The sequence below is a fragment of the Methylocella sp. genome, from assembly GCF_041905455.1.
In the GTDB taxonomy this organism is placed as follows: Bacteria; Pseudomonadota; Alphaproteobacteria; order Rhizobiales; family Beijerinckiaceae; genus Methylocapsa.
The window spans coordinates 142,644-198,412 of record NZ_JAYRLA010000005.1 but is presented as its reverse complement, the minus strand read 5'-3'; the positions used below and the strand labels follow the sequence as shown (position 1 = coordinate 198,412).

General features: G+C 70.6%; 49 protein-coding genes. 23 read left to right on the top strand and 26 right to left on the bottom strand.

Annotated elements, in window-relative coordinates; genetic code table 11:
* The first annotated feature begins 292 nt into the window (after window positions 1-292).
* On the top strand, window positions 293-832 hold the full coding sequence (locus tag ACE3OG_RS06460; protein WP_374306870.1) for a DUF2478 domain-containing protein: 540 nt from the start codon (window positions 293-295) through the stop codon (window positions 830-832).
* Window positions 833-1,268: 436 nt separating this feature from the next.
* Here ACE3OG_RS06460 and ACE3OG_RS06455 read toward each other — a convergent pair whose 3' ends face one another.
* The 3 genes from ACE3OG_RS06455 to ACE3OG_RS06445 form a co-directional block, all read right to left on the bottom strand.
* Window positions 1,269-2,930, bottom strand: a complete 1,662-nt coding sequence (locus tag ACE3OG_RS06455; protein ID WP_374306868.1) for an FMN-binding glutamate synthase family protein — start codon at window positions 2,928-2,930, stop codon at window positions 1,269-1,271.
* Window positions 2,931-3,109: 179 nt separating this feature from the next.
* Window positions 3,110-3,805, bottom strand: a complete 696-nt coding sequence (locus ACE3OG_RS06450; RefSeq protein WP_374306867.1) for a hypothetical protein — start codon at window positions 3,803-3,805, stop codon at window positions 3,110-3,112.
* Window positions 3,806-4,076: 271 nt separating this feature from the next.
* On the bottom strand, window positions 4,077-5,318 hold the full coding sequence (locus ACE3OG_RS06445) for an MFS transporter (protein ID WP_374306865.1): 1,242 nt from the start codon (window positions 5,316-5,318) through the stop codon (window positions 4,077-4,079).
* A 280-nt stretch (window positions 5,319-5,598) separates the two neighbouring features.
* Here ACE3OG_RS06445 and ACE3OG_RS06440 point away from each other — a divergent pair, with 280 nt between their 5' ends.
* From ACE3OG_RS06440 to fae, 7 genes are all read left to right on the top strand, one after another.
* Window positions 5,599-6,552, top strand: coding sequence for a beta-ribofuranosylaminobenzene 5'-phosphate synthase family protein (locus ACE3OG_RS06440; RefSeq protein ID WP_374306863.1), 954 nt, complete (start codon window positions 5,599-5,601; stop codon window positions 6,550-6,552).
* A 37-nt stretch (window positions 6,553-6,589) separates the two neighbouring features.
* Window positions 6,590-7,477, top strand: a complete 888-nt coding sequence (locus ACE3OG_RS06435; protein ID WP_374306861.1) for an NAD(P)-dependent methylenetetrahydromethanopterin dehydrogenase — start codon at window positions 6,590-6,592, stop codon at window positions 7,475-7,477.
* Window positions 7,470-8,657, top strand: a complete 1,188-nt coding sequence (locus tag ACE3OG_RS06430) for an ATP-grasp domain-containing protein (RefSeq protein WP_374306859.1) — start codon at window positions 7,470-7,472, stop codon at window positions 8,655-8,657. Before ACE3OG_RS06435 ends, ACE3OG_RS06430 begins: the two co-directional genes overlap by 8 nt.
* Before the next feature lie 65 nt (window positions 8,658-8,722).
* Window positions 8,723-9,637 (top strand): methenyltetrahydromethanopterin cyclohydrolase, encoded by a 915-nt coding sequence (mch, locus tag ACE3OG_RS06425; protein ID WP_374306884.1) that lies wholly within the window; start codon window positions 8,723-8,725, stop codon window positions 9,635-9,637.
* A gap of 4 nt (window positions 9,638-9,641) precedes the next feature.
* Window positions 9,642-10,565, top strand: coding sequence for a RimK family alpha-L-glutamate ligase (locus tag ACE3OG_RS06420; RefSeq protein WP_374306857.1), 924 nt, complete (start codon window positions 9,642-9,644; stop codon window positions 10,563-10,565).
* 53 nt (window positions 10,566-10,618) lie between these two features.
* Complete coding sequence (locus ACE3OG_RS06415) at window positions 10,619-11,494, top strand: triphosphoribosyl-dephospho-CoA synthase (RefSeq protein ID WP_374306882.1); 876 nt, start codon at window positions 10,619-10,621, stop codon at window positions 11,492-11,494.
* Between the two features lie 122 nt (window positions 11,495-11,616).
* Window positions 11,617-12,144 (top strand): formaldehyde-activating enzyme, encoded by a 528-nt coding sequence (gene fae, locus ACE3OG_RS06410; RefSeq protein ID WP_374306855.1) that lies wholly within the window; start codon window positions 11,617-11,619, stop codon window positions 12,142-12,144.
* Between the two features lie 126 nt (window positions 12,145-12,270).
* Here fae and ACE3OG_RS06405 read toward each other — a convergent pair whose 3' ends face one another.
* Window positions 12,271-13,053 (bottom strand): HisA/HisF-related TIM barrel protein, encoded by a 783-nt coding sequence (locus tag ACE3OG_RS06405; RefSeq protein ID WP_374306853.1) that lies wholly within the window; start codon window positions 13,051-13,053, stop codon window positions 12,271-12,273.
* Window positions 13,054-13,161: 108 nt separating this feature from the next.
* Here ACE3OG_RS06405 and ACE3OG_RS06400 point away from each other — a divergent pair, with 108 nt between their 5' ends.
* Window positions 13,162-14,199, top strand: coding sequence for a hydantoinase/oxoprolinase family protein (locus tag ACE3OG_RS06400; protein WP_374306851.1), 1,038 nt, complete (start codon window positions 13,162-13,164; stop codon window positions 14,197-14,199).
* On the opposite strand, the gene ACE3OG_RS06395 is transcribed toward ACE3OG_RS06400, so the two are convergent.
* The 7 genes from ACE3OG_RS06395 to ACE3OG_RS06365 form a co-directional block, all read right to left on the bottom strand.
* Entirely contained in the window at window positions 14,184-14,741 is a 558-nt protein-coding gene (locus ACE3OG_RS06395; protein WP_374306849.1) for a DUF447 domain-containing protein, read from the bottom strand. The genes ACE3OG_RS06400 and ACE3OG_RS06395 overlap by 16 nt on opposite strands.
* Window positions 14,738-16,186, bottom strand: a complete 1,449-nt coding sequence (locus ACE3OG_RS06390; protein ID WP_374306847.1) for a DUF6513 domain-containing protein — start codon at window positions 16,184-16,186, stop codon at window positions 14,738-14,740. The genes ACE3OG_RS06395 and ACE3OG_RS06390 overlap by 4 nt, the downstream gene beginning before the upstream one ends.
* A gap of 17 nt (window positions 16,187-16,203) precedes the next feature.
* Window positions 16,204-16,845 (bottom strand): uridylate kinase, encoded by a 642-nt coding sequence (locus ACE3OG_RS06385; RefSeq protein ID WP_374306845.1) that lies wholly within the window; start codon window positions 16,843-16,845, stop codon window positions 16,204-16,206.
* On the bottom strand, window positions 16,842-18,038 hold the full coding sequence (locus tag ACE3OG_RS06380) for a (5-formylfuran-3-yl)methyl phosphate synthase (RefSeq protein WP_374306843.1): 1,197 nt from the start codon (window positions 18,036-18,038) through the stop codon (window positions 16,842-16,844). The genes ACE3OG_RS06385 and ACE3OG_RS06380 overlap by 4 nt, the downstream gene beginning before the upstream one ends.
* Before the next feature lie 75 nt (window positions 18,039-18,113).
* On the bottom strand, window positions 18,114-18,695 hold the full coding sequence (locus tag ACE3OG_RS06375; RefSeq protein WP_374306841.1) for an aminodeoxychorismate/anthranilate synthase component II: 582 nt from the start codon (window positions 18,693-18,695) through the stop codon (window positions 18,114-18,116).
* 10 nt (window positions 18,696-18,705) lie between these two features.
* On the bottom strand, window positions 18,706-20,067 hold the full coding sequence (pabB, locus tag ACE3OG_RS06370; protein ID WP_374306839.1) for an aminodeoxychorismate synthase component I: 1,362 nt from the start codon (window positions 20,065-20,067) through the stop codon (window positions 18,706-18,708).
* 166 nt (window positions 20,068-20,233) lie between these two features.
* Complete coding sequence (locus tag ACE3OG_RS06365; RefSeq protein WP_374306837.1) at window positions 20,234-20,395, bottom strand: hypothetical protein; 162 nt, start codon at window positions 20,393-20,395, stop codon at window positions 20,234-20,236.
* Window positions 20,396-20,714: 319 nt separating this feature from the next.
* Between ACE3OG_RS06365 and ACE3OG_RS06360 the strand changes: the two genes are divergently transcribed.
* From ACE3OG_RS06360 to ACE3OG_RS06345, 4 genes are read left to right on the top strand one after another with little or no spacing between them, the layout of a single operon-like run.
* Window positions 20,715-21,806, top strand: coding sequence for a tungsten formylmethanofuran dehydrogenase (locus tag ACE3OG_RS06360; RefSeq protein ID WP_374306835.1), 1,092 nt, complete (start codon window positions 20,715-20,717; stop codon window positions 21,804-21,806).
* 12 nt (window positions 21,807-21,818) lie between these two features.
* Window positions 21,819-23,447 (top strand): formylmethanofuran dehydrogenase subunit A, encoded by a 1,629-nt coding sequence (locus ACE3OG_RS06355; protein ID WP_374306833.1) that lies wholly within the window; start codon window positions 21,819-21,821, stop codon window positions 23,445-23,447.
* On the top strand, window positions 23,435-24,343 hold the full coding sequence (gene fhcD, locus ACE3OG_RS06350) for a formylmethanofuran--tetrahydromethanopterin N-formyltransferase (RefSeq protein WP_374306831.1): 909 nt from the start codon (window positions 23,435-23,437) through the stop codon (window positions 24,341-24,343). The genes ACE3OG_RS06355 and fhcD overlap by 13 nt, the downstream gene beginning before the upstream one ends.
* Window positions 24,340-25,149, top strand: a complete 810-nt coding sequence (locus ACE3OG_RS06345; protein ID WP_374306829.1) for a formylmethanofuran dehydrogenase subunit C — start codon at window positions 24,340-24,342, stop codon at window positions 25,147-25,149. The genes fhcD and ACE3OG_RS06345 overlap by 4 nt, the downstream gene beginning before the upstream one ends.
* A 23-nt stretch (window positions 25,150-25,172) precedes the next feature.
* On the opposite strand, the gene ACE3OG_RS06340 is transcribed toward ACE3OG_RS06345, so the two are convergent.
* The 3 genes from ACE3OG_RS06340 to ACE3OG_RS06330 are packed head-to-tail and all read right to left on the bottom strand — an operon-like array spanning window position 25,173 to window position 26,491.
* Complete coding sequence (locus ACE3OG_RS06340) at window positions 25,173-25,745, bottom strand: hypothetical protein (protein WP_374306827.1); 573 nt, start codon at window positions 25,743-25,745, stop codon at window positions 25,173-25,175.
* A 48-nt stretch (window positions 25,746-25,793) separates the two neighbouring features.
* Window positions 25,794-26,093, bottom strand: coding sequence for a hypothetical protein (locus tag ACE3OG_RS06335; RefSeq protein WP_374306825.1), 300 nt, complete (start codon window positions 26,091-26,093; stop codon window positions 25,794-25,796).
* Between the two features lie 20 nt (window positions 26,094-26,113).
* Window positions 26,114-26,491: a 4a-hydroxytetrahydrobiopterin dehydratase gene (locus ACE3OG_RS06330; protein ID WP_374306823.1), complete on the bottom strand. Its 378-nt coding sequence runs from the start codon at window positions 26,489-26,491 to the stop codon at window positions 26,114-26,116.
* Window positions 26,492-26,607: 116 nt separating this feature from the next.
* Between ACE3OG_RS06330 and ACE3OG_RS06325 the strand changes: the two genes are divergently transcribed.
* Genes ACE3OG_RS06325 through ACE3OG_RS06315 form a run of 3 tightly spaced genes read left to right on the top strand, consistent with a single transcriptional unit; the run spans window position 26,608 to window position 29,605 of the window.
* Window positions 26,608-27,573, top strand: a complete 966-nt coding sequence (locus ACE3OG_RS06325; protein WP_374306880.1) for an ATP-binding cassette domain-containing protein — start codon at window positions 26,608-26,610, stop codon at window positions 27,571-27,573.
* Window positions 27,570-28,331 (top strand): ABC transporter permease, encoded by a 762-nt coding sequence (locus ACE3OG_RS06320; RefSeq protein WP_374306821.1) that lies wholly within the window; start codon window positions 27,570-27,572, stop codon window positions 28,329-28,331. Before ACE3OG_RS06325 ends, ACE3OG_RS06320 begins: the two co-directional genes overlap by 4 nt.
* Window positions 28,328-29,605, top strand: a complete 1,278-nt coding sequence (locus ACE3OG_RS06315) for a ClC family H(+)/Cl(-) exchange transporter (protein ID WP_374306819.1) — start codon at window positions 28,328-28,330, stop codon at window positions 29,603-29,605. The genes ACE3OG_RS06320 and ACE3OG_RS06315 overlap by 4 nt, the downstream gene beginning before the upstream one ends.
* Here ACE3OG_RS06315 and ACE3OG_RS06310 read toward each other — a convergent pair.
* From ACE3OG_RS06310 to eat, 4 genes are all read right to left on the bottom strand, one after another.
* Window positions 29,602-30,939, bottom strand: a complete 1,338-nt coding sequence (locus ACE3OG_RS06310) for an NRAMP family divalent metal transporter (protein ID WP_374306817.1) — start codon at window positions 30,937-30,939, stop codon at window positions 29,602-29,604. The two genes, ACE3OG_RS06315 and ACE3OG_RS06310, sit on opposite strands and share 4 nt — an antisense overlap.
* 123 nt (window positions 30,940-31,062) lie before the next feature.
* A complete protein-coding gene (gene eutC, locus ACE3OG_RS06305) occupies window positions 31,063-31,866 on the bottom strand; it encodes an ethanolamine ammonia-lyase subunit EutC (RefSeq protein WP_374306815.1) in 804 nt (267 codons plus the stop codon).
* Window positions 31,863-33,248: an ethanolamine ammonia-lyase subunit EutB gene (locus ACE3OG_RS06300; protein ID WP_374306813.1), complete on the bottom strand. Its 1,386-nt coding sequence runs from the start codon at window positions 33,246-33,248 to the stop codon at window positions 31,863-31,865. Before ACE3OG_RS06300 ends, eutC begins: the two co-directional genes overlap by 4 nt.
* A gap of 44 nt (window positions 33,249-33,292) precedes the next feature.
* Window positions 33,293-34,726 (bottom strand): ethanolamine permease, encoded by a 1,434-nt coding sequence (gene eat / locus ACE3OG_RS06295; protein WP_374306811.1) that lies wholly within the window; start codon window positions 34,724-34,726, stop codon window positions 33,293-33,295.
* 306 nt (window positions 34,727-35,032) lie between these two features.
* Between eat and ACE3OG_RS06290 the strand changes: the two genes are divergently transcribed.
* The 6 genes from ACE3OG_RS06290 to ACE3OG_RS06265 all read left to right on the top strand — a co-directional run bounded on the left by ACE3OG_RS06290 (window position 35,033) and on the right by ACE3OG_RS06265 (window position 43,615).
* Complete coding sequence (locus ACE3OG_RS06290) at window positions 35,033-36,361, top strand: hypothetical protein (protein WP_374306809.1); 1,329 nt, start codon at window positions 35,033-35,035, stop codon at window positions 36,359-36,361.
* 237 nt (window positions 36,362-36,598) lie between these two features.
* Window positions 36,599-38,887 (top strand): FdhF/YdeP family oxidoreductase, encoded by a 2,289-nt coding sequence (locus ACE3OG_RS06285; RefSeq protein ID WP_374306807.1) that lies wholly within the window; start codon window positions 36,599-36,601, stop codon window positions 38,885-38,887.
* A 79-nt stretch (window positions 38,888-38,966) separates the two neighbouring features.
* Complete coding sequence (locus tag ACE3OG_RS06280) at window positions 38,967-40,226, top strand: MFS transporter (RefSeq protein ID WP_374306805.1); 1,260 nt, start codon at window positions 38,967-38,969, stop codon at window positions 40,224-40,226.
* A gap of 125 nt (window positions 40,227-40,351) precedes the next feature.
* Window positions 40,352-41,293: a serine O-acetyltransferase EpsC gene (gene epsC / locus ACE3OG_RS06275; protein WP_374306803.1), complete on the top strand. Its 942-nt coding sequence runs from the start codon at window positions 40,352-40,354 to the stop codon at window positions 41,291-41,293.
* A gap of 244 nt (window positions 41,294-41,537) precedes the next feature.
* Window positions 41,538-42,500 (top strand): AEC family transporter, encoded by a 963-nt coding sequence (locus tag ACE3OG_RS06270; RefSeq protein WP_374306801.1) that lies wholly within the window; start codon window positions 41,538-41,540, stop codon window positions 42,498-42,500.
* Window positions 42,501-42,622: 122 nt separating this feature from the next.
* Window positions 42,623-43,615 (top strand): catalase family peroxidase, encoded by a 993-nt coding sequence (locus tag ACE3OG_RS06265; RefSeq protein WP_374306799.1) that lies wholly within the window; start codon window positions 42,623-42,625, stop codon window positions 43,613-43,615.
* 22 nt (window positions 43,616-43,637) lie between these two features.
* Here the strand turns inward: ACE3OG_RS06265 and ACE3OG_RS06260 are convergent, their stop codons facing one another.
* The 5 genes from ACE3OG_RS06260 to aroB form a co-directional block, all read right to left on the bottom strand.
* Window positions 43,638-44,384 (bottom strand): YebC/PmpR family DNA-binding transcriptional regulator, encoded by a 747-nt coding sequence (locus ACE3OG_RS06260; protein WP_374306797.1) that lies wholly within the window; start codon window positions 44,382-44,384, stop codon window positions 43,638-43,640.
* A 137-nt stretch (window positions 44,385-44,521) separates the two neighbouring features.
* On the bottom strand, window positions 44,522-45,214 hold the full coding sequence (locus ACE3OG_RS06255) for a glutathione binding-like protein (protein WP_374306795.1): 693 nt from the start codon (window positions 45,212-45,214) through the stop codon (window positions 44,522-44,524).
* 48 nt (window positions 45,215-45,262) lie between these two features.
* A complete protein-coding gene (rpoH, locus tag ACE3OG_RS06250) occupies window positions 45,263-46,186 on the bottom strand; it encodes an RNA polymerase sigma factor RpoH (protein ID WP_374306793.1) in 924 nt (307 codons plus the stop codon).
* Between the two features lie 386 nt (window positions 46,187-46,572).
* Complete coding sequence (locus tag ACE3OG_RS06245; protein ID WP_374306791.1) at window positions 46,573-47,586, bottom strand: RluA family pseudouridine synthase; 1,014 nt, start codon at window positions 47,584-47,586, stop codon at window positions 46,573-46,575.
* A gap of 59 nt (window positions 47,587-47,645) precedes the next feature.
* On the bottom strand, window positions 47,646-49,448 hold the full coding sequence (aroB, locus tag ACE3OG_RS06240; RefSeq protein WP_374306789.1) for a 3-dehydroquinate synthase: 1,803 nt from the start codon (window positions 49,446-49,448) through the stop codon (window positions 47,646-47,648).
* A gap of 256 nt (window positions 49,449-49,704) precedes the next feature.
* Here aroB and ACE3OG_RS06235 point away from each other — a divergent pair, with 256 nt between their 5' ends.
* A complete protein-coding gene (locus ACE3OG_RS06235) occupies window positions 49,705-50,451 on the top strand; it encodes an OmpW family protein (RefSeq protein ID WP_374306787.1) in 747 nt (248 codons plus the stop codon).
* 120 nt (window positions 50,452-50,571) lie between these two features.
* Here the strand turns inward: ACE3OG_RS06235 and ACE3OG_RS06230 are convergent, their stop codons facing one another.
* The 3 genes from ACE3OG_RS06230 to ACE3OG_RS06220 all read right to left on the bottom strand — a co-directional run.
* Window positions 50,572-52,761 (bottom strand): glycogen debranching N-terminal domain-containing protein, encoded by a 2,190-nt coding sequence (locus ACE3OG_RS06230; RefSeq protein WP_374306785.1) that lies wholly within the window; start codon window positions 52,759-52,761, stop codon window positions 50,572-50,574.
* A 78-nt stretch (window positions 52,762-52,839) separates the two neighbouring features.
* Complete coding sequence (locus ACE3OG_RS06225) at window positions 52,840-53,973, bottom strand: glycosyltransferase family 4 protein (protein ID WP_374306783.1); 1,134 nt, start codon at window positions 53,971-53,973, stop codon at window positions 52,840-52,842.
* Window positions 53,974-54,155: 182 nt separating this feature from the next.
* On the bottom strand, window positions 54,156-55,769 hold a 1,614-nt coding region (locus tag ACE3OG_RS06220; RefSeq protein ID WP_374306781.1), incomplete at its 5' end, for a tetratricopeptide repeat protein.

The window sequence follows — 55,769 nt, the reverse complement described above, 5'->3', positions numbered from 1 at the left end:
CTCTGGATTCTCGGAGATGAGCGTGCGATCGTCCTTGCCGCGCGATCCGGCATGTAGGGGACACAACAATCGCGTGGATGGCCGCAGCGCCGTCACAACGCGCCGTTCGACTGATCAAATCACTCGGATGCCGAACCCATAATCGACAAACGCGTCTTTTCCGCAACCTGTCAGGCTCTTGCAATAAACGGGAAACCAGCGCGGACAGGCCATTTATCCTTGCGCTTGACCGCGCGCCTTGACGATTCATGCGCCGCGGCGCATCTAAATCACCGAGCATAGGGATTTGACCATGACATCCGCGAACGGGAGCCTCGCCGCGGTCACTGGGAGGGACAGCGGCGAGGTTCAAGCTGCGTTTGTGACCATCGCCAATGAGTTGCTGGCTAAAAACCTTCGCGTCGTCGGAGTGATCGGCGAGGCGCTCGCTCTGCCTCATGGGATATGCACGGCTGGATTTTTGCGCGATATCGCCTCGGACGCGAAGTTTAAAATCTATCTTCAAAATGCTCCGCGCGACACCTCCTGCCACCTCGACGAGAATGGCGTGAACGCCGCATGTCGTCATCTGCTCCCGCAAATCCCGTCATGCGATCTCGTCATCGTGAGCAAATTCGGGAAACTTGAGGCGAGCGGCGCAGGGCTGGCTCCTGCTTTTGAGGCTGCGGTCAAAGCTTGCAAGCCGGTGTTGACCTCGGTCTCGGAGCGACATTGGGCGGCTTGGCGGGCCTTCGCCCCTGGCGCGGCGAATCTTGGCGGCGACGCGCCGGCTATCCAGTCCTGGCTGGAAAAGTTGCGCCCGTCGGTGTGCGACGCGCCGAAGGCGAACTGAACCGCCTTGGGGGTTCGCCGGAGGCTGCTTCGTCAAATCACGCCGCCACGACTGATCGTTTCGGCATGGCGCAGCGGCGCTTCTCGGCTTCGGCTGGCGGAGCGTCGCCAGTTCGACGGCCTCGAAAAGGCGTCATGACCCGCGTCGGCGATGCAGGACGGCCGATGGCGTTAATTCATGTGTCGCGGCCATAATTTTGTGGCCTTGACCCCTTTCCGCGAGCCCGGTTCGCAGCGGACGCCGACGTCGGCCTCGCCCTGCGCCAGGTCGACGACGCGAGCGTCGCGCGATGTTGCGTACGTGTCTCGTCAGGGCGCGGGCGAGGTTCTGATCGGGAGCCTTCGTCACTCTCTCGCCAGCGCCGCGACGGGCTCAAGCCGCGCCATGGGGCGAGATCGCGCGCTTCCGACGCTCGGCTTCGCCGCCTGGGGCAGCCTCATGCGCGGCCGTCCTCAAGCAGGTTGACGGCGCCGATGGGGCGCGGGCGAAAGCTGCCGGGATCGGCCATCTTCCAGGCGTCCCGGAAGCGCGGGTCGTCCGTCCCCGCGAGCAATTCGCCCGGCTTCAGCCGCGGATAGCTTTCGGCGAGGCTGAGCGTCTCATGCGATGAAATCCGCCGCGAGAAATGCAGCGGCGTGAACTCCGTGGGATGCGAGAGTCCGGCCGAGGCGACGAATTCGGCGAGGGCGCGCACGGTGCCGCCATGATAGTTCAGCACGCGCTCGGCCTTGTTCTCGACGACGAGCGCGCGCTGGCGCGTGGCGTCCTGCGTGGCGACGCCGGTCGGGCAGCGGTCGGTGTGGCAGCTGTGCGATTGCACGCAGCCGACCGCGAACATGAAGCCGCGCGCGGCGTTGCACCAGTCGGCGCCGAGGGCCATCGCCCGCGCGATGTCGAAGGCGGTGATGATCTTGCCGCTCGCGCCGATGCGGATGCGCTCGCGCGCGTTGACGCCGATCAGCGCGTTATGCACGAAGTTGAGCCCGTCGCGCAGCGGCATGCCGATATGGTCCATGAACTCCATGGGCGCCGCCCCGGTGCCGCCCTCCTTGCCGTCGACGACGATGAAATCGGGGTAGACGCCGGTCTCCAGCATCGCCTTACAGATGGCGAGGAACTCCCACGGGTGGCCGACGCAGAGCTTGCAGCCGACCGGTTTGCCGCCCGACAGCCGCCGCAGCTCGCCGATGAACAGCGTCAGCTCGATCGGCGTCGCGAAAGCGGAATGGGCGGGCGGCGAAACGCAGTCGACGCCCGGCGCGACGCCGCGCGCCGCGGCGATCTCGGCGGACACCTTGGCGGCGGGCAGCACGCCGCCATGGCCCGGCTTCGCCCCCTGGCTGAGCTTCACCTCGATCATCTTGATCTGCGGATGGGCCGCCGTCTGCGCGAAGCGTTCGGGCAGAAATTTCCCTTCAAGGTCGCGGGCGCCGAAATAGCCCGAGCCGATCTCCCGGATGACGTCGCCGCCGCCTTCGGCGTGGTGGCGGCTGAAGCCGCCCTCGCCGGTGTCATGGGCGAAGCCGCCCATCGCCGCGCCCTTGTTGAGCGCGCGGATCGCGTTGGCGCTGAGGGAGCCGAAGCTCATCGCCGAAATATTGAACACGGAGGCCGAATAGGGCTGCGCGCAGTCCGGGCCGCCGACGAGGACGCGGAAATCCTCCTGCGAGGCGGCGGTCGGGGCCATCGAATGATGGACCCATTCATAGCCTTCGGCGTAGACGTCGTGCTGCGTGCCGAACGGCCGCTTCTCCGACGCTTTCTTGGCGCGCTGGTAGACGATCGCCCGCCGGTCGCGGCTGAACGGCGCTCCGTCCTTCTCGCCCTCGAAGAAATACTGCCGCATCTCGGGACGGATTTCCTCGAAGATGAAGCGCAGATGCGCGGCGATCGGATAGTTGCGCAAAATCGCGTGGTTCTGCTGCAGCAGATCATGGACGCCGACGGCGCAGAGCGCGCCGCAAACGACGAGGGCGACCCACCACAGCGGTCCCGACGCGCCGCCGAACGCCAATGCGGCGGCGATGAACAGCGTGGCGAGGATCGCCAGGGTGAAGGCGATGAAGCGGGGGCTCAACGGCGGAACGAGGCGGTCCATATGGCCCTTCCGGGGCTGCGGCCGCGTCGTCGCGCCAGGGCGGCGCGCCCGCGAACGTCGTCAAAAGGGGCCGATCCGGAAAACCCGGGACGGCGGGGAACGATGGGCCGCGCCTGCGACTTGATTATGACCGCCCGCGAGGGGTGCCGGAAGCGTCGGCGCCCGAGCGCGTCCGCTTCCTACTGGCGATGATCCGAAGGCCACGGGTCCTGGTCGAGGCCGCCTGGTCCGAGGCCCGCGCCCATCCCGCCGCCCATTCCCATGTCGTCGCCTTTGCCTTGCCGGGACTCGTCTTTTCCCTGTTCGCGCTTGTTCTGGCCGCCGGAGCTGGTCAGCCGCGTCGGCCCCTGCATCGGAATCGCGACGTCGGCCGGGACGGGCGCAAGATCGAGCGCCCTGCGAATGAAATTGCGGAGCGAAATGACGAGCTCATGCGTGTGGACGGGATTGCCGGCGACCAGCTCCCGCGCGGCGCGTCCGGCCAGAGCGACATGCTCTTCGGTCCCGAGCAGGATGATGTCCGAGAGGGCGGACTCCACGGCGTCGCGAATCCGCCGCGTGCGGTCCGATCCTGCGGCAGGATTCAAATCCAGCGTCGTCTCGTTCTCGGCGGCGGGCTTGTCGCGGCGGCGCAGCTCGCGCAGATGCGTCGGGTCGACGGTCAGATCGCCGGTGAACGAGCCTCCCAAGGTTTTATAGGCCGCTATCAGCGTGCGCAGACGCTCGTTGATCTGACGGTTCATGCGCTCCCGGCGCTGCTGGACCATGACCATCACGAGCAGACGAATGCCGACGCCAAGAAACGTGAACAGCGCCAGGCCGATCAGCGTCGCCAGCAGGTTCCGCCACGAGCTGAAGTCAATGTTGCGCAGCAAAGCCTCCCCGATCGCATTTACGACGCCGCGGCGCGCCTGAAGATCGACGCCGCGCCCCGCGTGGTCCTCGGGAGAAGGGCGGCGAACGCAATCGGCTGGCGCCTCCGAGGCCCTGGATCCGTTCGATCGGGACGCGCCGCCAAGGGCGCGCGCCGCCCAGGCGTCCGCGGCCTCTTGCGCAAGGCTCATCTTAGCGCGTCGGAGAGGCGCGCCCAAGCCGCGCGGCCGGCGCCGTCATGCCGGAAAAGCCTGATCCGTCCTTGCGGCGAAATCAGCCCGTCTCCCGCGCCCCGCCGCGCATGGCGAGGGCGGCGAGCGCGGCGGCGCACGCGAGCAGCGCCGCCGCGGCCGTGAAGGGCGCGAGCGGCGACGCGCGATGCAGCGCCGCGCCGGCGAGCGGCCCAATGGCGAGCCCAAGACCCTGTCCCATCATGTTCAGTCCGGCGGCCGCTCCCTGCGCCGGCGCGCCGGCGCGAAGGCTGAGCGCGGCGAGATTGGCGGGAATCGTCAGGCCGAGCGCCACGCCGAAAAGAATGAGCGTCGCGAGAATTTCGTGGAAGCTTCGCGCGAGGACGCACAGCCCCATGGCGAGGGCGCCGACGATCGCGCCGGCCAGCAGCAGGCGCTCCGGCCGCCGCGGCCGCGCGCGGAAGATGACGCCCTGGACGAGAACCATGGCGGACGCGATCGCCATCAGGAGGACGCCGGCCTTTTCGATCGACTGCTCGATCGTGAAGCCGAACGCGTCCTGCAGCTGCAGCGCCATCGCCTGCTGCGCGACGCCATAGGCGGCGAAGGCGAGCAAGGTGATCGCGACGAAAGGCCATATCCGCGCGAGCAGCGGCCGGAGGGCCGGGCGCGCCGCGCGGCGAAGATGCGGCTCCGGCGCGAAGAGGAGGACGAGGACGAAGCCGACGGCGACGAAAGCGGCGGCGAGGCGGAAGGCGAGCGCCGGGTCATGGCTGCCGACGCGCCAGGCGAGGCTCGCGCCGCCGATCGCGCCGAGCCCGAAGGCGGCGCCGATCAGCCCCATCCCGCCCATGCGCTCGCGCGGCGCGGTGACGTCCGCCATATAGGCCTGCGCCGAGGGCGCGAGCCCGCCGACGAACAGCGCCTGCAGCATCCGCGCGGAAAGAAACAGCGCGAGCGCCCCCGCCGCCGTCAGCGCGTCTGCGAGGCGCGCCGAGACGACGACGCTGAAGGCGAGCGGCCCCGCCGCCGCGCCGGCGAGCGCCAGCAGGATGACCGGCCGTCGTCCGATCCTTTCGCTGAGATAGCCCCAGAACGGCGCGCCGACGATCAGCAGCAGGGCCGAGCCGCTGAGGATGGCGCCGGTCTCGACGTCGGCGAAGCCGAGGCGCCGGCCCAGCGCCGGCAGCGCGGCGAGCAGGAACGCCTGCGCGCTCACATGCGCGACGAGCGCGACGAACAGCGCGGCCTTCATGCGCCGCGCGCGCAGACCGGCTTGCTTCAGGGGCGCGACGTCCGCGGCGCGCCAGACGAAGTCCCGCATCTCGTTTCGCAGCCCTTTCGGCGTTCGACGCGGCGGCCGGGGCCGCCGCTCCTGCGCGAGACCATAACAGCTCGGTTGAAGTTGGCGAAGCCGCGCGCCGCGGCTCGCCCGCGGCCGGACGGAGGCCGAGCGGGCGTCCTTGAACTCTCCGCCGCCGCGAATTAAGAAACTCGCCTCTCCCAAGGGCGCGCTGGGCGGCGCGTCCGTCGCACGCATGCGCATGACCAGAAGGACCGGCCCGGAGCGCCGGCTTCGCGTGGAACCCGACGAAAGAAGCCCGATGTCCGCAAGCGTCACCGTTCGAGCTCCCGCGCGGCTCCATCTCGGCTTTCTCGATCTGCACGGCGGCCTCGGGCGCCGCTTCGGCAGCATCGGCCTCGCCATCGACGAGCCGGCGACGAAGCTTTCGATCGCGCGCGCCGGCGCCGACGACGCGAGCGGCCCGGACGCGGCGCGCGCCGCCGCGCACCTTGCCGCGCTCAAGCGCCGCCACGGCCTCGAAGGCTGCTACAAGGTCACGGTCGAGGCCGCGATCCCCGACCATGTCGGCCTCGGCTCGGGCACCCAGCTCGCCCTCGCGCTCGGCGCGGCGCTGCGGGCGCTCGAGGGCCTGCCCTGCGATCCCGCGGACGACGCGCTTTTGCTGCAGCGCACCGGGAGATCTGGAATCGGCGCGGCGGTGTTCTCGCGGGGGGGCGTCGTCGTCGACGGAGGGCGCGGCGAGCGCACGAAGACGCCGCCGGTGCTGGCGCGGCTGCCCTTTCCGCCCGACTGGCGGATCATCCTCGTGCTCGACCCCGGCCTCAAGGGCGTGCACGGGCCGCAGGAGGCGCGCTCCTTCGCCGCCCTGCCGCCGTTCGAGGAGGCGGCTTCGGGCGAAATCTGCCGCCTCACGCTGATAAGGGCGCTGCCCGCCCTCGTCGAGGAGGACATCGAGGGGTTCGGCGCGGCGATCGCGCGCATCCAGGAGATCGTCGGCGCCTATTTCGCCCCCGCGCAGGGCGGCGGCGCCTTCACGAGCGCCCGGGTGGGCGCGGCGCTGCGCGGCTTTTCGAGCCTCGGCGCGACGGGGATCGGCCAGTCGTCCTGGGGCCCGACGGGCTTCTGCTTCGCGCGCAGCGGCGAGGAGGCGGAGCGGATGCGCCGCCTCATGCGCGAAGAGGCTAACGCTTTTGGTGTAGACATAAGGGTGTGCAATGGCGTTAATCACGGCGCGCTCGTGACGCGCGCCTGAAATGAGACGCGACAGAGCCATCCAGGGGGGGATTCGCGTGGCCAAGACCATTCTGCATATGCTGACGCCGCTCAAGCATATGAGCCCGTTCGACGTGAACATGGCGCTCGACGCCGGCTATGATTCGGTTACGCCCTATACCGAGGTGACGCTCAAGGAGGTGACGGCGCTGGTGCAGGACGCGATGTTCTCGCGCTCGCCGCGCGACGCCGTGCGCACCGGAATCTTCTTCGCCGGCAAGGACGCCGGCCTCGCCCTCGACATGATGGACGTCTTCAGGAAAACGCTGCTGAAGCCGTTCGAGATTTCCGCCTTCGCCGATCCGGCCGGATCCTTCACCACCGCCGCGGCGATGGTCGCCTGCGTCGAGAAGCTCCTCAAGGAGAAGAAGAGCAGGAGCCTCTCGGGCGCCAAGGTGCTGATCTTCGGCGCGACCGGCGTCGTCGGTTACGCCGCCGCCGTGATCTCGGCGCTCGAGGGCGCGAAGATCGCGCTCGCCGGCCATGACGGGCCGGCGCGCGTGCAGGCCAAGGCCGACGACATCAAGGCGCGCTTCGGCGTCGAGGCGGTCGGCGTCGACGGCTCGACCGAGGAGAAGAAGAAAGAGGCGCTCGAAGGCGTCGACGTCGTCTATTGCGCCGCCGCCGCCGGCGTGCAGGTGCTTTCGAAGGCGCTGCTCGCGTCCTCGAAGAGCCTGCTCGTCGCCGCCGACGTCAACGCCGTGCCGCCCGCCGGCATCGAGGGGCTGCAGCTCTTCGACAATGGCGCGGCGCTCGAGGGCGGCGCGCTCGGCGTCGGCCCGCTCGCCATCGGCGACATCAAGTACAAGACGGAATCCGGCCTGTTCAAACGCATGGCCGCCTCCGACAAGCCGGTCGCGTTCGATTTCCGCGACGCCTTCGCCCTGGCGCGGGAGCTTGTCTGAGCCGTCCGCGCCCGTCGGGCCCGCCGTCCTGATCGCGGCCGCCTCGGGGCGCGCGCTCGCCGCCGCCGCGCGGCGGGCGGGCTTCTCCCCGCTGACGGCCGACCTCTTCGGCGACGACGACGCGCGCGCTCTCAGCGCCGCGAGCAGGCGGGTCGGCGACTGGCGGGAGGGCTTTTCGGCCGTCCCGCTGATCGCCGCGCTCGATGAGCTGTCGGACGGCCGCGAGCCGATAGGCCTCGTCTATGGCGCGGGCTTCGAGGACCGGATCGAGATTCTCGATGAGCTCGGCGAACGCTGGCCGCTTCTTGGAACGCCGCCCGCCGTCGCGCGGCGCGCCAAGGACCCGCTGGCGCTGGCGGCGCTTTGCCGCGCGCTCGCCATTCCGCACCCTGACACGCGCCTTGATCCGCCCGAAAATCCCGAGGGCTGGCTCGCCAAGGCGCGCGGCGGGGCGGGCGGGGCGCATATCCTGCCGGCGGCGCAAATCCCGTCTGCGGCTCACGCGCCGGACGACGCTCATTATTATTATCAGCATTACTATCAGCGCCGCGTCGCCGGCGAGCCGGCTTCCGTTCTCCTGCTGTGCGCCGGCGGCGGCGCACGCGCGCTCGGGCTCAGCCGGCAATGGGCCGCGCCGGCGCCCGACTCGCCGTTCCGCTATGGCGGCTGCCTGCGTCCGGCGGACCTCGCCAAAGCGCTCGAGGAACGGCTCGTGGACGCGGCCGGACGCCTCGCCGCGGCCCTCGGCGCGCGCGGCCTCGTCAGCGTCGATTTCCTGGTCGAAGGCGACGCGTTCCACCTGATCGAAGTCAATCCGCGGCCCGGCGCGACGCTCGACATCTACGAGGACCGCGACGGACGCCTGTTCGCCGCCCATGTCGAGGCGTGCCGCGACGCGGTGGCTTGCGCCGGCCAGCCGCCGGCCGCGCTCGCCTTCGAGGGCGCGGCGGCCGCCGCGGTCGCCTACGCGCGAAGCGAAATTTCGATCATGCCGACGCTCGACTGGCCCGAGTGGGCCGCCGACCGCCAGAGCCCGCGCAGCTTCGTCGGCGCGGGCGAGCCGATCTGCACCGTCACCGCCCGCGCGGGCGAGCCTCTCGCCGTCCGCGCGCTGATCGAAACGAGGCTCGGCGCCCTCGCCGACGCCATCCAGCAGGAAACAGGGAGACAAGCGCCGTGACAGAGGCCGCGCTGAACGCCGACGCTCCGAGCGTCAACGAACTCGCCGGACGTCTCGTCGACGCCATGGTCGCCGACGCCGCCAAGCTGCGCGTCGCCGTGAGCAAGGGCGCGCGCGGGGAGACCGTGATCGACGCCGGCAAATCCGTGCGCGGCTCGATCGAGGCGGGGCTGCGCCTCGCCGAGATCTGCCTCGGCGGGCTCGGGACGGTGACCCTCTCGCCGACCCGGCTCAACCCGAAATGGCCGTTCGAGCTCGCGGTGCGCACGACCGATCCCGTCGTCGCCTGCCTCGCCAGCCAGTACGCCGGCTGGGCGCTTTCGCATGGCGAAGGCAAGGGCGCCTTCTTCGCGCTGGGCTCGGGGCCGGGCCGCGCGCTCGCCCGCAAGGAGCCGCTGTTCGCCGACCTCGGCTACAAGGACCGCGCCTCTCGCGCGACCCTCGTGCTCGAAAGCGACAAGGCGCCGCCGCCCGAGGTCGTCGACAAGGTCGCCGGCGCCTGCGGCGTCGCGCCCGAGAATCTCGCCTTCATCTTCGCGCCGACGCAGAGCCTCGCCGGCAGCGTGCAGGTCGTCGCGCGCGTGCTGGAAGTCGCCCTGCACAAGACGCATGAGCTGCATTTCCCGCTGGAGCGCGTCGTCGACGGCCTCGCCTGCGCGCCGCTCTCGCCGCCGCATCCGAATTTCGTCGAGGCGATGGGCCGCACCAACGACGCCATCATCTACGCCGGCCAGGCGCATCTCTTCGTGACCGGCCCGGACGAGGACGCCGAGGCGCTGGCGCAGAAGCTGCCGAGCACGACCTCGCGCGACTTCGGCCGCCCCTTCGCCGAGATCTTCAAGGCCGTCAAGGGCGATTTCTACGCCATCGACCCGATGCTGTTCAGCCCGGCGCAGGCGATCGTCACGGCGGTCGATTCGGGGCGCACCTTCCGCGCCGGCGGAATCGACCACAAGCTGCTCGACGCCTGTTTCGGCTGACGCGATGGCGGGGGCAGGACCACGGATCGCCGTCGCGGTCGACCTCTACGACTGGCACGCGCGCGACCTTTGCGCCGCCTTCGCGAGGGCCGGCGCGAAGGCGACGCCGATCCGCCTCGCCCAATGCGGCCTCGACACGCGCCGCCCGCACGGCCTCGCGATCCCGGGCTTCGGCGCCGAAATCCCGGACGCGGCGTTCGTGCGCGCCATCGGCTCCGGCAGCTTCGAGAGCGTGACCCTGCGCCTGTCCGCGCTCCACGCGCTCGCCGACCTCGGCGTCCATGTCGCCAACCCGGCGCGCACGATCGAGATCTGCGTCGACAAGGCGGCGACGAGCCTGCGCCTGCGTCACGCCGGAATTCCGACGCCGCCGACCTTCGCGGCCCAATCGCTGGAAGCCGCGCGAAAAATCGTCCGGCGCGAGCTCGCCGAAGGGCCGCTGGTGCTGAAGCCGCTGTTCGGCGCGCAGGGCTTCGGCCTGAAGTTGATCCGCAGCGAGGACGACCTGCCGGCGCTGCACGAGGTCGAATACGTCTATTATTTGCAGCGATTCGTCGAAGGGCCGAACAGCGTCGAAGGCTATTGCGACATGCGCTTCCTCGTGTCGAACGGCGAGCTGGTGGCGGCGATGGCGCGGCGCTCCGCGCACTGGATCACCAACATCAAGCTCGGCGCGCGGCCCGAGCGCCTCGACCCCGATCCGGCGCTCGAGCGTCTCGCGTTGCGCGCAGCCGAGGCGGTCGGCGCGCATTTCTGCGGCGTCGACATGATCCTCGACGCCGCCGGCCGCCCGCAGGCGCTCGAAGTCAACAGCATGCCCGGCTGGCGCGGGCTGCAGAAGGTCGCGCCCTTCTCCGTCGCCGACCGCCTTGCGCGCGACTTCCTGTCGCGCGTCGCGCCGGCCCGGCTTGACGGGCGGGCGGCGTGAGCGCGCCGGCGCGCGCCTGCGGCGTCGACGCGGCGGCGCGGGAGGACGCCTTCATGGCCGCCTTCGAGCGCTCCTGCCGCGACGAGGTGGAGGCGCTCAAGCCCGGCAACGTGCACGTCCACGCCGAGGGGCACGGTATGACGGTCGACCATTTTCTGCGCAGCGCCGCGGCGGCCGCGCCGCCGTTGTGCGTTTGCGGGGCCTCTGTCGGCGCGCGCGTCCTCGGCGCCGTGCGCGCGAGCTTTTCGACGGTCGGCCTCAACGCCAATCTCGGCATCGTCCTGTTGTGCGCGCCGCTCGCCGCGGCGGCCGAGCGCGCCGCAATGCAACACGAAGCGCCGGCGGATCGCGCGTCGGCGGCTCTCGCGTTGCGCGCGGCGCTCGCCCACACCCTCGCCGCGCTCGACGTCGCCGACGCGCAGGCCGCCTTCGAGGCGATCCGGATCGCTTCTCCCGGAGGGCTTGGCGCCGCGTCGCGGCATGACGTGCGCGAGCCCGCGGCCGCGACGCTGCGCGAGGCGATGCGCGAGGCCGCCGCGCGCGACATGGTCGCGCGGCAATACGCGCATGATTTTGAGGATGTGTTAGCCGTCGGCCTTCGCGCGCTCGAGGCGGCGCGCGCCGCGGGCGTGCGCGCGCCCTGGCTCGCCAGCGTTGTCCACATGACGTTTCTGGCGCGCTTCGACGACAGCCATGTGGCGCGCAAGTTCGGTCCTGCGCGCGCCGCGGCGCTGCGCGAGGAGGCGGCTGCGTTGCAGGAGGCGCTGCAGGCGTGCGCGCGGCCCGCCGATTTCGCGGGCGAGCTCATGGCGTTCGACGCGCGGCTCAAGGGCCGCGGCCTCAATCCCGGGACCACCGCCGACCTCACCGTGGCGAGTCTCTTCGCCGACCGGCTAATCGACTTGATTGCGCGCGACAATGATGATTGAGTGCGCGCCGGCGGACCAGCGCCGCTTCTATCCGGCAAACCGGCCCGGCCAGCGGGCGCTGACAACAAGGATCGAACCCTTCGCTCCGTTTCTTCCTCGATCTCTCGACGGAAGATGTCTCCATGGGAGGTTTTTTCAACGTGACCAAGATCAACAAGCTCTGTGTCGGTGAATCGCTCGTCGGCGAAGGCAATGAAGTCGCTCACATCGACCTGCTCATCGGACCGCGCGGCAGCGCCGCCGAGACGGCCTTCGCCAACGCGCTCGTCAACAACAAGGACGGCTTCACCTCCCTGCTCGCCGTCGTCGCGCCGAACCTGCTGGCCAAGCCCGCGACCGTCATGTTCAACAAGGTGACGATCAAGAACGCCACGCAGGCCGTGCAGATGTTCGGCCCGGCGCAGCGCGGCGTCGCCAAGGCCGTGGCCGACTCGGTCGCCGACGGCGTGATCCCGGTCAAGGAAGCGGGCGACCTGTTCATCTCGGTCGGCGTGTTCATCCACTGGGAAGCCAAGGACGACCAGAAGATCCAGGACTACAACTACCAGGCCACGAAGGAGGCCATCGCCCGCGCCGTCGCCGGCGAGCCGACTCCCGAGACGGTCGTCGCCGAGCGCAACGCCGTCAAGCACCCCTTCGCGCCGAACTAAGGCGCCGTCGGGCGCTCTTCGCGGGCGACGCAGGCCGAAAGACGATCCGCCGCGCTTCTCGAAGCGCGGCGTTTTCGTTTCGGCGGGAGGCCGCTCTACCCATGAGCGGCGCCTTCCCTGCGCAGTTCAGGGGGTGCGGGACGCCTGCGCGCTCAGCGCGGTTGCGCCGCGTTCCGCCAAGGTCGACGGGACGATGCGCAGCGGCGCCTCGCATGTGAGCAGCTGCGAGCAATCGCGCCCCGTCAGCTGGCCGTCGTGCAGGGCGGACGCGACGAGCGCGCCGCTGATTCCGGCGCGGCGCAACGCCTCGAGGTCCTCGGCGTGCCGCACGCCGCCCGCCGCATAGACGTTCCGCGCTCCCATCGCCTTGACTGCGGCTGCGCGGGCGATGTCGGGGCCGGCGTTGGCGCCGACGCGACCCAGCGTCATGGCGACGACCCGCTCGGGCCAGAGCTCGGACGCCTCCGCCAGTTCGCTCGGGCCGAGCAGGGTCCCGCCGCGATAGTCGAGCGACAGGATGATCCGCCGTTCGCCGGCGAGCTCCTGCAACGGCGTGACGTCGGCGAGCGTCTCGCTGCCCATCACCAGATGGGCGTGGCGATGGCGCGCCAGGAAGGCGCGCGCCGCGGCCGCCTCCCGAACGCCGGCGTCGATCCAGAAGGTCGTCTCCGGGAAGGCGGCGTAGAGCTCGGTCAGCGTGTCGCGATGGTCGCCGCGTCCCTCTATGGCGTCGAGATCGGCGACATAGACGGTCGCGAAGGCGTACACCGACAACAGTCCGGCGACCACGTCCGCGGCGGCGCTCGTCGCGGCGAGAGGAGTCACGATCGGAGCGTAGAATTCGCGGCGACCGAGGCGGGCGCGCACCACGACGCCGTCCTTGAGGTCGATGACTGGAATGACATGCATGTAAAAGAGACTCCGCGTCCGTCCTTCATGTCAGCCTGCGGACAGTCCGCGACATTTTTAAGTTCGCCCTCGAAATTTTCTCGTTTTAATACGTATTGGGAGCAACTGTTGCGCGAAATCATCGGTTGGGACGTCGGCGGCGCCCATCTCAAGGCGGCGCGAGTGGTGGACGGCGTCGTGACGGCGGCCGTTCAGGCTCCCTGTCCGCTCTGGCTTGGCCTTGGCGAGCTCGACCGCGCCTTCAAGGAGGCGGCGGCGGAGGTCGGGCGCGCCGACCTCAACGTCGTCACCATGACCGGCGAGCAGACCGACGCCTTCGCCACCCGCGCCGACGGCGTCGAGGGCCTCGCCGCGGCCGCCGCGCGGCTGCTCGCGCCGGGCCGCGCGCTCGTCTACGCCGGGCGCGCGGGCTTCGTCGAGGCGGGGGAGGCGCGCGCCCATGCGGACGACGTCGCCTCGGCCAACTGGCGCGCGAGCGCGGCGCTGGTCGGGACGCGCCTGCGCGAGGCGCTGTTCGTCGATATGGGCTCCTCGACGACCGACCTCATTCCCGTCGCCGCCCATGCGCCGGCGCCGGTCGGATTTTCCGACGCGCAACGGCTGGAGCACGGCGAACTCGTCTACACGGGGCTTTCGCGCACCTTTCTTATGGCCGGACCGCGGCGCGCGCCCTTCGGCGGGCGCTGGACGGGGCTCATGAACGAATGGTTCGCCGACATGGCCGACGTCGGACGCATCCTCGGCCGCCTGCCGCCCGGCGCCGACGGCATGGATGCGCCGGACGGGCGCGAAAAGACCCCGGCGGCCTCGATGGCCCGGCTCGCGCGGATGATCGGCCGCGACGCGGCGGACGGCGGGGAGTCCGCCTGGCGCGGCCTTTCGGCCTTTCTCGCGGAGGCGCAACTGCGCGAGATCATGGACGCCGCCTTCCTCGTGCTCTCGCGCGGCGTCTTGAGCGAGGACGCGCCGATCGTCGGCGCCGGCGTCGGGCGCGGCGTCGTCGAGGAGCTGGCGCACCGCCTCGGGCGGCCCTTCACGCCTTTCGACGCGCTGATCGAGGCGGCTCCGCAGGTGCGCGAGAGGGCCGCGGACTGCGCCCCGGCGGCGGCGCTGGCGCTGCTCGCCGCGCGTCACTTTTCCGAATAGAACGCCTCGCGCGCGGCGACGAGCCAGGACCAGGCCTCGCTCTCGTCAGGGCCGGCCGTGCGCGCGACGGCGTCGGCGAGACGCTCCATCTCCCGCTCGATTTTTTCACGCGGCAGCAGCCGCAGGCGCGTGATCAGCACCGCGCCTTCGAGCACGGCGGCGCGGGCGCGGTTCATGCCCTCGAACGGCCGGTGCGCGCGCAGCGCGTCGAGGCGACAGCTGAAGCGCGGCCGCTGGGCGTGCTCTTCGACCGCGACCACGGCGAGCTCGGCGTGCGAGAGCGCGCCTTCGAGGCGAGGCGGGCGGCCGGGCGCCGCCGGCGCGAGCGGCCAGTCGCGCCGCCCGGTGACGAGGCCGGCGAAGACGCGCGCGTCGTCGGTGAAGCTCGCGGTCGCGAAGGGGACGGCGCGCAGATTGTCGAGCGTCGTCGAGGGCCTGAAGGGCGCGATGGTCCAGCCGCCCTTCTCCTCGATGAGGCCGAGCGGGGCGAGATGCGGACGTCCCGCGTCGTCGAGGGTCGCGACGATCGCCTCGCGGATCATGGCTCGCCGCCCCCCGCGGCCTTTTTCCCGGCCTCGCCCTTCTGGCGCAGCGTGTGGCCGGCCTCGCGCAGCCGGTCGCGCTCCTCCTGCGGCCCGTCGGCGCCGACGCCCCAGTCGAGCGGCTCGTCCTGCATGTAGCGCTTGCCGAGGGCGAAGGCGATCTCGGCCTTCTGCAGCTCGGCGCCGAGATAGAAGGCGTGGCCGCCGTCCGTCTCGACGCCGAGCTTGGGGAAGAAGGAGAACGCGTCGCGCTCCTTGTGATGGACGTCCTTGTTGTAGACGTGCAGGCCGTCCTCGGCGACGGCGATGCGGTAGTTCTGGTCGCGCACGTCGGCGGCCATGTCGGCGATCTCCTGCGCGTTGGAGGGAAAGGGCCGCATGTCGTGCAGCTGGACCAGGCCCGCGCCGAAGCCCTTGGGCAGCGCGTCGCCGGCCCTGGCCGCGAACATCAGGCGCCGCGCCGCGTCGTGCTCCTCGATCGTGCGGCGTGTATGAGGGCTGACATGCACGGTCAGCATGTTGCGGATCCCGAGCTCGGAGCAGATGCCGAGCAGCGCCGCCGTGACGCCGCCGGAATCGGCTTCGGTCAGCTCGGTGAGGTTTCCCGTGCCCATCATCATCTGGACGTCGGGCAGGCGTCGCCGCGCCTCCACATAGCGCACGATGGAGTTGGCGAAGCCGTAATGGATAGGGTCGAGGATCGGATCTATGATGAAGCTCATGTCTCGCGCGCGGGCCTTCTCGGCGGCGCGCGCGAGCGAGTCGAGGTCGTGCACCGGCGCGCCGACGAGGATTGGCGTCGTCTCCGTCCCGTCGGCGATCTCCAGGCTGTTCTCGTCGAGGCTCAGCAGGAAATCCGCTCCCGCGAGCGCGGCGCGGCGCAGCTCGGCGCGGTTGAACGAGTCGACGCTGACTTTCAGCCCCTCGGCTTTCAGGGCGCCGACCGCGGCTTCAAGATGCGGAAACTCCGTGTCCGGCAGACAGCCAAGGTCGATGACGTCGGCGCCCTTGGCGCCGAGGCCTTTCGCGCGCGCCACTATCTCGTCGATCGTCATGGCGGTGGCGTCGACCATCTCGGCGAAGATGCGCATGTCGTAGCCCGAAAGATCGAGCTCGCGGGCGCCATGGCCGAGAAAGACCGGCAGGTCCGACACCTCGTCTGGACCGCGCGCGACCGGAACGCCGAACTCGGCCGACAGCTTCTCGACGTCGCCGCGAAAACGCCCCGGCAGGATGATCCGGTCGGCCTCGACCGGACGCGGCAGGCGGCGCAGCAATATGGCGTCCGTCATCAGGGCCGCGACCTTCACGCCGGCGTTGAAGATCGCCCATGAGAACGGCGTCTCGCCCATCGACTCGAGAACGCGCGTCAGGCGCGGATAGGCGAGATGGCCGGTGACGAAAAGCAGGCGCTCCTTGCGCTCGGTCTCCCCGGTGTCGGCCATGGCTCCCGCTCGCGCGCTCAGGCCGCGCGCGCGGCCGGGCGGGCGATGAGCCGTCCGGGCGTGCCGGCCTCGGAGAGGCGCGCCTTGGCGCCGGCGAGGTCGGCCGGGCCGGCGAGATAGACGCGCGCGCCGCTCGCCGCCGCGTAGCGCGGGAACAGCGGATCGACGATCCCCGACGCCGCGAGGTCGGCGAGCGAGGCGCCCGCCGGAACGGCGCAGGACTTGACGAGCAGCAGGTCGCGCGCGTCGAGCGCGCGGGCGAGCCATGCGGCGAGCGAGTCGGACGTCATGTCCCACGAGGCTTCGACGCCCGGGCCGGCGCCGGCCATGGCGTGCGGCAGCCAGACGGGGATGCGGCCGGCGTCGAGCGCGGCGAAAATCTCCGCGCGCGAGGCGGCGGGCTTGAGCCGCGGCCAGGCCGCGCGCAGCACGAGCGCATATTGATGCATGGCGAGCAGCGCGAGGCGATGCGCCGTGGCGTCGTCGAAGCCGAGCGGGGCCTGCGCGCGCCGCACCGCTTCGGCGAACGGGCCGCCGCCGGGGACCAGCACGAGATTGCGTCCGGGGCAGGCGGGGGCGAGCGCGAGCGCGCCGAGCCAGGCTTCGCGCTCGGGCGCGCCGGCGAGGGCGCCGCCGAGCTTGGCGACGAGCAGCCTCACCGCCCGCCCGCCCGAAGCGGCGTCGCGCCGGCGCCCTCGGCGCCCGACCCGAACAGGTCCTCGAGCGCGGCGACGCCCTTCGGCCGTTCGCGGACGATCTCGACCCCGACCGCGCCGCGGATGACGTCGAGCTTCTCGACGCGCACGGTGACGCGGGCGACGGCGGGATGGCGCAAAACGCTTTCGGCGATTTCCCGCGCGAGGGTCTCGACGAGCTCGATATGGCCGCGCCCGGCGATGATGCGGATGGCGTCGGTGACGAGGTCGTAGGAGAACACGTCGCGCATGTCGTCGGACTGCAGCCGGGCGCGGTGCACGTCGACGTCGACGTTGAAGCGCACGTCCTGCTTCTGCGCGCGCTCGAACTCATAGGCGCCGATCGAGCATGGCAACAGAAAATCGCGCACGAAGATGCGGTCGGTCTCGGCGGCTTCGCTCGGCGGCGCGTAGCCGCGGCCGAGGAGGCGCCAGTCGACGCCGTCGGCGGCCGCCCGCTCTTCGTCCTCGAGCGCGGGGATGAGGTCGCGGATGAGGGCGAAGGCGGCGAGGTCGAGGCGGCCCTCGCGCGTCCCCCCGGCGCAGAGCGCGCCGCGAAAACCGAGGAAATCGGGACGCAGCGGCAGGAGGCGCGGCGCGTCCGGCGGCTCGAGCGAGCCGGCGAGGCCGCAGGCGAGGCCGGCGGCGCGGCAGCGCGCGACGAAGGCGGCGAGCGCCGCGACGTCCATATGGTCGAGCAGGCGGCCGCGCCCCTTGACCGCCGTGTCGAGCATCGCGCCCTTGAAGCCGGCTCCCGCGACGCGCTCGACGAGCCCGTCGGTCAGCGACGGTCCGGCGTAGGGCAGGTCGGCGAAAAGGACCGCGACGAGCGGCCGCCGCGCGGCGAGCGGGGCGAGCGCCTTGAGGAGGGCGAGCGCGTTCTCCGGCCGCAGGCCGATCTTGACGTAGTCGGCGCCCGCCTCGGCGAGCGCGGCCGCCGCCGCGGCCGCGTCGGCCGGCGAGGCGAAATCGTCGCCGGCGGCGGCGCTCACCTTGCGGCGCCCGGCGACCAGCGCGACGACGTCCCTGACCGTCTGCGCCGCCGCGGCGCCGAGCGCGCCGGCGCGCGGATCCTTGAGGTCGATCACGTCGGCGCCGCCGGCGAGCGCGGCTTCGGCCTCAGCGGCGTCGGTCACGCTGGCGAGCATCGCGGTCATCTTGTCCATCCCTTCGCGCGGACTGCGCCGACCGCTTCAACGCATGAAGCGCGAGGCAATGTCCAACGAATTTTTTTAAGCAGGCCCTGCGTTTTCGTGACCCCGGCGAAAGCTCAGGAAGTTGCGCAGGAGCCGGTGCCCGTCCTGGGTCAGGATCGACTCGGGATGGAACTGGACGCCGAAAGTCGGGTGCGAGGCGTGGCGCAGCGCCATGATCTCGCCCTCCGGCGACCAGGCGGTGGCTTCGAGCGGGGCGCCGCGGCCCTCGAGCTCGACGATGAGCGAATGGTAGCGTCCGACGCTGAGCGGCTGCGGCAGCCCCTTCAGCACGTCCTCGCCGAGATGGCGCGTCTCGCTGGCCTCGCCGTGCATCGGCCGGCGCGCCCGCGTGACGAGGCCGCCGAAGGCCTGGCCGATCGCCTGATGGCCGAGGCAGACGCCGAGGATCGGCACGCGGCCGGACCATTCCCGGACGATGTCGAGCGACATGCCGGCCTGGTCCGGCGCGCAGGGGCCGGGCGAGATCAGGATGGCGTCGAAGGGCTCGTCCGGCGGGGCCGCGTCGTTGCGCACGACGCGCACGCTCTCGCCGAGCTCGCGCAGATAGCCGGCGAGCGTGTGGACGAAGGAGTCGTAATTGTCGACGACGAGGATCACGCGCGCGGCCTCATGCGAACTCCTTCGCCCCGAAGGCCTGAAAGATGCGCCGCGCCTTGTCGAGCGTCTCGACATATTCGCTGGCCGGGTCGGAGGCGGTGACGATCCCGCCGCCCGCCTGCACGACGCAGGCGCCGCGGCGGAAAGCGGCGGTGCGGATGACGATGTTGAGGTCCATCATGCCGTTGAAGCCGAGGTAGCCGATCGCTCCGCAGTAGGGCCCGCGCGCGAAGCGCTCGAGCTCGGCGATGATCTCCATGGCGCGCAGCTTCGGCGCGCCGGTGATCGAGCCGCCGGGGAAGGCGGCGGCGAGGAGGTCGACCGGCGAGAAGCCCTCGGCGAGCCGGCCGGTCACCGTCGAGACGAGGTGATGGACGCTGGCGTAGGTCTCGACGGCGCACAGGTGCGGGACCTTGACCGAGCCCGGCGCGCAGACCCGCGAGAGGTCGTTGCGCAGCAGGTCGACGATCATGACGTTCTCGGCGCGGTCCTTGCGGCTCTCGGCGAGCGCCTTGGTCTGCAGCATGTCGAGCAGGGCGTCATGGGCGAAGCGCGGCCGCGTGCCCTTGATCGGCCGCGTCTCGACGAAGGTCCCGTCGACGCGCAGGAAACGCTCGGGCGAGGCGGAGGCGATCTGGAAGCCGTCATGCTCCAGATAGGCCGCGAAGGGGGCCGGATTGAGTTTTCGCAGGACGCGGTAGAAGCCGAAAGAGTCGAAATCTTCCGGCGTCGGCGCGGCGAAGCGCTGCGAAAGGTTGGCCTGGAAGATGTCGCCGGCGAGGATGCGCTCGATCACCTCGCCGACGGCGCGCTCGTAGGCCGGGCGGGTGAAGTTGCTGGTCCAGCCCTCGAGCGAGACGACGCCTTCGGGCGCGCGGCGCGCCTCCCGGATGAGCGCGAGGAACTGTTCGGAGCGCGCATGCGCGCGCGCGCGCCGCGCCGCGTCCTCGCGTTCCGGCCGGCCGGTCGAGACGATCCAGGCGCGGCGCTGGATCATGTCGAAGGCGACGACGACGTCGTAGAGGCCGAGGGAAAGATGCGGGAATTCGAGCGGGTCGAGTTCGGCCTCCGGCAGCCGCTCGAGGCTCGAGCCGAGGTCGTAGGAGAAGAGCCCGGCCGCGCCGCCCTGGAACGGCGGCAGGCCCGGGTCGAGCGGCGCCGCGTGCTCGGCGAGGAGGCTTTTGAGCCGCCCCGCCCAGGACGGATCGCGAAACCGCCCCTCGATTCGCTCGAACGGATCGGCGGCGACGAAGCCGTAGCGTCCCAGCGCGCCGTCGACGCTGGCGCTGTCGAGGAAGGTCAGGAAAGGCAGGCCGCGCAGGGCCGAGGCGATCTCGACCGGGTCGGCGAAGTCGATTTCGTGAGCGAGCATGGCCGGCGCCCGAGGGCTTCTTCGCCCGCGCGCCGCCGCGGCGCAGGACAGGCGCACCATTGCGCGCCGCAGGCGGCGGCGCAAGGGCGATCGCGCGCGCCCGCCGGCGAAGCGGGTGAGGGAAGCCTGCGCGCCTCGCCCGGAGGCGGCGCGGGGCGCGTAGGCGTCAGCCTTTCTTCGGCGCCTCGGCCGGCTTCGGCGCGTCCTTGGGCGCGTCTTTCGGCGCCTCCTTCGGCGCGTCCTTGGCGGGCTCGATCGGCTTCGGCCGGCCCTTGTAGGCGTAAAGGGCGGGCGCGGTCGGCGCGGGCTGGCTCTGGTGGTGAAGCATGGCGAATTCCCCTGCCGCGGCTATCGCGGACGCGTCCGCGCCCGCCGGGCCGGGGCGTGCTATGCCGCGTGCTTGGCGCCTCGTCAATGTCGCCGCCGGCGCGCCGGCGAGAAAAACGCGCCTGCGGGACCTTGCGCGGGTTTTACGACTAACGTAGCATCCGGCCGCTTCCGGGAGGGGGCCGGCCGCCCGGCTGGCCTCGGACGCGCGCCGTTCCGCCGCAAGCTCATTCGCCGCCGCCAGCCTCGCCGTCCCGATGGGCCGGCGGGCCTCGCGCGGGCGCGGCCGCCGGCGAAGGTTTTTTGGGGGAGGACGGCTGATGGTCGAGGCGCTGGTCGACGGAAAATCCGCTTCACTCGACGCCGCCGCTGGGCGCGCCGCCGAAATTCTCGGCGCCGCGAAATTCCCGATCGTCGCGGGGCTCGGCGCCGACGTCGCCGGAACGAGCGCGGCGATCCTGCTCGCCGAACGGCTGCGCGGCGCCTATGACCACATGCGCTCGCCCGAAATCCTCGTCGACCTCGCGGTGTTCCGCCAGGCCGGCGCGATGATGACGACGCCCTCCGTCGCGCGCCTGCAGGCCGACGTCCTCGTCTTCGTCGGCGACGACCTCTCGGCGATCTGGCCGGAGGTCATGGCCCGCCTCGCGCCGGGCGAAATTCCCTATTTCGACCTCGAGAAGGCGCGCCGCAAGATCGTCTGGATCGGCCCGCCGCCGGGCGCGGCCGTCGAGGGCGCCGAGCTTGTCGCGCTCGAGGGCGCGGACCTGCGCGCGACGCTCGCGGCCCTTCGCGCGCGCGTCGGCGCAAAGCCCGTCGCCGCGAGCGGCGCGGCGCTCGCGGCGCTCGACGCGGCCGCCGCCGTCCTCAACGGCGCGCGCTTCGGCGTGATCGTCTGGGGCCCGCGCCTCATGGACGCGCTCGGCGTCGAGATGGCGCTCGGCCTCCTTCTCGACCTCAACAAGACCACCCGCTTCACCAGCCTGCCGCTCGGCGCCGGCGACAACGCCGCGGGCGTCACCCAGACGTCCGGCTGGAGCACCGGCTTTCCCGCGCGCACCTCCTTCGGGCGCGGCTATCCCGAGCATGACGCCTGGAAATTTTCGGCCGAGCGGCTGATCGAGGAGGGCGAGGCCGACGCCGCGCTGTGGATCTCCGCCTACAGCGCCAGCGCGCCGCGCTGGACGCGGCGTCCGCCGCTCGTCGCGCTGACCGCGCAGGAGACCGCCTTCGGCTACGCGCCGCAGGTGGAGATCAGGGTCGGGCGCCCCGGCCTCGACCATGACGGCGCGGATTTCGCGCGAGAAGTTTCGGCCCTCGTCGCAAGGACGGCGTCGGCGCCCTCGGCCGCGCCGTCGGTCGCCGCCGTCATTCAGAAGATCGCCGCCGCGCTGCCGGCCCGCGCGGCGTAAGGGAGAGGCCTGATGCTGACACTTCTCAAGGGCGGCCGCGTCGTCGATCCCCTGAACGCGCGCGACGAGGTCGGCGACGTGTGGATCCGCGACGGGCGGATCGTCGCCGCGCCCGCGGGAGCCGCGCCCGACCGCGTCTTCGACGTCTCCGGCAAGATCGTCATGGCCGGGGCGATCGACATCCATTCGCACATCGCCGGCGGCAACGTGAACACCGCCCGCCTGCTGCTGCCCGAGCTGCACCGCGCGCGCATGGCCCCGCAGCTGCCGCTCGGCACCGCCAAATGGTCGACCTACGAGACCGGCGTCATCTACGCCGGCATGGGCTTCACCACCGTGGTCGAGCCTGCCGTCGCGCCGCATCAGGCGCTGCAGGCGCATCTCGAGCTGTCCGACATTCCGATCATCGACAAGGCGACGCTGACCATCCTCGGCAACGACGACTTCCTGTTGTCTCTGCTGCGCGACAACGAGAGCCCGGCGGCGGTCGCCGACTATGTGGCGGCGACGCTCGCGGCGACCAACAGCCTCGGCCTCAAATGCATCAACGCCGGCGGCGCCGAGGCGTTCAAGTACAACGCCCGCACCTTCGGCCTCGACGACGTGGTGCCTTTCTACGAGCTGACCTCGCGACGCATCGTCGAGGGGCTGCAGCAGGCTCTCACCGACCTCAAGGTGCCGCATCCGCTGCATCTGCATATGAACAACCTCGGCGTGCCGGGCAACGTCGGGACGGCGCTCGCCACCATCGAGGCGGCGCGCGGCATGCCGCTGCATCTCGCCCATATGCAGTTCTACGGCTACGGCTCGCAGGGCTCGCACGGCTTCTCCTCGGCGGCGGCGCAGGTCGCGGCGTCGGTCAACAGCCACAAGAACGTCACGATCGACGTCGGCCAGGTGATGTTCGGCCAGACGGTGACGATCTCCTCCGACGTGCTGCGCCAGTTCAGCGCGACGGGGAGCGCGAAGCCGAAAAAATCGGTGATCTACGACGGCGACGCCAACGGCGGCGGCATCGTCCCCTACCTCTACAGGGAGGGCGATTTCGTCAACGCGCTGCAATGGGCGATCGGCCTCGAGCTGTTCCTCCTGGTCGACGATCCCTACCGCATCTTCTTCACCACCGACCATCCGAACGGCGCGCCGTTCACCTCCTATCCGGACATCCTCGCCCTGCTGATGAGCCGCCAGAAGCGCGCCGAGGTCCTCGCGCGGGTCCCGCAGGAGATTCTCGCGCTGACCACGCTGCCGTCGATCGAGCGCGAATATTCGATCTTCGACGTCGCGACCATGACCCGCGCGGCGCCGGCGAAGCTGTTCGGCTTCAAGGACCGCGGCCAGCTCGGCGAGGGCGCGGTCGCCGACGTCTCCGTCTACAGCCCGTCCGACGATTTCGCGAAGATGTTCCGCCGCGCCCATCTCGTGTTCAAGGATGGCGACCTCGTCGTGCGCGACGGCGAGATCAGCCATTACCGCTGGGGCAAGGCGCTGCGGGTCCTGCCCGGCTTCGACCGCGCCATCAACCGGCGGCTCGAGTCTTATTACGAGCGTCATTACGGTCTGTCCTACAACATGTTCGCCGTCCCGGAGAGCATCCTGCCGCGCGAAAATCCCTATCTGGAGGTCGCATGCGCGCAATAACCGCCAACGGCGTCCGCATCGACGACTCCTTCGCGGAGGCGTTCCCGATGCGCGGCACGGCGATCGTGCTGACCGCGCCCAACGCCAAATGGGCGAAGCAGGCGGCGGTCACCATGACCGGCTTCGCCACCTCGGTCATCGGCTGCGGCGTCGAGGCCGGGATCGACCATGAGGTCGCGGCCGAAGAGTCGCCTGACGGGCGCCCGGGCGTGCGCGTGCTGCTTTTCTCGGTGTCGACCGACATGCTGAAGACGCAGGTCGTGACGCGGGCCGGCCAGTGCGTGCTGACCTCGCCGGGCTCGGCGTGCTTCGGCGACCTCGACGCGCCGGACCGGATTCCCATCGGCGACCAGCTGCGCTACTTCGGCGACGGCTGGCAGGTGTCGAAGAAATTTCTCGACCGCCATTTCTGGCGCGTGCCGGTGATGGACGGCGAGTTCCTCTGCGAGGGGACGACCGGCCTCACCAAGAAGGCGGTCGGCGGCGGCAACCTGCTCGTCATGGGGGCGAATTTCGAGACCACCATGAACGCCTGCGAGCACGCGGTGGCGGAAATGCACAAGGTGAAGGGCGCGATCATGCCCTTCCCGGGCGGCATCGTGCGCTCGGGCTCGAAGGTCGGCTCGAAATACGGCGGCGTGCCGGCCTCCACCAACGACGCCTATTGCCCGACCCTGCGCGGCGTGACGAAGAGCGCGCTCGAGGACGACATCGGCTGCGTGCTCGAGATCGTCATCGACGGCCTCGACGAGAAGTCGGTGTCCGACGCGACGCGCGCGGGGCTCGCCGCCATCGTCAAGCTCGGGCCGAAGGAGGGCGCGCTGCGCGTCGGCGCCGGCAATTACGGCGGCAAGCTCGGGCCCTTCCACTTCCATCTCAAGGATCATCTGCCGTGACCCTCGTCCTCGCGCTCAAGGGGGAGCCGGACCAGCGGCTCGATCTGTCCCCGCTCGTCCCGAACCGGCTCCTCGGCAAGAGCGAGGCTGAAATCGCCGCGCTCGAGCTCCAGACGACGAAGGAGAAGGCGACGGTCGGCGACGTCTTCGCGATCAAGGCGGACGGCGCCTTCGATTCGCTGCGCTTCGAAGGCGGCTCGACGCGCTTCGACCAGCTTGGCGCCGGCATGAGCGGCGGCGCGATCGCGCTCGAGGGCGACTGCGGCCAGGCGCTCGGGCGCGGCATGAGCGGCGGCGCGATCACGGCGTCGGGTTCGGCCGGGCCGTTCGCCGGCTCGGCCATGTCGGGCGGGCGCATCGAGATCGCCGGCGACGCCGGCGACTTCCTCGGCGCGCCGCTCGACGGCGAGATGGAGGGGATGAGCGGCGGCGTGCTCGTCGTGCGCGGCTCGGCCGGCGCGCGCGCGGGCGACCGGATGCGGCGCGGCGCCATGGTCGTCGAGGGCGCCGTCGGCGCCGACGCGGCGAGCCGATTCATCGCCGGCACGCTGGTCGCCGTCGGCGGCGCGGGCGCTTCGCCCGGCTACCTCATGCGGCGCGGCACGCTGGTGTTCGGGCGCGCGCCCGAGCTCGGGCCGACCTTCGTCGACTGCGGCGCCTTCCGCCTCTCCTTCATGGGGCTGTTCGCCAATTTTCTCCGCCCCTACAGCGAGCCGGCATCGCGTCTCCTCGCGTCCGGCCGCTTCAACCGCTTCGGCGGCGACACGGCGGCGCTCGGCAAGGGCGAGATCTTCTTCCCGGCCTGAGGCGAAGGCGCTCCAGGTCCGCGTCAGGGTCGTTTCGCGAGCCTCACCTGGCGTCCGGCCGCGTCGGTGATCACCGTCGCCGCGCCGCCGCCCGGAGCGATCGAAAAGCTCAGCTCATAGGCGTCGCCGACGAGGGCGACCGACTTCAGCGCGGCCGTCTCGTTCTTGGAGGCGTCGAGCGGCAGGGCGCGCCGCGCCAGCGTCACGGCGCGCTCGAAGCCGTCGCCGTTCGCCTCGAGGGTGCGCTGGGCGAAGAACCAGGCGAGGCCGAGCGCCCCGAGGACGAGGAAGACGAAGGAGGCGTTGGCGCAGGTGATCGTCCACCAGACGAGGCGCGAAGCCGGCGGCGGCGCGCCAGCGGGCGGCGGCTGATAAAGCGCGACGTGGCTCGACAGCAGGCCGAGGCTCGCCGCCGAGGCGACGAGCATCAGCACGAAAGACGCGACGCCGGCGGCGAGCCAGTAGCGGGCGGGGCCGCCCGGAATCTTCGCGTCGTCGACATAGATGGCGGCCGCCGCGGCGATGACGGCGGTGGCGAGGGTCAGCGCCACCTTCAGATATTCGAGATGAAAGCTCCAGCGCTCGTGCTCGTCCATGGCGAACCTCCGGGCGAACCTCCGGGCGGCGCTCTCGGGCCGGCGCGGTCAGGGATATTTGAACACGAAGAACAGGGCGAAGATCTGCGGCGCCTCCTCGAGCAGGTCGAACACGCCGATCTCGCCCGTCCCGCGCTTGCGCCGCACGAAATGGAGCAGGGCCGGCAGCCGCTCGACGGCCAGCTCCTGGCAGCGCGCGGGGTCGGGGCGGCCGCCCTCCGCGAGCCAGCGCGGCGGCGCGTCGTCCTCGATCGCGCGCAGCGTCAGGCGCACGAGATCGAGCGCCGCGCGCGTCAGGCGGAACTCGGCGGCGACCGCATCGAGCCTTGCTTCAAGACGGGAGTCCATGGCCCATCCTCTCGGGCGTCTCAGTCGTCGTACTTCACATAGGCGAAGCGCGCGTCGCTCTCGGGCGTGCCTTCCAGCGCGCCGCCGGCCTTGCCGGGCCGCCACGCGACGACGTCCTCGATCTTGCGTGCGAGCTCGAAATCCTTGTCGGTGATTCCCTTGGCGTGGTGATTCTTGAGCTTCACCTCGACGAAAGCGTAGGAGGCGGCGATGTCGGGATGGTGCCAGGCGGCCTCGGCGAGATGGCCGACGGTGTTGATCACCATTAGCGTGCCTTTCCAGCTATGCGTCTTGTACTTGCGGCGGATCCAGCCGTTCTCGAGCCGCCAGTGCGGCAGCTCCGCCTTCAGCTTCTCCTCCACCTCGGCGTCGGAATAGACGCGCTCCTTCTCAGTCATGGCCGGCGCTCCTGGTTCGGTTGGCGCAGCATAGACTTTTTCGGCGCCGAAAGGTTTTCTTTTTGCGGCCGCCGGACCATGGTCCGGCGCTTCCGAAGCGGCGAAAGAGGCGCGTTCTGGCTCCCATCATCACCATCCGCGGCCTGACAAAGCGCTACGCTTCGGGCTTCCAGGCGCTGAACGGCGTGGACCTCGACATCGAGCGCGGCGAGATCTTCGCCCTGCTCGGTCCCAACGGCGCGGGCAAGACCAGCCTCATCAACATCGTCTGCGGCGTCGCGCGGCGCACGGCGGGAGAGGTGCGCGTCGGCCGCTTCGACATCGTGAAGGACTATCGCGCGTCGCGCGCCATGATCGGCCTCGTGCCGCAGGAGCTCGCGACCGACGCCTTCGAGAGCGTGCTCGCGACCGTGCGCTTCAGTCGCGGCCTGTTCGGCCGCGCGCCCGATCCGGCGCTGATCGAGCAGATCCTGCGCCAGCTCTCGCTGTGGGAGAAGCGGAACGCCCATATCAGGACGCTGTCGGGCGGCATGAAGCGGCGCGTCATGATCGCCAAGGCGCTGTCGCACGAGCCGCAGGTCCTGTTCCTCGACGAGCCGACCGCCGGCGTCGACGTCGAGCTGCGCCGCGACATGTGGACGATGGTGCGCGGCCTGCGCGCGCAGGGGGTCACCATCATCCTGACCACCCATTACATCGAGGAGGCCGAGGAGATGGCCGACCGGATCGGCGTCATCCGCCGCGGCGAGCTGATCCTCGTCGAGGAGAAGGAGGCGCTCATGCGCAGGTTCGGGCGCAAGCGCCTCGCCGTCACGCTCAAGGCGCCGATCGGACGCGCACCGGCCGCGCTCGAGCCGTTCGGCGCCGAGCTGTCGGCGGACGGGCGAACGCTCTCCTGCGCCCTCGACGGGGAGCCCTCGGGAGCGGACGCCGGCGGCCTCGTCGCCGCCCTCGCCGGGCTCGGCCTGCCCATCGTCGACGTCGAGACGCGTGAAAGCACGCTCGAGGATATTTTCGTGCGCCTCGTGCACGACGGCGATGAGACGGCGCGGGACGAGACGGCGCGGGAGCGCGCCAGATGAACCTCGACGCGATCCGCGCCATCTTCCGCTTCGAGACCGCGCGGGCGATGCGCACGGCGGTGCAGAGCATCGCCTCGCCAGCCCTTTCCTCGGCGCTCTATTTCATTGTCTTCGGCGGCGCGCTCGGGCCGCATATGGCGGAGATCGGCGGCGTCCCCTACGGCGCCTTCATCGTGCCGGGGCTGATCATGTCGTCGGTGCTGACGCTCAGCGTCGCCAACGCCTCCTTCGGCATCTATTTCCCGCGCTTCTCCGGCACGATCTACGAGGTGCTGTCGGCGCCCGCCTCGGCCTTCGAGATCGTGTGCGGCTACGTCGGCGCGGCGGCGGCCAAATCCGTGCTCGTCGGCCTCGTCATCCTCGTGACCGCGCGCTGCTTCGTCTCCTTCGGCGTCCAGCATCCGGTCTGGATGATCGCCTTCCTCGCCCTGACGGCCATAGCTTTCAGCCTGTTCGGCTTCGTCATCGGCGTCCTCGCCAACAGCTTCGAGCAGATCCAGCTCGCCCCGATGCTGGTCATCACGCCGCTGACCTTCCTCGGCGGCGTGTTCTATTCGATCGACATGCTGCCGCCGTTCTGGCGCTCCGTCTCGCTCGCCAATCCGATCGTCTATCTCGTCAGCGGCTTCCGCTGGAGCTTCTTCGGGACGGCCGACGTCAACGTCGGCGCGAGCCTCGCCATGACCGGCGCCTTCCTCGCCGTCTGCCTCGCGGTCGTGACCTGGATCTTCCGCACCGGCTACCGGCTGCGCGCGTGAGGCCGCGCGCGGCCGGGCGCCGCTCCGGACTCGTCGCGCTCGGGCTGATGTCGCTCGCCTGCGGCGCTGGCGCCGGGCTGATCGGCGCGCTTTTCCGCCTGTCGCTCGAGGCGGGCGGACGCCTGCGCGACGGTTTTTCCGCCGGCTGGACGGGCTGGTTCTGGAGCGGCCTCCTCACGCTGTCGGCGCTCGCCGCCGTCGCCTGCGCGCTCGCCGCCTTTCTCGTGCGTCGCTTCGAGCCGCGGGCGGCGGGCAGCGGCATCCCGCATGTCGAGGCCGTGCTCGCCGGGCAGGCGCGCCCGGCGAGCTTCGCGCTCGCTCCCGTCAAGTTCGTCGGCGGCGCGCTGGCCATCAGCGCGGGGCTCGCGCTCGGACGCGAGGGACCCTGCGTGCAGATGGGCGCGACGCTGTCGCATCTCATCGGCGGCCTGCTGCGGCGAGGCGAGGACGAGCGCGCGATCCTGCTCGCGGCCGGGGCGGGGGCGGGCCTCGCCGCCGCCTTCGACGCGCCGCTCGCCGGCGCGGTGTTCGTGCTTGAGGAGCTCTTGCGCCGGCTCGACCTCAGGAGCGTGACGGCGGCGCTCGGCGCCTCGACGAGCGCCATCCTCGTCGCCCGCCTCATCATCGGGCCGGGCCCCGAATTCGCGGTCCCCGCGCTGCTGGCGCCGAGCTTTCCGGCCCTTGTCGCCTGCCTCGGCCTCGGCGCCGTTTCGGGCGCCCTTGGCGCCCTCTACAACGGGGCGACGCTCGGCGCGCTCTCGCTCGCCGACGCCATGGCGCGGCGCTTTCCCCTGTCTCCGGCCGTCCTCGTCGGCGCCTGCGCCGGCGCGCTCGCCTTCGTCGCGCCTGGCTTTTCCGGCGGCGGCGACGAGCTGACGCAGGCGTCGCTCTCCGGCGCGCCCGGGCCGGCTTCGGCGCTCGCGCTCGTCTTCGCGCTGCGCTTCGCGCTCGGCGCGGCCTCCTACGCCGCCGGGACGCCGGGCGGCCTGTTCGCGCCGATGCTGGCGCTCGGCGCGCTGTCCGGCGCGTTCTTCGGCGCGCTCGTCGACCCGGCGGGCCAGAACGCGCTCTACGCCCTCGTCGGCATGGCCGCCTTCTTCGCGGGCTCGGTGCGCGCGCCGCTGACCGGCATGATCCTCGTCACCGAGATGACCAACTCCTCGACGGCGCTGCTGCCGATGGTCGCCGCCTGCTTCGCCGCGACAGGCGTCGCGAGCCTGCTCGGCAGCCCGCCGATCTATGACAGCCTGCGCGCGCGCAGCGCCGGCGCTTAGCCTGTCCCCAGCGCCGAAAGAATGAGGAAGGCGGCGCTCGCCGCGGCCATCGCCGCGGCGGCGAGCCAGCCGGCGACGCGCATGCGAAGGCCCAGCGCGAATTCGCGCATGATCTTTCGATTGCTCGCGATCATCAGCATCGCCGCCATGATCGGCGCGGCGAGGAGCCCGTTCAGCACGGCGCTCCAGTAGAGCGCCTTGATCGGATCGAGGCCGACGAAGTTCAGCGCGAAGCCCAGAAAGGTCGAGACGGCGATGACGCCGTAGAAGGCGCGCGCGTCCTTGAGCTTGCGGTCGAGCCCCTCCGTCCAACCGAAGGTCTCGCAGACGGCGTAGGCGGCCGAGCCGGCGAGCACCGGCGCGGCGAGGAGGCCGGCGCCGACGATCCCCAGCGCGAAGACGACGAAGGCGAATTCGCCGGCGACCGGACGCAGCGCCTCGGCCGCCTGCGCCGAGGTCTCGATATTGGTGACGCCTCTGGCGTGCAGCGTCGCCGCCGCGGCGAGGATGATGAACCAGGAGATGAGGTTCGAGAGGCCCATGCCGACCCAGGTGTCGACCGCGACGCGGTCGATCTCGCCGTCGCCGCGCTTTGGCGTCACGTAGAGCGGCTGCGTCTGGCGCCGCTCCTGCTCCTCGACCTCCTGCGCCGCCTGCCAGAAGAAGAGATAGGGGCTGATCGTCGTGCCGAGCACGGCGAGCACGGCCATGACCTCGTCGGCGTTCGAGAGCGACAGCCGCGGGATGAAGGTCCCGCGCATCGCCTCGCCCCAGGGCACGCCGGCGAGGAAGGCGACGAGGACATAGGCGAACAGCGCCAGCGTCAGCCATTTCAGCACGGCGGCGTAGCGCGCGTAGCTGAGGAACACTTCGAGCAGCACGCAGAGCGCGGCGAAGGCGGCCGTGTAGGCGAGCGCCGGGCCGCCGACGAGAAGCTGCGCCGCGGCGCCCATGGCCCCGAGGTCGGCGCCGAGATTGACGATATTGGCGACGAGCAGGGTGAGCACGGCGACGCGCAGCAGCCAGCGCGGATAGTGCAGCCGCAGGTTCCGGGCGATCCCGTCGCCGGTGACGCAGCCGATGCGCCCGGCGATCGCCTGCGTCACCGCCATCAGCGGATAGCTGAACAGAAGCACCCAGGCGAGGCCGAAGCCGAATTGCGCGCCGACCTGGCTGTAGGTGGCTATGCCGCTCGGATCGTCGTCGGCCGCCCCGGTGATGAGCCCGGGGCCGAGCGAGCGGGCGATTTTTTTCAGCAGGCCCGGCTCGCGCTCAGGGGCGGGCGGCGACGCCGCGCAGGAGTGGGCCGTCGAAGCTTCGAGCGCGGGCGGCATGGGCTTTCGTCTCCGTCGCCCGAAGCCATGTCGCCCGGACCGGCGGACAACGCGCAAAACGCGCCGCCGGCGCATTCTTGCGCCGGAAAAAATCGCAGCCGCCTTCGCATCGTCGCGCGCGGTTCAGCCGCGGGTGAGGAAATTCGTCGATTCCTCCGTCCCGCCGGAGAGGGTCTTCATGTCGGACTCGTCCTTGAGCTCGACCCCGGAGAGCTTGCGGCGGCGCGCCTCCTCCAGAAGGTAGAAGAGGCGGTGCGCGGCGGCCTCGAAGGACAGGCCCTGCGGGCGCACGTTGGAGATGCAGTTGCGCGCCTCGTCGGTGAGGCCGGCGCGCGGCGCGTAGGTGAGATAGAGGCCGAGGCTGTCCGGCGAGGAGAGGCCCGGCCGCTCGCCGATCAGCACGACGACGATCGCCGCGCCCATCAGCGCGCCGACGTCGTCGCCGATCGCGACGCGGCCCTGCTCGACGAGGGCGAGCGGCGCGATACGCCAGCCGCCGGCCTCGAGCCTCGGCCGGATCGCCGCCAGCATCGACGGCGCATGCTCGTTGACGGCGCGCGCCGAAAGCCCGTCGGCGACGACGAAGGCGATGTCGAAGCCCCGCGCGCCGCGCGTGGCGAGCCGTTCCAGAGCCTCGCGCGAATTCTCGTCGAGGCGCCGGCCGAGGTCGGGACGCTGCAGATAGGTCTGGCGGTCGCCGGCGGCGCTGCGCAGCGGGACGACCGGCCACATCTGCGTCTCGAGCCGCGCCGTCAGCCCTTCGTCGTCAAGCGGCAGATGCACCGCGTCGCGGGCGAGCGCATGGGCGAGCTGGAACTCGAGCAGCGGCTTCGTCGGCAGGCTGACGCCGGCGCGCCCGAGCGCGATGCGCGCCGGGGTGTAGCGGCGCAGCCGCTCCCACGGGTTGTCGACGACGAGCTTGCTCATGACGCGATGCGCTCCAGCGCCGGGCGGAACGGCGCGGCGAGGTCCTCGCGCGGGCGCCCCGTCGCCTCGAACACCCCCATGCGCGTGAGCCACTCTTCGAATTCCGGCGCCGGACGCAGCCCCAGCGCCTCGCGCGCGTAGAGCGCGTCGTGGAAGGAGGTGGTCTGGTAGTTCAGCATCACGTCGTCCGAGCCCGGAATGCCCATGATGAAATTGCATCCGGCCACGCCGAGCAGGGTCAGGAGCATGTCCATGTCGTCCTGGTCGGCCTCGGCGTGGTTGGTGTAGCAGATGTCGCAGCCCATCGGCAGGCCGATGAGCTTGGCGCAGAAATGGTCCTCGAGCCCGGCGCGGATGATCTGCTTGCCGTCGTAGAGATATTCGGGGCCGATGAAGCCGACGACGGTGTTGACGAGCAGCGGATCGAAGGCTCTCGCGACGGCGTAGGCGCGCGTCTCGCAGGTCTGCTGGTCGACGCCGTGATGGGCGCCGGCCGACAGCGCCGAGCCCTGGCCGGTCTCGAAATACATGACGTTGTCGCCAACCGTGCCGCGCTTCAGCGACAGCGCCGCCTCGCGCCCCTCCTTCAGCACGGCGAGGTCGACGCCGAAGGAGCGGTTGGCCGCCTCCGTGCCGGCGATCGACTGGAACACGAGGTCGACCGGCGCGCCGCGCGCGATCGCCTCGATCGAGGTCGTCACATGGGTCAGCACGCAGGATTGCGTCGGGATCTGGTAGGCCTCGATCACGCCGCCGAGCATGTCGAGCAGGGCGCAGACGGCGGAGACGTTGTCGGTCGCCGGATTGATGCCGATGACGGCGTCGCCCGAGCCGTAGAGCAGGCCGTCGAGCACGCTGGCCGCGACGCCGGCCGGATCGTCGGTCGGATGGTTCGGCTGAAGGCGCGTCGAAAGCCGCTTCTCGAGGCCGAGCGTGTTGCGGAACTTCGTCACGACGCGGCGCTTGCGGGCGACGAGGATCAGGTCCTGCAGCCGCATGATCTTCGAGACGGCGGCGACCATCTCCGGCGTGAGGCCGGGCGCGAGCGCCGCCAGCGCCGCGCCGTCCGCCTCCTCGCCGAGCAGCCAGTTGCGGAAGTCGCCGACGGTGAGGCCCGACACCGCCGCGAAGGCGGCGGCGTCGTGCGAATCCATGATGAGGCGGGTCACCTCGTCGGATTCGTAAGGGATCACCGCCTCGCTCAGGAAGGCTTTCAGCGGCAGCTCCGCGAGCGCCATCTGGGCGGCGACGCGTTCGGCGGCGTCCTCCGCCGCGAGCCCGGCGAGGCGGTCGCCGGAGCGGGCCGGGCTCGCCTTGGCGAGCAGGGTCTTGAGGTCGGGGAAGCGGTAGGTCCGCCCTCCCGCGCTTTGGACATGGGTCATGCGCGCCTCCGGTTGCGAACTCGTCCCGCCGCGGGACGTGCGCCCTACGACTTCAGCCCCTCCTGCTGAAGCTCCTCCTTCGTCTCGATCATCACGTCTTCCGGCGCCTGCGCGCGTCGCCGCGCGGTGCTGAGGAAATAGACGTAGCCGATGGCGAGCATGATGCAGAAGATCACGAAGATCAGGAAATTATAATAGATCATCGCGATCATGCAGATGGTCGCGCCGAACAGGGCGAAGGCCGGGAACCACGGATAGAAGGGGGCGCGGAACGGGCGCTCCATGTCGGGCTCGGCCTTGCGCAGCCGGAACAGGCTGGCCATGCTGATCATGTACATCAGGATCGCCCCGAACACCGACATGGTGACGATGTTGGCGGTCAGCGGCTGGCCGCCGATGACGAGCAGATTGTCGGAGAAAATGGCGAAAACGCCGACCGCGCCGCCGGCCAGGATGGCGAGCCAGGGCGTCTTGAAGCGCGGATGCACGGTCGCGAGGACCGGCGGCAGGTAGCCCGCCCGCGCCAGCGCGAAGATCTGCCGCGAATAGCCGATGATGATGCCGTGGAACGAGGCGACGAGGCCGAACAGGCCGAGCGCCACCAGCATGTGCAGCCAGTTGCTGGAGTCGCCGACGACGAATTTCATGGCTTGCGGCAGCGGGTCGTTGATGTTGGCGAGCTTGGTCCAGTCGCCGGAGGCGCCGGCGAACAGCATGACGCCGACGGCGAGCGCGAGGAGCGTGAGGATGCCCGTGATATAGGCGATCGGGATCGAGCGCCTGGGGTCCTTGGCCTCCTCCGCCGCCATGGCGACGCCCTCGATGGCGAGGAAGAACCAGATGGCGAAGGGGATCGCCGCGAACATGCCCGGGACTGTGCTGAGGCTGAAGCGGTCCTCGCCCGACCAGCCGCCCTTGACGAAATTGGCGATCGAGAAGCCCGGGCTGACGACGCCCATGAAGACGAGCAGTTCGAAGATCGCCAGCACGGTGACGACGAGTTCGAAAGTCGCGGCGATCTCGACGCCGATGATGTTGAGTCCCATGAACACGAGATAGGCGCAAAACGCCGCGAGCTTGGGGTCGAGCGAGGGAAACTGCACGTTGAGATAGGCGCCGATGGCGAGCGAGATCGCCGGCGGGGCGAAGACGAATTCGATCAGCGTCGCCGCGCCGGCGAAATAGCCGCCGACCGGGCCATAGGCGTGGCGGGCGTAGGCGAACGGGCCGCCGGCGTGCGGGATCGAGGTCGTGAGTTCGGTGAAGCTGAAGATGAAGGTCGCGTACATCGCGGCGACGAACAGCGCCGTGACGGTGAAGCCGAGCGTGCCGGCGCTCGCCCAGCCGTAGCTCCAGCCGAAATATTCGCCCGAAATGACGAGGCCGACGGCGATCGCCCAGAGCTGCAGCGTCGACAAGGTCTGCTTGAGCTCGTGGTGGCTTACGACTCCGACGTGTTGTCCATGCGCTTCTTCCATTTTCAGATCCCCAGAGCCCGCGCCGTCGCCGCGCGCCCGGCGACGCATGCAAAAAGAATTCCCACGGCAGCGCGCGGGCCGGGCGTTCAGGCTTCGTTAAGCATGGGAGGAAGTTTTCAGGATCCTGATCAGGATTGGTCACCTTTATGGGCTTATTCGTCAAGCCCTGCGCGCGCCTCATCGGCAAAGATCAGCCACAATTGCGCAGTCTTAATGGGCGTTAAGATTTACGGCGCAGCTTCCGGTCGGCCGGATGCGCGTCTTTTAGCCGATATTCGAACGGACTAATCCGAAGGGGTCGTAACCATGGGCGAGCCAGCTTCCAAGCGCCAGCCGCTGATCGATCTGTACGATTTCGAGCGCCGCATGCGCGCCGGCGCGCCGGCCGCAGGGGCCGAGCCGGCCGCGGCGCCGATCGGCGGCGACTTCGCGGAGATCGAGGCGGCTCTCCTGCGCGCGGCGAGCGGCTTCGATCCGGCGGCGGCGCTCGCCGACGCGGACGCGCCGCGCGAGCCCCGCGAGGCCGCGCAGGATCCGCGCTCCGGCCTGACCTCCGATCTCCCGGACGCCGCCCCGATCGAGTTGCGCGCGAGCCGCGCGCAGGACGACGACGACGATTTCGCCGCCGCGCCCTTCGCCGCCGTCCCCTTCGCCGACGACGCCGCTCCCGTGGATGCGTTCGACGGCGGATTTTCGCCGCTGCGCGGCCATACGCTCGGCGTCGACGCCTTCGACGAGCCTTTGCTGCGTCAGGCGGCGTCCGACCATTTCGTCTATGTCGACGACGCCGCCGTCGCGGGCGAGGCCGGGCTCTATGAGGAGAAGCGTTCGCGCCTGCCGCTCTACATCATGGCGACGGTGGCCATCGCCGGCGCCGTCGGCATGATCGCCAGCACGGCGTTCAAGCGCGAGGCGCCTGATTCGGCGGCTCTGATGGCGAACGTCTCGTCCGAGGCCCAGGCTCCGGCGCAGACGGCCGCCGCGCCGCAGGCCGAAACGCCCGCCGAGCCGGCCGCTCCGGCGCCGCAACAGGCGGCCGAGGCCGCGCCGCCCGCCGTCGCCCCCCATGACGAGGCGCGCGCCGAGGCGCCGGCCGCCGCCGTTGCGCCTGTCGTCGCCGCGCCCGCCGTCGCCGCCGCGAGCCTCCTCGCCCCGCCGCCCTATGGCGCGCCGGACGGCGCGCCCGTCGCCCTGACGCCTTCGACGCCCGAGCCGAAGCTCGTGAAGACCGCCGCGGTGCGCCCCGACGGCGCGATCGTCAAGCCCGCCGTCCACGCCGCGGCCGAGCCGGTCAAGCCCGAGGCGGCCAGGCCGGCGGCCAAGCCCGTCAAGACGGCGGCCCTGCCGCCGCCGCGCCCCGCCCAGATCGCCTCCGCGGAGAAGCCGGCCAAGGCGGCGAGGGCCCACGACGCCGCCAGGGCCGAGGCTCGCGCCAGGTCCGCGCAGCCGGCGCCGGCCGCCGCCGAGCCCGCGCCCGCGCCCGTCGAGCAGGCCGCGGCGCCCGAGATCGCGCCGACGACGCCCAAGCCCGCTCCGCTCGCCTTCGTCGACAATGCGGTGAGCTCGATCACCGGGGCGACCAGCAAGATTTTCGACTGGGGCCGCACCACGGCCGCCAATCTGGCGCATAACTGATCTTCGTTAATTCCGGCGGCGCCCGCGCGCCGCCGGACACGGACTCCGGACGGCATGACCGCGGCGCAGGCTGGGTCATGCTTTTTTTTGGCGAGGCGCGATCGGCCGCCCGCTCCCTCCATCTCATCGCTCACGCTCTGGAAAGGACGCTGGCGCCGCGGCGCACGGGCGCATGTTGCGGCGCTGCGAGTAATGCTAAGGTTTGATCGCGATCAAACCGCGTGAGGAGCAGACGATATGAGCAAGGCGGATCCGCCTGGCGTGAAGCCCTATGATGGGCCGGCTGGTGGTTGGGGAGCGCTGAAAGCCGTCGCCAACGCCATACGGGAGCAGACCGCCGTCGCCTCCGACGTGCGCGCCCTGCTCAAGGCGAATCAGCCGATGGGGTTCGACTGCCCTGGCTGCGCCTGGCCGGACCCTGACCATCGCTCCTCCTTCGAATTCTGCGAGAACGGCGCGAAGGCGGTCGCATGGGAGGCGACGGCGCGCCGCGCGCCGCCGGAGTTTTTCGCCGCCCATTCCGTGTCCGAGCTCTGGGGCTGGTCGGACTTCGAGCTCGAGGCGCAGGGCCGGCTCACCCATCCGATGGCCTACGACGCGGCGAGCGACCGCTACCTGTCGATCTCCTGGGACGAGGCCTTTGCGCGGATCGGCGTCGCGCTGCGGGCGCTGCCGGACCCGAACATGGCTGAGTTCTACACCTCGGGACGCGCCTCGAACGAGGCGGCCTTCCTCTATCAGCTGTTCGTGCGCGAGTTCGGAACAAACAATTTTCCCGACTGCTCGAACATGTGCCACGAGGCGACGAGCGTCGGGCTGCCGGAGTCGATCGGCGTCGGCAAGGGCACGGTGACGCTCGAGGACTTCGACCACTGCGACGCCATCTTCTGCGTCGGCCACAATCCCGGCACCAACCATCCGCGCATGCTCGCCACGCTGCGCGAGGCGGCGCGGCGCAAGGTGCCGATCGTCGTGTTCAACCCGCTGCGCGAGCGTGGCCTCGAGCGCTTCGCCTCGCCGCAGGACCCGTTCGAGATGCTCACCCTGCGCTCGACGGAGATCGCCTCGTCCTATTATCAGCTGAAGGTCGGTGGCGACCTCGCCATGCTGAAGGGGATGATGAAAGCCGTGCTGGCGCTCGACGCCGCCGACCTCGCGCGCGGCGGGAAGGGCGTCCTCGACCGGACGTTCATCGCCGAGAACACGGAAAGTTTTTCGGCGATCGAGGCCGATCTCGCCAGCGTCGAATGGGACGAGATCGAGCGCCGCTCGGGCCTCGCCAGGAGCGACGTCGAGGCGGCGGCCGAGGTCTACGCGAAGGCCGAGCGCGTCATCGTCTGCTACGGCATGGGGATCACCCAGCATCTCGACGGCGTCGCCAACGTCCAGCATCTCGCCAATCTCCTGCTGCTGCGCGGCAATCTCGGGCGCAAGGGGGCAGGAATCTGCCCGCTCCGCGGCCATTCCAACGTGCAGGGCGACCGCACCGTCGGCGTCACCGAAATTCCGACCGAGGCCTTCCTCGCGCGGCTCGACGCGGCGTTCGGCGTCACGTCGCCCCGGACCAAGGGCAACAACGCCGTCGAGACGGTCGAGGCGATCCGCGACGGGCGCTCCAAAGCCATCGTCTGCCTCGGCGGCAATCTCGCCGTCGCGATGCCGGACCCCGAGGCGACCTTCGCGGCCATGCGCAAGCTCGACCTCGCCGTTCATATCGCGACCAAGCTCAACCGCAGCCATCTTATCCTCGCCAGAGAGTCGATCCTCCTGCCTTGCCTCGGGCGCACCGAGGTCGACATGCAGGAGGGCGGGCCGCAATGCGTGACCGTCGAGGATTCGATGTCCGTAGTGCACGCCTCGCGCGGCGGCCTCGCGCCCGCCTCGGAGCATCTGCGCTCCGAGCCGGCGATCGTCGCGGGGATCGCCAAGGCGAGCCTGCCGGCGACAAAGGTCGACTGGGACTTCCTCGTCGCCGACTACGGCCGCATCCGCGACCGGATCGAAGAGGTCTTCCCGGAGTTCTTCGACTTCAACGCGCGCGTCGCCAGGCCCGGCGGCTTCAGGCTCGACGTAGCGGCCTCGCGGCGCGAATGGCTCACGCCTTCGGGCAGGGCCCGGTTCATCGTCGCGCCGGGGCTTGGGCGCGCCGATCGCCCGACGCCCGACGTGCTGCTGCTCACGACGATCCGCAGCCACGACCAGTACAATACGACCATCTACAGCCTCAACGACCGATACCGCGGCGTCACCGGCCGGCGCGACGTCGTCTTCGTCAACCCGGAGGACCTCGCGGCGCTCGGCCTCGCCCACGGCGACCTCGTCGACGTCGTCGCCGTCCCGGCGGGCGAGGGCGAAGCCGCGCGGGCGCTGCGCGGCCAGACGGCGGTCGCCTTTCCGATCGCGAAAGGCTCGGTCGCCGCCTATTACCCGGAGGCGAACGGCCTCATCGCGCTCGCCGCCTACGATCACACAAGCGGCACTCCGGCCTATAAATCCGCGCCGGTGCGGCTCAGGGCGCACGCCTGACCAACGGCGAAGCTTGCTTTTTCGCGTTCGGCGGGGAAAGCCGTCATGCTTTCCTCGCCGAAGGAGCCGAACCGCCGCGATGGACGATTTCGCGCCGAAGACCATCGAGATCCCGCTTTGGCGCCAGCGCGACATGCGCCTGTTCGTCGGCGTTCGGCTCGCGCTCATCGTCTCCATGCAGATGCAGACGGTGGCGATCGGCTGGTCGCTCTACGCGCTCACCAACGATCCGATGAGCCTCGGGCTCGCCGGCCTCGTCGAATTCGTCCCGTCGATCCTGTTCATGCTGTGGACCGGCGCGGCGGCGGATCGGCTCGACCGCCGCCGCCTCGTCGCCGCGAGCGCGCTCGCGCTCGGCCTCGCGTCCTTCGCCCTGATGGCGGCGATCCTGGCGCCCGCGCCGCGCGTCGGCTTCGTCTACCTGATCATCTTCGCCGTCGGGACGGCTCGCGCCTTCGCGCTGCCGGCGCTCGCCGCGCTGCTTCCGAACATCGTGACGCCGGTCGAGCTCACGCGCGCCGTGGCGCTGACCTCCTCCTCGCTGCAGGCGGCGATCATCGTCGGGCCGGCCATCGGCGGCGCGCTGCTGGCCTTCGACGAGACGGCGCTGTTCGCGCTCGCCGCCGTGCTCAACCTCGCCGCCGCGGCGATGGCCCTCAGCCTGCGCCCGCGCGCCGAAGAGGCGGGCGATCCTTCGCCTGAGAAGGGGCTCGCCGCGCTGCTCGGCGGCCTCTCCTTCCTGCGCGCCAATCCGACGCTTCTCGGCGCGATCTCCCTCGACCTCTTCGCCGTGCTGTTCGGCGGCGTGACGGCGCTTCTGCCGATTTTCTCGCGCGACATTCTGAACGCCGGCCCGCTCGGGCTCGGCCTGCTGCGCGCCTGCCCGGCGATCGGCGCCATCTCGATGGGAATTTTCCTCTCCCGCCGCCCGCTGCGGCGCAGGATCGGGCCTATCCTGTTCGGATCCGTCGCGGCCTATGGCGCGGCGACGATCCTGTTCGCGCTGTCGGCGAGCCTCGCGCTTTCGGCCTTCGCCATGATCCTCGTCGGCGGCTTCGACATGCTGAGCATGGTGATCCGGATGAGCGTGGTGCAGCTCGGCGCGCCGGACGCCATGCGCGGGCGCGTCAACGCCATCAATTATGTGTTCATCGGCGCCTCGAACCAGCTCGGCGAGTTCGAGTCGAGCGTGCTCGCCTCCTTCTTCGGCGCGCGCGCGTCGGCCATCCTCGGCGGCGCCGCGGCGATCGGCGTCGTCGGGCTCTGGTCCGTCCTGTTTCCCGAGCTGCGGCGCGCCGACCGCATGCCGCAGGGCGCGGCCGCCGGCCGATCGGGCTGACGCCGGCAGGCTGGAGGACGTCTTGCGCAGCCGGTCGCCGCGGCGCAAAAAACTCTACAAGAACGATGGAAATAGGTCTAAATAGCGCGAAAACGCCCGTTTCGCCGCATTCGAAAGAGCGCGCCATGAGCCCATTCAAGAAGATCGTCCCTGTTCGCCAGGATCATGTGAACTGGAGCCTTTCGCCGATCGTCGCGGCCCTGCGGGATTTGCGCGCCAGCGACAGGGAAGGCCGCGAGACGCCCTGCAAGCTGCCGTCGAGAAGGGCGCTCGTCCGCGTCATGGAGGGCTTCGGCGCGGTCCTGTTCCCGAACCGGCTCGGCCATTGCGAGCTGACGCATGAGGGCGTCGATTTCTTCGTCGGCCACACGCTCGACCTCACCCTTAGCGCGCTTCTGCGCCAGATCCGCCTGGAGTTCACCTTCGCCAACCCGGACGCGGCGGCGCTCGAGCCTGACGCGGACCACGCGGCGCCGCTCGTCGCGACGCTGGCCAAGGCCCTGCCGAAGATCCGCGCCCTGCTCGACAGCGACATCCGCGCCGCCTACGCCGGCGATCCCGCCGCGCGCTCGATCGACGAGGTGCTGATCTGCTATCCGGGCGTCGTCGCCATCCTGCATCATCGCATCGCCCATGAGCTCTACCGGCTCGGCGCGCCGCTGATCGCCCGCATGATCGCCGAGATCGCCCATTCGCAGACCGGCGTCGACATCCATCCCGGCGCGACCATCGACGAAAGCTTCTTCATCGACCACGGCACCGGCGTGGTCATCGGCGAGACGGCGATCATCGGCAAGCGCGTGCGCATCTATCAGGCGGTCACCCTCGGCGCCAAGCGCTTCGAGACCGACGCGGAGGGGGCCCTCGTCAAGGGCGGCGCGCGTCATCCGGTCGTCGAGGACGACGTCGTCATCTACGCCGGCGCGACGATCCTCGGACGCGTCACCATCGGCGCCGGCTCCTCGATCGGCGGCAATGTCTGGCTGACCCGCTCCGTGCCGCCGGGAAGCATGATCTCGCAGGCGCAGGTGCGCTCCGAGCAGTTCCACGACGGCGGGGGCATCTAGGCGGATCGGCCCGCCATAACGCCTTGTTTTAACGAAAGTTGCCAACACGCGAATTTGCATGTTCGCTGAAAATTCGCTACAGCGCCCGCTCGAGATGACGCACAGTCCGCGGAGCGGGCGCCGGGATCGCGGGCGCAGGCTATAGCCGGCGAGGAAGCAGCCGGCGGCCGCGCCGTTCCCGCAGCCTGAGCCCGCGCGCGCAGAGCCGAACGAGCCATGTCCAACACGCCATGTTGAGCGCCGCATGTTGAGCGCTCTCGGCGTCGTCGCGCCGATCTTCGCCCTGATCGGCGCGGGCTTCCTCGCGCGCCGCCTCGACGCGCTGGGGCCGCACGCCTCGCGGGAGCTCAACCGCTTCGTCGTCTTCCTCGCGCTCCCGGCCTTGCTGTTCGACGTCATGGCGAACGTGCACGCCGCGCAGATCTGGCGGCCGAACTTCATCGGCGCCTTCGGCCTCGCCGTGTCGATCGTCTTCGCCGCCGTCGTCGCCGCGCGCGTCCTTCGGGGCGGCGCGCTCGCCGACGCCTCGCTCGACGGGCTCAGCGCCGGCTATGGCAACACCGGCTACGTCGGCCTGCCGCTCGGCCTGATCGCGCTCGGGCCGCAGAGCCAGCCGCTCATCATCATCGCCATGCTGTTCACCGCCTGCCTGATGTTCGGCGTCGCGATCGTCCTCATCGAGATCGACGTGCAGGACGGAGCGCGGCTCGGGCGCCTCGTCTTCAAGGTGCTGTCCTCGCTGGCGCGCAATCCGCTCGTCGTCGCTCCGGTCGCGGGCGGAGCGCTGAACGCCGCGGGCCTTGCGCCGCCGTCCGAGGTCGAGGCGGCCGTCAGGCTGCTCGGCGCCGCCGCTTCGCCCTGCGCGCTGGTCGCGCTCGGACTGTTCTTCGCCGGTCCGAGGGCGAAAGAAGCCAAGTCCCGTCCGCTCGCGCGCGGCCGCGGGGAGACCGCGACGATGGCCGCCTTTCTCGCGCTGAAGCTCCTCGCCGCGCCGGCGCTGTGCTTTCTGTTCGCTTCACGCCTGTTCCCGCTCGATCCAGCCGCGACGCGCGTCGCAGTGCTGATGGCTGCGCTGCCGACGGGGACGGGGGCCTTCATGCTGGCCGAATATTACGGCCGCGAGATCGATCTCTCCTCGAAGGTCATGCTCGCCTCGACGGCGGCCTCGATCCTGACCCTGTCCGCCTATCTCGCCGTCTCCGGCTGACGCCGGCGCGCCGGAAAAAATAATAAGACGTTTTCGGGCGGGCGAAATTTAGCTTGCCGGCCGCTGTTTCCTGTCTCCATTCTGGCCTGGCCGGCGAACGGCCGGCCGACGGAGGCGCTCCAATGTCGTTGAGAAAAACCCTGCCGGTGCTCGCCGCGGCGCTCGCCCTCGCCGCCTTCCCCGCCCGCGCGCAAGACAATTCGTCCGATCCGGACGTCGCGACCAAGCTCGTCGACACGATGAACAAGCTCTTCGGCCAGCATGCGGGCTTCCGCGCCAACCACGCCAAGGGCGTCGTCGCGACCGGAACCTTCGTCGGCGCGCCGGAGGCCGCCTCGCTCTCCCGCGCGTCGCTCTTCTCGGGCGCGAAAATTCCGGTGGTCGCGCGCTTCTCCAACGCCACCGGCCTGCCGGCCGTGCCGGACGGCGCCGGCGACGCCAATCCGCATGGCCTCGCCGTCAAGTTCACGCTTCCCGACGGAAGCGAGACGGACATGGTGACGAATTCGCTGCCCTTCTTCCCGGTGCGCACCGGCGAGGAGTTCCTCGCCCTGCTGACCGCCGTCGGGTCAAGCCCGAAGGACGCGCCGAAGCCCACGCCGCTCGAGACTTTCGTCGCGGGCCACCCGAGCGTTCCGGCGGCGCTCGGCGCGCTGCGCACGCCCGACAGCTATCTCCACGAGCAATACAACGGCGTCAACGCCTTCATCCTCGTCAACAAGGACGGCGCGCGCCAGGCCGCGCGCTACGTCTTCGCGCCGCAGGAGGTCGTCCATCTCGAAGCCGCCGACGCCGCGCAAAAGCCGGCCGATTTCCTCGCCGACGACCTCGCCGCGCGCCTCAGGCAGGGCCCGGGGACGTTCACGCTGAAGGCGCAGCTGGCCGAGCCCGGCGACGACATCCTCGACGGCTCGAAGCCCTGGCCGAAGGAGCGCAAGCTCGTGACGCTCGGAACGCTGACGATCGAGGCGCTCTCGCCCGACAGCCTCGAGGCCCAGAAGAAGCTGCTGTTCCTGCCCGGCGCCCTGACCGACGGGATCGAGCCCTCGGGCGATCCGCTCGTCGACGTGCGCGACGGCGCCTACGCCGTGTCCTTCGCGCGCCGCAACCCGTAAGGATCGTCCGGCGCGCGCCGGATCAGCCTTCGAGCCTGGCGACGAGCGCGTCGGAGACCTCGTAATTGGCGTAGACGTTCTGCACGTCGTCATTGTCCTCGAGCAGGCCGATGAGGCGCAGCACCTTCTCGCCGGTCTCGTCGTCCAACATGATCGTGTTCTGCGGGCGCCAGACGAGCTTGGCGGCCGCGGCCTCGCCGAACTTCGCCTCGAGCGCCTGCGCCACGTCGCGCAGCGAATCCATCGCCGTGAAGATCTGGTGCGTCTCCGCGTCCGACTGGACGTCGTCGGCGCCGGCGTCGATCGCCGCCTCGAGCATCGCCTCCTCGGACGCCGCCTTGGCCGGATATTCGATCAGCCCGACATGGTCGAACATGAAGGAGACGGCGCCCGTTTCGGCGAGCGAGCCGCCGACCTTGGTGAAATAGGAGCGCACCTCGCCCGCCGTGCGGTTGCGGTTGTCGGTCAGGGCCTCGACGATGACCGCGACGCCGCCGACGCCGTAGCCCTCATAGCGCACCTCGTCATAATTCTCGCCGTCGGCGGCCGACGCCTTCTTGATGGCGCGCTCGATATTGTCCTTCGGCATGTTCTCCGCGCGCGCGGCGAGCACGGCGGCGCGCAGACGGGCGTTCATGGCGGGGTCGGGCAGGCCGAGCTTCGCCGCGACGGTGATTTCGCGCGCGAGCTTGGAGAAGAGCTTGGAGCGGATCGCGTCCTGCTTGCCCTTCTTGTGCATGATGTTCTTGAACTGGCTATGTCCGGCCATGCCCCTTGCGCCTCTTTGAACCGCGCCTCTTTGAAGACGCGCGGACGCCGGCCCGCTCGGAGCGGACCGACGCGAAATGTCGATGAGGGGCGATGCTATAGGACGGGCGGCGCCGGAAATAAAGCCGGCCGCGCCGGCTAGCCGCGCGCGCCGCCGAACAGGATCGCGCGCGAGCGCGCGTCGCTCACGCTCGGGGCCGTATTGACCGAGGCCGCGACTTCATAGGCTCGGACCGTCGCCGGCCGCGCGGCGACCGCCTCGAACCAGCGCTTGAGGTTCGGGAAGGCTTCGAGATCCTGGCCCTGGTCGCGATGCGGGACGATCCACGGATAGATCGCCATGTCGGCGATGGTGTAGTCCTCGCCCGCGACGAAGGCGCGCCCGTCGAGCCTTCGGTCGAGCACGCCGTAGAGGCGCGTCGTCTCGCGCACGTAGCGCTCGATGGCGTAGGGAATCTTCTCGGCCGCGTATTTGTTGAAATGGTGGTTCTGGCCGGCCATCGGCCCGAGGCCGCCCATCTGCCAGAACAGCCATTCGAGCGTTTCGACGCGCCCGCGCAGGCCGGGCGCGATGAAGCGGCCGGTCTTTTCGGCGAGATAAAGCAGGATGGCGCCGGATTCGAACACGCTGACCGGCGCGCCGCCGTCCTGCGGCGCGTCGTCGACGATCGCCGGAATGCGGTTGTTGGGCGAAATCTTCAGGAATTCGGGGTCGAACTGCTCGCCCTCGCCGATATTGACCGGGCGAACCCGGTAGGGAAGCCCCGCCTCCTCGAGGAAGAGCGTGATCTTGTGGCCGTTCGGCGTCGTCCAGTAATGAAGGTCGATCATCGCCTGTCTCCGAAGGCGGGCGGCGGCCGGACGCCGCGCGGCTTCAGGCTAGGGCGCGGCGGAGCCGGCGATCTGCGGCGTCTTGGCGGCCTCGATCTTGGCGGCGGCCTCGAGCTTGGCGACGCCCGCCTTGACCGCCGTCTGCACCTTCTCGAAGGCGCGCACCTCGATCTGGCGCACGCGCTCGCGCGAGATGTCGAACTCGTCCGACAGCGCCTCGAGCGTCATCGGATCGTCGGACAGGCGGCGCGCCTCGAAGATGCGCCGCTCGCGGTCGTTGAGCACGCCGAGCGCCGAATGCAGCGCGCCGAGGCGGTTGTCGGTCTCCTCGCGGTCGGCGAGCATCTTCTCCTGGCTCGCGCCGTCGTCGACGAGCCAGTCCTGCCACTCGCCGTCGCCTTCCTCGCGCAGCGGCGCGTTGAGCGAGGCGTCGCCGGACATGCGGCGGTTCATGTCGATGACGTCCTGCGCGGGCACGCCGAGCTTGGTCGCGATGGCGTCGACGTGTTCGGGGCGCAGGTCGCCCTCCTCGAGCGCCGAGATCTGCGCCTTCATCTTGCGCAGGTTGAAGAAGAGCTTCTTCTGGCTCGCGGTGGTGCCCATCTTCACGAGCGACCAGGAGCGCAGGATATACTCTTGAATCGACGCCCTGATCCACCACATGGCGTATGTCGCGAGACGAAAGCCCTTGTCGGGCTCGAAGCGCTTCACGGCCTGCATCAGGCCGACATTGCCTTCGGAGACGACTTCGGCGATCGGCAGGCCATAGCCCCGATAGCCCATGGCGATCTTGGCGACGAGACGAAGATGGGAGGTGACGAGCTTGTGCGCGGCGTCGGGATCGGCGTGCTCGCGCCAGCGCTTGGCCAGCATATATTCCTCTTGCGGCTCCAGCATCGGGAACCGCCTGATTTCATTCAGATAGCGGGCGAGGCCACTCTCGCCCGAGATCATCGGCAGCGCTGCGCTCATCTTGTCCCTCCGGTCGGACCCCCGCGCTCGGCGGGCCGCCCGCGCGACGCTCAAGACGAGCCGACGCGCGGTTCTCGAATATAGGGCGCCTGAATCAGGGCTAAAAGGGCCGGCAGATGCTGCGCCGCATTACATTTTCGCAACATCGGCGCCGGCGCGCGTCGGCGCGCGCAGAAAACATTCCGCCGAAAGCCCCCCATCATGCAGCTATACGTCGAAACCTGACGTTCGGTTGCATGTCTCCGGCGATTTTTCCCGGGCGGCTCTGCGTGCGGCCCGGCGGCGCCAAGTAAACGCTGCGTGAAAACTCGACGGCGTCCTTTTCGCGAGAGAGGGCGAAAAGGTTTCCCGCGGCGCGCTTGCGCCGGCCTTGCCCGCCGCGTCGGTCAGGAGTCGTCGCGCAGCGCGGCGGCGAGCGCCAGCATGTCCTGCGGCGGATCGCGCGAGAAATCGAGCTTCTCGCCGGTGACGGGGTGGTCGAAGCCGAGCGCGCGCGCATGCAGCGCCTGGCGCCCCAGCGCCTCCAGCGCCGCCCGCGCCCGCGGCCCGAGCTTGCCGGCCTTGCTGCGCAGCGACTGACCGTAGACGGGATCGCCGAGCAGCGGCAGCTTCAGGCTCGCCATATGCACGCGGATCTGGTGCGTGCGCCCGGTCTCCAGCCGGCAGCGGACGGCGCTCGCCTCGCGGCCCAGCGCCTCCTCGAGCCGCCAGTGGGTCACCGCCCGCCGGCCGGCGCCCTCGGCGACTATAGCGATTTTTTCGCGCGCGGCGGCGTGGCGGGCGAGCGGAGCGTCGACGACGCCCGCGGCGCGGGCGGGCCTGCCCCAGACGTAGGCGACATATTCGCGCTCGAGCCGGAGCGTGCGGCCGTGGTCGGCGAAGAGGCGGGCGAGCCCCTGATGCGCGAGGTCGGTCTTGGCGACCACCATGAGGCCGGAGGTGTCCTTGTCGAGCCGGTGCACGATGCCCGGCCGCCTGACGCCGCCGACGCCGGACAGGCTCTCGCCGCAATGGGCGAGCAGGGCGTTGACGAGCGTGCCGGCGCCGTGGCCCGCGCCGGGATGGACGACGAGGCCGGCCGGCTTGTCGAGCACGAGGAGATGGGCGTCTTCATAAAGGACGTCGAGCGGGATCGCCTCGGGCAGCGGCTCGGCCGGCTCCGGCTCGGGCAGCGCGAGCGCGACGATCTGTCCGGCGCGAAGGCTCTGGCTCGGCGTTCCGGACGCGCCGTCGACGCGCGCCGCTCCCGCCTCGATCAGCGCCTTGGCGCGCGAGCGCGACAGCGTGAGGCCGGCGTTCGAAGCCGCCAGCGCGAGCGCGCGGTCGAGCCTTTCGCCTTCGTCCTGCGGCGCGACGCGGAAGTGCAGGCTCGCGGCCGCCTCGGCGTCATTTTCGGCCAAAGGGACTCTCTTCGCCTCGAAGGGCGGGCGAGGCGCCCGCGAAACAGGATTAACGGCGCTCAGGCCGCGAGCTCGCGCTCCAGGAAGGCGCGCGCCGCGGAGGCGTCGACGCCCTTGGCGACGTGGCAGTCGCCGACGGCGCGCGCCAGCACGAAGGTGAGCTGGCCGCGCTCGACCTTCTTGTCCTGCGCCATCGCCTCGAGCATCGCCCCCGCGTCGACGGCGAGGCCGTCGATTTCGGCGACGCGCGTCGGCAGGCCGACGGCCGCAAGATGCGCGGCGACGCGCGCGGCGTCGGCGGCGGGGCAGAGGCCGAGCGCGACGGAGAAGCGGAAGGCGAGCGCCATGCCGATGGCGACGCCCTCGCCGTGCACGAGCCGCGCGCCGTCATAATGGTTGAGGCGTTCGAGCGCGTGGCCGAAGGTGTGGCCGAGATTGAGCAGCGCCCGCTCGCCGCTTTCGCGCTCGTCGCGGCCGACGATCGCCGCCTTCGCCCGGCAGCTCGTCGCTATGGCCCGCACGCGCGCCGGGCCGCCCGAGAAGACCTCGCGCCAGTTTTCCTCGAGCCAGGCGAAGAATGGCGCGTCGTTGATGAGGCCGTATTTGACGACCTCGGCGTAGCCGGCGCGGAATTCGCGCTCGGACAGGGTTTCGAGCGCGTCGGCGTCGGCGAGCACGAGCGAGGGCTGATGGAAGGCGCCGACGAGATTCTTGCCGTGGCGCGAATTGATTCCGGTCTTGCCGCCGACGGAGGAGTCGACCTGCGCGAGCAGGCTGGTCGGGATCTGCGCGAAGCCCATGCCGCGCCGCACGCTCGCGGCGACGAAGCCGGCGAGGTCGCCGACGACGCCGCCGCCGAGCGCGACGACGAAGTCGCCCCGCTCTAGCCTGGCGGCGAGGACCTCGTCGCAGACCCGCTCGAAGACGGCGTAGGACTTCGACCCCTCGCCCGCGGGGACGACGATCATGGCGTGACGCACGCCTGCCCGCCCGAGCGAGCGCTCGAGCCGCGGCAGATGCGCGGCGGCGACGTTCTCGTCGGTGACGACCGCGCAGGCGGCGCCGGGCGCGAGGCGGGCGAGGCAGGCGCCGGCCTCGTCGATGAGGCCGCGCCCGATCAGGATGTCGTAGGAGCGCGCGCCGAGGTCGACGCGCACGCTGGCGGAGGAGATGTCTTCGGTCGTTCGCGTCATTTCGCTCGTTCTTGCGGCGGCGGCTTCGCCCGCGGGCCCGTCGGGCTCGGCGCCGAAGGGGACGGGGTCGGGCGAGAAGCGCAGGTGGAACTCGATCGCCGACACGATCTCCTCGACGGCCGTCTCATGCGGCCCGTCGCGCGAGACGACGGTGAGGTCGGCTTTCGCGTAATGCGGATAGCGCTCGGCGATCAGGGCGCGCATGGTCTTTTCGGCGTCCGGCCCCTGCAGCAGCGGCCGGTGTGAGCGCTTGCGCACGCGCCGCCAGAGCACGTCGGGCTCGGCCTTCAGCCAGACCGAGAGGCCGCTCGCGCGGATGCGGGCGCGCGTGCCCTCGTTGAGGAAGGCGCCGCCGCCCGTCGCGACGACGCGGGGCCCGTCCTCGAGCAGGCGGGCCACGACGCGCCGCTCGCCGTCGCGGAAGAAGGCCTCGCCATGCTTGGCGAAGATTTCCGAGATGGTCATGCCGGCGGCCGCCTCGATTTCGACGTCGGCGTCGACGAACGGCAGGCCGAGCCGCTGCGCGAGGCGGCGCCCGGACGACGACTTGCCGCAGCCCATGAAGCCGACGAGCACGATCGAGCGGCCCTTGAGCGCGTCGACCAGCGCGGCCGCGCGCCGGTCGCGCGGCCCCGTCCTGTCCGTGAGCGCGTCGGCGGCGGCTGTCATGGCCGGACCATAGATCAAGCGGCGCGAGAGCGAAACGGATTTGCGGCGGCGCCCGAAGACTTGTCGGGCCTTTTGCGAAAGGCCGGCGCGCCCGGCCAGCGGCCTCGTTGCAGCTTTGCAACAAGCCCGCGCGAACGCGCCGGACCCTCTGGCAAATTGATCCAAGTCAAATTTAAGTATTCCCAACGGCGTCATGGTCGCGCCATGAGCCGCTCCGGTCGGGGCCGGGCCGACCGACACTTATCTGGGGGATGTTATGAAAAGGTTCCTTCGCGGCGCGCTGGCCGCGCTGACGCTGGGCGGACTTGCGGGGGTCGCCTCCGCCGCCGACCTGCCGCCGCCCGCCGCCATCGAGACCGCTCCCCCGCCGGCGCCGTTCCATCCGTTCCAGATCCGCCTGCGTGCGGTCGGCGTGCTGCCCGAGAGCGGCGGCTCGCTCAGCACGGTTCCCGCCGGCGCCTTCGTCTCGAACGGCTTCAGCGCCTCGAATCAGGTGATCCCGGAGATCGACCTCAGCTATTTCTTCACGCCGAACTTCGCCATCGAGGCGATCTGCTGCGTGACCAAGCATAACCTCTACCTGTCCGGCGGCGCGCTCGACGGACAGAAGGTTGGCTCGAGCTGGCTGTTCCCGCCGACCGTGCTGCTGCAGTATCACTGGACGAATTTCGGCGCCTTCCAGCCCTACGTCGGCATCGGCGTCAACTACACGCATTATTTCTCGCAGCAGCCCGACTACGTGATCCTCAACACGGTGTCGATCGGCGACTCCTGGGGCATCGCCGGCCAGGTCGGCTTCGATTACATGATCAACGACCAGTGGGGCGTCAATTTCGACGTCAAGAAGATCATGATGAACCCGCGCGTGACCGCCACCGTCGCGCCGGGAACCGTCTCGATCCTCGGCCGCGCCAACATCAGCCCCTGGCTGGTCGGCGGCGGCGTGACCTTCCGCTTCGGCGGTCCGGCGGCGCCTGTCGCGCCGGTCGTCGCCAAATACTGAGGTCGGCGCTTACGGTTTCGCGAAGGATCGGCCGGGCGGGGGCTCAAGCCTTGATCCTGACGCGCAAGGGCGCATGGAAGGCGACTTCCATGCGCCTTTTTGCTTGCGCGCGGCGACGCGCTATTTGAGCAGCATGACCTTGAGCTCGCCCTTGCGCTCGAGAAGGCTCAAGGTGACGTCGTCGTCGCGCCGGTGCGCGCACACCTTCGCTTGCGCGTCGCCCACCGTGACCCGGGTCAGCGTCACCCAGTCGAGGAACTCCGGCATCAGCGGATCGACGAAGCGCGCGGAGCGCTCCTCGCAGCTGAGGCGCAGCCCGAGCGTCGCCTGCAGCAGGGCGAACGGCGTCGCCGCCGCCCAGGCCTGCGGCGCGCAGGCGACGGGATAGGCCGTCGGCCCGCGGTGCGGCTTGCGGCTGAAGCCGCAGAACAGCTCCGGCAGGCGGCGCAGGTCCTGATACGTTCCCGCCTCGAACATCGCCGAGAACACCTGCGCCGCCTCGCGCCCGAGGCCGTAGCGCGAAAAGCCCAGCGCGATGAGCGCATTGTCGTGCGGCCAGACCGAGCCGTTGTGGTAGGAGATCGGGTTGTAGCGCGTCTCCCCGGCGGCGAGCGTGCGGATCCCCCAGCCGCTGAAGAAGCTGCGTCCGAGCAGCGTGCGCGCCACTGTCTGCGCCCGTTCGGGCGTCGCGATCCCGGCGAACAGCGCGTGGCCGGCGTTCGAGGCGCGCACGCGGCAAGGTTTCTTCACGCCGTCGAGCGCGAGCGCGTAAAGCCCGAGGTCCTCCTGCCAGAAGCGCGCCTCGAAGGCCTCGCGCAGCGTCCGCGCCTCGCCGCGCAGGCGCTCGGCGCCGGCGTCGTCGCCGAGCGCCGAGGCGAGGTCGGCGGCGCGCGTCTTGGCGCCGTAGACATAGGCCTGCACCTCGCACAGGGCGATCGGCCCTTCCGCGAGGGCGCCGTCGGCGTGGAAGATCGAATCGTGCGAATCCTTCCAGCCCTGATTGGCGAGGCCGCGTTCGGTCTCGCGCCGATATTCGACGAAGCCGTCGCCGTCGCGGTCGCCGAACTCGTCGATCCAGGCGAGCGCCGCGCGGACGTTCGGCCAGATCGAACGGATGAAGGCGAGGTCGCCCGTGCGCTCGAAATACATGCCGGCCAGCATGACGAAGAGCGGCGTCGCGTCGACCGCGCCATAGTAGAGCCGGAACGGCACCTCGCCTAGCCGGGCCATCTCGCCGGCGCGCGTCTCATGCAGGATCTTGCCCGGCTCGGCGTCCGCCTCTGGGTCGAAACCCTGGGCCTGGGTCGCCGCGAGATAGGACAGCACGCCGCGCGCCACGGCCGGGTCGAGCCACAGCATCATCATCGCGGTGATGATCCCGTCGCGGCCGAACGGCGTCGAGTACCAGGGAATGCCGGCGTAAGGGTAGAGGCCGTGCGGCGTGCGCGACATCAGCATGTAGAGATCGGCGGTCGAGCGCCGGCACATCTCGTTGAACAGGTCGTTCGAGGACTCGACGGTCGCGATCGCCGCCGTCTTGGCCCTGATCGCGCGCCGCCGGTCGCGCAAAGCGCGCTGGAAATCCGAGATCTCGGGCGGCGCGCCCCCGCCGCAGCCGACGCTGACGAAGATGGAGCTGCGCTCGAAGGGGCCAAGATCGACGGCGAAGGAGGCCTGCCCGCCGTCGAGCGCGGCAGGCTGCGGCTGGAAGCGCAGGACGCTCTCGCGCGCGATCTGGTCGAGGCCCTCATAGACGAAGGAGATTTCGGACGGGGCGCGCTTGCGCAACAGCCGCCCGCGCCGCGCGCGGGTCGCGCCGCGCACCTCGAACAGGTCGCGGAAGTCGGCGCCGTAGCGGATGTCGATGCGGAACTGGCGGCGCGCGCCCTCGAAATTGCGGAAGCCGATGCGCTGGTAGAGCGCGCCGCGCCACAGGAAGGCGGTGCGCTCGATGAACACGCTGTCGCGCGGCAGCACGATCGCGCCCTCGACCGACACGTCGGGGTTGGCGAGGTCGACGGAGAGGGCGACGTTGTCGTCCTGGACGACCGAGCCCAACAGCAGCGGCCGCATCCCTTCGATCAGGAGTTGCAGGCTCGAGAGATGGCGGGTGTCGTTGAAATAGAGGCCCTGGGCCGACGCGCCGGCGACGCCGATGTCGCCGAACTCGTCGAAGACGGCGAAGGCGTCGCCGTGCTTCAGGACGCGCAGCTCGCTCTGGACGAGCGAGGTCGCGGTCTCGATGTAATGTTCGGGCAGCTCGATCGCCGCCTCATAGGCGGATTCGACGTGTCGCGCATGTTCGGTCAAGGCGCCGCTCCTTCGCGCATGACTAAGGGCGGCGGAGAGCGGGACGCCTCCGCCGCCGGTCCGTGAGGCCGCGCAACGCTAGAACAGGGCGGCCGCGGACGGCTCGCCCAACGCGTCGGGCGGAAAGGGCGGCGTCGGGCCGATCGGCGGGCCTGCGCGCTCTGCGCCCGGCGCGGCGAGCGGGGGGCGGCGAGCGAGCAGCGTGCGATAGGCGCCGACATAGGCCCTGGCCATCGTCGCGACGGTGAAGCGGCGCTCGAATTCGGCGCGGACCCGCGCGCGGTCGAGCCGCGAGACGGCCGCGACCGCCGCGACCGCCTCGTCCATCGAGGAGACGATCGCGCCGGTGACGCCGTCGGTCATCACTTCGGGGACGGAGCCGTTGCGCCAGGCGATCACCGGCGTTCCGGCCGACATCGCCTCGATCATCACGAGGCCGAACGGCTCGGGCCAGTCGATCGGGAAGAGCAGCGCCTGCGCGCCGCCGAGAAAGCCGCATTTCTGACGCTCGTCGATCTCGCCGATGAATTCGACGAGCGGATGATCGAGCAGGGGTTCGATCGTCGATTTGAAGTAATCGTGGTCGGCGGCGTCGACCTTGGCGGCGATCTTCAGCTTCACGCCGGCGCGCTTGGCGATCTCGATCGCGCGGTCGGGACGCTTCTCCCGCGAGATGCGGCCGAGGAAGGCGAGATAGTCGCCGCCCTCGGGATTGAACGGGCATACGTTCGCCGGCAGGCCGTGGCCGATCGTCGCCAGCCAGTTGGCCGATTTCGGCATCGGCCTGCGCTGCGCGTTCGAGATCGAGACGAGCGGCATCTCGGGATAGGCCTCGTAGAGCGGCATCGCGTCGGGCAGGTCGAGGCGCCCGTGCAGCGTCGTCAGGCATTTATGCGCGATGTCCTGGAACATCGCGTTGGGCAGGAGGTCGATGTGGAAGTGGATGACGTCGAAATCGTCGGCGCGCCGGCGCACCTTGCGCAGCATGGCGAGCGTGCTGCCGACGTGATCCTTGACGCCGGCGAGGCGCAGGCTCCGCGGCGCGCAGGGGACGAGCTCGGCGCGCGTGCGCGACTCGGCGCTCGCGAAAAGCGTGACGTCGTGGTTCTGCCGGACCAGTTCTTCCGCGAGCCACGAAACGACGCGCTCCGTGCCGCCGTACAGTTTCGGAGGCACGGCTTCGGCGAGCGGGGCGACGAGCGCGATGCGCATCGAGAGTCCTTTCGTTCGGAGATTGCTTCAGCAATGCTGCAGGCGCGCGGAAGTTCCGCAAGCTTTGCTGCGCCGCGCGAGCAACGCGCTCCGGCCGTCGGACGTTCGACTTGAACTGAACTTTGGCGCGCCGGCGAAGCGGCGCGGTGAAAGTTCTTTCGTAATATTATTCCGCGGACGCTTCACGCGCCGCCGAAATGCTTCTCCTCGACGATGGCCGAATCGAACATCACGTTGATCGCGCGCTTCAGCGCCGCGCGCTCGTCGTTGGTTGCGTAGACGCGCCGCGCGAGCGCGACGAAGCGCGCGTCGAAGCGGCCTTCGCGCTCACAGGCGCGCAGCTCGTCCTCGACCTCCCACAACGCCGCGTTCGCGCGCCTTAGCTCCGCCTCGAGCGCGCCGAGCCCGGCGCCCGCAAAGCCGCGCTCGGCGCGCAGACGGCGCAGCAGCGCGAGCTCGCGGCGCACGTTCGCGAGCTTGCCCGCGTCCGCGCCGGCGTCGGCGGCTTTCGCCTCCTTGATCTCGAGGATGACGATCTTGTCGATGAGCTCGCCGACGCCGGCGGGGATGAGCAGCGGCTCCGGCGGCCGGCCCGACGCGCGCAGCTTCTCGTGCGCGAGGGGCGCCGCCGCCGCGGCGATCTCCTCGAAGACGGGCGCCCAGTCGTCGCGCCGCGTCTGGCGAAACAGACGCATGGTCGGATACCAGGGCGAGTCGGCGCGGCGTTCGAGCCAGCGCCAGTCGGCGGCCTGGCGCAGCGCGAGGAAGGCGGGCCGCCCGAGCGCGCCGGCGAGATGGGCGATCGCCGTGTCGGAGGTCACGATCAGGTCGCAGGACTCCATCGCCGCGGCGCAGTCGATGAACGCGTCGGGCCCGGCGTCGTAGTCGGCGCCGAGGCGCTCGATCGCGAAAGCGCCGCAAGGCTGCGCTTCGAGCGCGTCCTCGCCGCGCATGAGGGAGATCAGCCGCGCGCCCTCGATCGCGGCGAGCGGCGCCAGCGCCGCGGGCGGGAAGCCGCGCTTCAGGTTGACGGCGCCGTTGCCGCGCCAGCACACGCCGACGCGAAAGCCGGCGGCGCCGATGCGCGCGGACCAGGCCGCCGCCGCCTGCGGCTCGGCGCGCAGATAGGCGCGTGCGGCCGGGACGCTCGAAAGCTCCGAGCCGAAAGCGCGCGGCAGACTCATGAGCGGGCAGGCGTAGTCATAAGCGGCGCCCGGCGCCGGCGCGTCGAGGAAGCGCGCGGCGAGGCCAAGGCCCGACAAAAGGCGGCGCATCGTCGGCCGGCAGACGAAATCGACCCGAGCCCCGCGCGCCTCGACGAGCGGCAGGTAGCGGCAGAACTGGATGAGGTCGCCGAGGCCCTGCTCGTCGTGGACGAGGATCGACCTGCCCGCAAGATCCTCGCCCGACCACAGCGGCGCCGGGCCGAGCGGCGGGCGCGGGGGCGCGTTGGCGCGGTCCCAGCGGCTTTCGAAATCCGCAAAGCCTTCGCGCAGGCGCCCCTTCAGCAGCAGCGCCCCGGCCCGATTGTTGCGCGCGTCGTGGAGATCGGGCTTGCGTTCGAGGGCGCGCTCGAAGCAGGCCAGCGCGCCGTCGGCGTCGCCGAGCTCCTTCAGCGCGACGCCGAGGCCGGAGAGCGCCTCCGCATAGTCCGGCTTGAACCGCAGCGCCTCGTCATAGGCTTTGACCGCCTCTTCGAGCCGGTCGAGCTCCTGCAGCACGTTGCCGCGGTTGAGCCAGACCTCCGGGGCGTCGGCCTTCGCCGCAAGCGCCGCGTCGAGCGCCTCGAGCGCCTG

What these genes read in the sequence shown, in the direction of transcription:
- ACE3OG_RS06260 (WP_374306797.1), bottom strand. Translation starts at nt 44,384, where the DNA reads ATGGCCGGACATAGCCAGTTCAAGAACATCATGCACAAGAAGGGCAAG.
- ACE3OG_RS06290 (WP_374306809.1), top strand. Translation starts at nt 35,033, where the DNA reads ATGGGCGAGCCAGCTTCCAAGCGCCAGCCGCTGATCGATCTGTACGAT.
- ACE3OG_RS06285 (WP_374306807.1), top strand. Translation starts at nt 36,599, where the DNA reads ATGAGCAAGGCGGATCCGCCTGGCGTGAAGCCCTATGATGGGCCGGCT.
- ACE3OG_RS06265 (WP_374306799.1), top strand. Translation starts at nt 42,623, where the DNA reads ATGTCGTTGAGAAAAACCCTGCCGGTGCTCGCCGCGGCGCTCGCCCTC.
- aroB (WP_374306789.1), bottom strand. Translation starts at nt 49,448, where the DNA reads ATGACAGCCGCCGCCGACGCGCTCACGGACAGGACGGGGCCGCGCGAC.
- ACE3OG_RS06420 (WP_374306857.1), top strand. Translation starts at nt 9,642, where the DNA reads ATGGCGGGGGCAGGACCACGGATCGCCGTCGCGGTCGACCTCTACGAC.
- ACE3OG_RS06255 (WP_374306795.1), bottom strand. Translation starts at nt 45,214, where the DNA reads ATGATCGACCTTCATTACTGGACGACGCCGAACGGCCACAAGATCACG.
- mch (WP_374306884.1), top strand. Translation starts at nt 8,723, where the DNA reads ATGGTCGCCGACGCCGCCAAGCTGCGCGTCGCCGTGAGCAAGGGCGCG.
- ACE3OG_RS06440 (WP_374306863.1), top strand. Translation starts at nt 5,599, where the DNA reads ATGTCCGCAAGCGTCACCGTTCGAGCTCCCGCGCGGCTCCATCTCGGC.
- ACE3OG_RS06340 (WP_374306827.1), bottom strand. Translation starts at nt 25,745, where the DNA reads ATGGACGAGCACGAGCGCTGGAGCTTTCATCTCGAATATCTGAAGGTG.
- ACE3OG_RS06310 (WP_374306817.1), bottom strand. Translation starts at nt 30,939, where the DNA reads ATGCCGCCCGCGCTCGAAGCTTCGACGGCCCACTCCTGCGCGGCGTCG.
- ACE3OG_RS06280 (WP_374306805.1), top strand. Translation starts at nt 38,967, where the DNA reads ATGGACGATTTCGCGCCGAAGACCATCGAGATCCCGCTTTGGCGCCAG.
- ACE3OG_RS06225 (WP_374306783.1), bottom strand. Translation starts at nt 53,973, where the DNA reads ATGCGCATCGCGCTCGTCGCCCCGCTCGCCGAAGCCGTGCCTCCGAAA.
- ACE3OG_RS06300 (WP_374306813.1), bottom strand. Translation starts at nt 33,248, where the DNA reads ATGACCCATGTCCAAAGCGCGGGAGGGCGGACCTACCGCTTCCCCGAC.
- ACE3OG_RS06320 (WP_374306821.1), top strand. Translation starts at nt 27,570, where the DNA reads ATGAACCTCGACGCGATCCGCGCCATCTTCCGCTTCGAGACCGCGCGG.
- ACE3OG_RS06355 (WP_374306833.1), top strand. Translation starts at nt 21,819, where the DNA reads ATGCTGACACTTCTCAAGGGCGGCCGCGTCGTCGATCCCCTGAACGCG.
- ACE3OG_RS06330 (WP_374306823.1), bottom strand. Translation starts at nt 26,491, where the DNA reads ATGACTGAGAAGGAGCGCGTCTATTCCGACGCCGAGGTGGAGGAGAAG.
- ACE3OG_RS06455 (WP_374306868.1), bottom strand. Translation starts at nt 2,930, where the DNA reads ATGGACCGCCTCGTTCCGCCGTTGAGCCCCCGCTTCATCGCCTTCACC.
- rpoH (WP_374306793.1), bottom strand. Translation starts at nt 46,186, where the DNA reads ATGAGCGCAGCGCTGCCGATGATCTCGGGCGAGAGTGGCCTCGCCCGC.
- ACE3OG_RS06365 (WP_374306837.1), bottom strand. Translation starts at nt 20,395, where the DNA reads ATGCTTCACCACCAGAGCCAGCCCGCGCCGACCGCGCCCGCCCTTTAC.
- ACE3OG_RS06390 (WP_374306847.1), bottom strand. Translation starts at nt 16,186, where the DNA reads ATGGCCGACACCGGGGAGACCGAGCGCAAGGAGCGCCTGCTTTTCGTC.
- eutC (WP_374306815.1), bottom strand. Translation starts at nt 31,866, where the DNA reads ATGAGCAAGCTCGTCGTCGACAACCCGTGGGAGCGGCTGCGCCGCTAC.
- ACE3OG_RS06445 (WP_374306865.1), bottom strand. Translation starts at nt 5,318, where the DNA reads ATGCGGGACTTCGTCTGGCGCGCCGCGGACGTCGCGCCCCTGAAGCAA.
- eat (WP_374306811.1), bottom strand. Translation starts at nt 34,726, where the DNA reads ATGGAAGAAGCGCATGGACAACACGTCGGAGTCGTAAGCCACCACGAG.
- ACE3OG_RS06360 (WP_374306835.1), top strand. Translation starts at nt 20,715, where the DNA reads ATGGTCGAGGCGCTGGTCGACGGAAAATCCGCTTCACTCGACGCCGCC.
- ACE3OG_RS06460 (WP_374306870.1), top strand. Translation starts at nt 293, where the DNA reads ATGACATCCGCGAACGGGAGCCTCGCCGCGGTCACTGGGAGGGACAGC.
- fhcD (WP_374306831.1), top strand. Translation starts at nt 23,435, where the DNA reads ATGCGCGCAATAACCGCCAACGGCGTCCGCATCGACGACTCCTTCGCG.
- ACE3OG_RS06405 (WP_374306853.1), bottom strand. Translation starts at nt 13,053, where the DNA reads ATGCATGTCATTCCAGTCATCGACCTCAAGGACGGCGTCGTGGTGCGC.
- ACE3OG_RS06415 (WP_374306882.1), top strand. Translation starts at nt 10,619, where the DNA reads ATGGCCGCCTTCGAGCGCTCCTGCCGCGACGAGGTGGAGGCGCTCAAG.
- ACE3OG_RS06235 (WP_374306787.1), top strand. Translation starts at nt 49,705, where the DNA reads ATGAAAAGGTTCCTTCGCGGCGCGCTGGCCGCGCTGACGCTGGGCGGA.
- pabB (WP_374306839.1), bottom strand. Translation starts at nt 20,067, where the DNA reads ATGCTCGCTCACGAAATCGACTTCGCCGACCCGGTCGAGATCGCCTCG.
- ACE3OG_RS06380 (WP_374306843.1), bottom strand. Translation starts at nt 18,038, where the DNA reads ATGACCGCGATGCTCGCCAGCGTGACCGACGCCGCTGAGGCCGAAGCC.
- ACE3OG_RS06395 (WP_374306849.1), bottom strand. Translation starts at nt 14,741, where the DNA reads ATGATCCGCGAGGCGATCGTCGCGACCCTCGACGACGCGGGACGTCCG.
- epsC (WP_374306803.1), top strand. Translation starts at nt 40,352, where the DNA reads ATGAGCCCATTCAAGAAGATCGTCCCTGTTCGCCAGGATCATGTGAAC.
- ACE3OG_RS06335 (WP_374306825.1), bottom strand. Translation starts at nt 26,093, where the DNA reads ATGGACTCCCGTCTTGAAGCAAGGCTCGATGCGGTCGCCGCCGAGTTC.
- ACE3OG_RS06270 (WP_374306801.1), top strand. Translation starts at nt 41,538, where the DNA reads ATGTTGAGCGCTCTCGGCGTCGTCGCGCCGATCTTCGCCCTGATCGGC.
- fae (WP_374306855.1), top strand. Translation starts at nt 11,617, where the DNA reads ATGGGAGGTTTTTTCAACGTGACCAAGATCAACAAGCTCTGTGTCGGT.